Raw genomic sequence first — 41,129 nt, 5'->3', positions numbered from 1 at the left:
TTGGAAGGAGGAGGTGTGGTGCCTCCATAAAACCAAAGGCTATTTCGATGATGCGTATTAGAATCTTCTGCCGGCAAATTTAGCCAGGCTAGTGCTAAGCTTGGTGTTCCCAAAATTGCTGCTATCGTTATTGAAATAATTACTTTCTTCATTTTTTCCTCCTATTAGTTTTTACGTGTTGTAAAAAAACTGGCAACCATAATGCCGGATCATCACCTACTTCAGTAATAATGTTTTCGACTAGCTCTGCATTGTCGGGCGTACCCGATAAAACCAAGAGCTCATCACTAAAGTCACGCTCCACTGTTTTCCCATTGATTGTCACATGAAATTTGCCAAGATTTAGTTCGGCAAGTACGGATTGGTCACCCTGTTTGATAAGGAACTGACGACTAAATTCGCCAATCCCTTTGACCAATTCAAATTCAGCATCTGTTAGTTTGAAGCCTTCTGTATAATCTTCATAATTTGCTTTAGGATTAGCTAGCAAAATATAAGTTGCACATTGCTGAATGAGTGTTTTGGCAATATTACTTTCCAGTGCATCGGTAGGCTCTTGCGTAGCAAAAACAAAAATACCATTTTGTTTACGAATAGTCTTTTGTTTGTTTTTTGCTAAATCTTCAAAATACGGATCTTGCAAAGGTTTCCAAAACTCGTCAAAAATGTACATAAATCTTTGCCCACTAATCATTCCTTCTGTGCGATAAAGCAAATACATCATTACTGGGGTACGAGTTTCTGGGTTATCTAAAAATTCTGTAATATCAAAGCCGTAAATTTGATGCGTTGAGAGATCAAGTGCATCATTGGGATTGTCAAATAACCATCCGTAATCACCATTTTCACACCACTTTAACAAGCGGGCGTGAACAGATGGATGTGCATTATAATCACTTAAACGCGGATTTGGTAAGAATTGCACCAGAAAAGATAAGCGACGGAGTGATCGGTCAATATTGCTACTCATAACCGACATGACAGCTTGATTAATTTCTTCTTCGTCGCGATGTGTGACTTCGCCACCAGTTTCTGCCAATTTCTTAACAAATTGTTTCAGAAAGATCAGATTTTCTTGTGTAGGTGGCAGTTGGAAGGGGTTGAAACCACTTGCTCTACCAGGTTTGAACGTTAGATAGCGACCACCCATCGCTCGAATAGCAATTTCCATGCCTCGATCTTTATCAAAAACAACGGTTGTCGGTTTGAATTTTTGCGCTTGCGCTAATAAAAATCCAAGAAGTACAGTTTTACCAGAACCAGACTGTCCGATGATTGCAGTATTACCAAGTAATCGCTTATCTGTCGCATCCTCTTCAATTTGAGAGGCGTGAAAATTGAAATAAAGCGGTGTTTTGCTGATTGTTTTAAGAATTGTAACTGCCGGTCCCCACGGATTCCCTGTAGGTTTGCCTGACATAAAATTATGAAAAGATGAGAATGACAAAAAGTTCAGTGATGTAATTGGTGCGGGGCGTGGTCGCCATTTCCAATTTGCAGGAAGTTGTGCCCAATAACCAGCTTCTATCGCTAAATCTACAGGTTTTGGCAACACTGCAACATCTAGTAGTGCTGCACTCGCTTTTGCCATATGGTCGCGAACTTGTTGAATTGTATCGCCGTAGATGGTCAATGTACAATGATGCTCACCCATGACAAAATGCCCACTTACAAGCTGATTAAGTGCTTCATCAATTTGTTCAATTTGACTTGTTGCTACATCGCGTGCGTCAATAAGATTACGCTGATGTCGCTGTAAATAATCCTTAGCGGCATGTCGCGAGAGTACAGAAAAGCTCTGTGTTAACACGAATTCGAAATCACTTTCCAACAGACCATTAAATTGGCCTGGTTTGGTTGTAACATCATATTCCTTAATTTCTATCATTCCAAATCGGCGTATTCCGGTGGTTGTGCGCAGCTCACCGAGGGCACCCCATTTCGAGAAGAAAGGCCGATTGATGGACATATAGTCAGCAAAACGATCATAGCAAATCGGCATAGGCCGATATTCGCCATTAACAAGCATTGCGAGAAATTCAAGGGCAGAAGAGTAAGCATGGCCATTTTTTTCATACGCACCAAGAAGTTCAGCACCGTAACGTTTCAAAGATTGACCTAAGGTACGATTGATATCATTGAGAGCTTTAATACATGATTCTTGCCGCATCTTTTTTTGATCGAGCGTTTCACGTTCATGCTGAGAAAAAAACGACATAACCTTATCGGCTATCGGTTGGAAAACAACGGTCAGATATAGATCATTGACCATTAGATTATAACCAGTAAAACTTTGTCGGTACTTTTCATCAAGTTGATAGCAAAACATTTTATCAAATGTTGAATCAGGATATTCATAAACACGCCGACGCACGATATGTGTCCACAGTGATAAATTAGCTGATGCAATACCACGTAATGTATTGTTCAACTCCCTGATCCATTGAAAAACATCCTCTTCCGAAGCGTTTTGGTGTGAACGTCCATCAATTTTCCAGACCGACAAATACTCCGCATTTTTGGTAGAAATAACCGTATCTGTAACATGGTGTGAATAGGGTATGAATAAACTTACTGGTGTCTCTGATATGAGTCGTTTGCTGCTTTCAACAGCCGTCATAGTTTATCTCCTTTTGCGGTAGTTAGAGGGAGCGTAACTTGATGCACCCCAAAAGCCCTTATTGCGGTTGCGAAACTTGGTATCGATCCACAACCACCAGATACGAAATGCTTTATCATCATTCTTGGTAATTTGTACCATAATGAACCACAAAGGTGGCGCGATTATCCACAAAAAGATATTTATTGTCATAGCAATAACAGCTACGCATACTGCCATAACAATAAGTGGCATCATCGGCACACCCCAAATTGTTGGAACGCGGGTTGCTCCCTTGAACAAGGGAAATGCTTCATGTTTTTGTGCTTTCACCGGTTGCTCCAATTAACTGATGTGGAACAATATATTACTAATATAAAACGCTGCGCCTGCAACAAAGACACTAAATGTCAATCGCATGAATGTAGGTCTTGTGATGAGACGAAATACATAAATAAGAAAAACAAATAAAAGAAGAACAACACCAACAATAGGAATAATCATACTTAGCCCATATTGCATACCCACAAAAATATCTATGCTATGAGTCGCTGATTGAGCATTGACAGATTGAATTGCTAAAAACGTGATCAAAGTTACAAAAGAAACTATACTTTTTCTGTTCGTTTTTGCCTGAAAAGTATTTGATTTTTTCATATTTCTATCCTCCATTATAGTTGTGTTGTTATCAACAATATTCCTTTCTTGTAGTATAATAAGATTATCACTAATCTGTTTATACCTGATGCATACGATTCTCACTTTTTACAAAAGTAACATTTTGTACCATACTGATACTAAGGTTTGAATAACATGTTAGCAATTTCAGCTGCAGATCCAGCAATGACTACACCAATTGCCCACCTCACAAACGTGTCTTTGCTAATATAGCGCCCTGCATAACCAATTGCTAAACACAGAAGTATAACTGCAGCCGCAATAGGAATAATTACTTTAAGTTGTGTTTGCAGTTCGCTCAGAGCTTTTTGAGCGTTTGCTAGTTGGGCATATGCAGGATTATGCATAAAAAACACAGTCATAGCTGCTGCAATTGCGATAATTTTTTCGTTGTTTTTTGATAAATTATTTAATTGTTTCATATTTTTCACTTTAAAGTAATATTTTGTATCATATTGATTTTATCATTAACTTCAATTAGTTGTAAATAGCATTAACTTTACTGGGTTGTAAATAACATGTTAGCAATTTGAGTTGCTGAGCCAGCGATGACTACACCAATTGCCCACCTTACAAATGTGTCTTTGCTGATATAGCGCCCTGCATAACCAATTGCTAAACATAGAAGTATAACTGCAGCAGCTACAGGAATTATTTTACCAACAAGTTCTTTTTGCAGACTGTCTAGAGCGTTTTTAGCATTTGTTAGTTGGGCATATGCAGGATTATGCATAAAAAACACAGTCATAGCTGCTGCAATTGCGATAATTTTTTCGTTATTTTTTAATAAATTACTTAATTGTTTCATATTCTTCACTTTTAAAGCAACATTTTTGTATCACATTGATTTTATCATTAACTTCAATTGGTAAATAACATCGTAGTAATTTGAGTTGCTGAACCAGCGATGACCACACCGATTGCCCACCTTATAAATGTGTCTTTACTGATATAGCGCCCTGCATAACCAATTGCTAAACATAAAAGTATAACCGCAGCTGCTACAGGAATTATTTTGCTAACAAGTTCTGTCTGCAGACTTGTTAGAGCATTTTTAGCATTATCAAGAGTTTTCTGGGCATATGCAGGATTATGCATAAAAAACACAGTCATAGCTGCTGCAATTGCGATAATTTTTTCGTTGTTTTTTGATAAATTATTTAATTGTTTCATTTTATTTATCCTAATTAAATTATCATGAATAGTTTTTCTGTTTTATAAATTATATCATAACGGATATATTTTATCACTAAAATCTATACGCTTCTTTTAAATAAAAGAAAGATTTCATACGATATGAATTTATAATTTATTCTCAGTTTGCTTTGAATAACATGTTAGCAATTTCAGCTGCTGAACCAGCGATGACCACACCGATTGCCCACCTTACAAATGTGTCTTTACTGATATAGCGCCCTGCATAACCAATTGCTAAACATAAAAGTATAACCGCAGCTGCTACAGGAATTATTGTATTCAGTTGTTCCTTAAACGTAGTTAAAACATTTTTCGCATTAGTCAAATTTTGTGCTTGAGCATGCACAGGATGCGCTATAGAAAAAAATGTTATCATTGCGGCAGTTGCAATAATTTTATTATTAATCACTGTTTGAAACGTATTTATTTTTTTCATATTGTTTATCCTAATTAAGATTGGAATTAACACAAAAAGTTCTTTTTTCTGCAGTGTTAAGTAATATTTATGAAATTTAGTTTTCTTTCCGAATAAAAGAAAGATCTCATATGATACGAATTTATGAATTTATTGTCAGCTTGCTGTGAATAACATGTTAGCAATTTGAGTTGCTGAACCAGCGATGACCACACCGATTGCCCACCTTATAAATGTATCTTTACTGATATAGCGCCCTGCATAACCAATTGCTAAACATAAAAGTATAACTGCAGCTGCTACAGGAATTATTGTATTCAGTTGTCCCTTAAAAGTAGTTAAAACATTTTTCGCATTAGTCAAATCTTGTGCTTGAGTATGCACAGGATGCGCCATAAAAAATATGGTCATAGCCGCAACAGTTGTGGCGATTTTATCATAAAATACTATTTGGAGTATATTGGGTCGTTTCATATTTTTATCCTAATGTAAAACTGAAGTTTTTATAAATGTTTTCTTTGTAACAGAATTAACTTTAATATGCGTGAGATTACTGTGATTCAGGACTTTTCAAGAATAACAGGATGTCTTATGCATTTGTAAACAACATTGTGGCAATTTGGGTTGCTGAACCGGCGATTACAACGCCTATTGCCCACCTTATAAATGTATCTTTACTGATATAGCGCCCTGCATAACCAATTGCTAAGCATAGAAGTATAACGGCAGCTGCTACAGGAATTATTTTCTGAACAAGCTCGTTTCGAAATGTTTCTAGAACAGTCTTTGCCCTATCTAAGGTTTGAGCATATACAGGGTGGGTCATAAAAAATGCAATTACAGCTGTGACAGCTACTATAATTTTACCATTAATTATTGGCTGGAAGATATTTGATTTTTTCATAGTTTTTATCCTAATTATTAAGATTGTAATCCGGTACCAAAAAACCTTTTTGGTATAATAATACCTCATTGATATTTTTAAAATTTTTAAAATTTCAGCTTATTATTCCGAATAAAGAAAGATTTCATATGATACGAATTTATAAATTTACCCTCAGTTTGTTTTGAATAACATGTTAGCAATTTCAGCTGCAGATCCAGCAATGACTACACCAATTGCCCACCTCACAAACGTGTCTTTGCTAATATAGCGCCCTGCATAACCAATTGCCAAACATAGAAGTATAACTGCAGCCGCAATAGGAATAATTACTTTAAGTTGTGTCTGCAGACTTGTTAGAGCATTTTTAGCATTATCAAGAGTTTTCTGGGCATATGCAGGATTATGCATAAAAAACACAGTCATAGCTGCTGCAATTGCGATAATTTTTTCGTTGTTTTTTGATAAATTATTTGATTGTTTCATTTTATTTATCCTAATTAAATTATCATGAATAGTTTTTCTGCTTTATAACTTATTCACAAGGGATACATATAATATCACTAAAATCTATGCACTTCTTTTAAATAAAAGAAAGATTTCATATGATACGAATTTATGAATTTATTCTCAGTTTACTTGAATAACATTGTGGCAATTTGAGTTGCTGAACCAGCGATGACCACACCTATTGCCCACCTTACAAATGTGTCTTTTTCAATATAGCGTCCTGCATAACCAATTGCTAAACATAAAAGTATAACTGCAGCTGCTATAGGAATTATTGTATCCAATTCTGATTTGAATTTGTCTAAAATACCTTTTGCGTTTTGCAAACCTTGTTGTGCTTGGGCGCACGCAGGATAAGCCATAAAGAATACACTTATCGTTGTGATAGTTGTTACAATTTTATTATTAATTTTTGCTCGAACAGTATTTGATTTTTTCATATTTTACTCTAATTTATATTACAGTTGGTAAGTTTTTGTTTTTGGGGGAGGGAAAGGGAAAGAAGGGTAAGAGAAGAAATGATCCTCTTATTAATATGCACAGATACACATAAAACTACAGCATCGTAGATCTCTCGTTGAATAAAAAGGATACCTCATACCCTAAATTCCAAATTTATTTATATTATACTACACCGCTAAATAACATGTTAGCAATTTGAGCTGCTGAGCCAGCGATGACCACACCTATTGCCCACCTTACAAATGTGTCTTTTTCAATATAGCGTCCTGCATAACCAATTGCTAAACATAAAAGTATGACTGCAGCCGCAATAGGAATAATTAACTTCAATTCATTCTGAAACTTTGTTAAAGCATTTTGTGCACCCAACAAAATCTTTGCTTGGGCATATACAGGATGTGACAGAAAAAATACAACGATAGTCGCTGTAGTTGTGATGATTTTATTATGAACTTTTGTTTGAAGCATATTAAGTCGTTTCATATTGTTCCTCCTGATTAAGAATAAAGTTTCCATAAACAACACCTCTTTCATGAAGAAATTTAAAGAGACATTTCGGATCAGCCCAAGTTCTTAGTTTCCCTCTCTGTGTAAGAAGCGTATACTTATTTTTCTTGCCGGTCACTGGATCATCTGCAACAAACGTAAAATACCACTTTTTTTCTGAATGCATCACAATCGTAATCTCACGTGCTGCTTTCTGATTAAATGCTATGTCAACACTGTTTTGTTCTATCATTTTCATTATTTTGGCCCTTAATTAGAATAAATGACGCCCAATCTTACTAATTAGAGCCTTAACATTATTTTATCTACCGTTCATAATTATATCCCACCAAAATTGTAGTTATAATCCTAATTTAAGCGATTAACCACCACTCTTATTATCTTCCAAATGGAGAGAATCTCCTGTTATAAAAGCATCACGAACACCACTTGTCTTATGCGCAAAGGCATCCGGCAAATCTTCCGAAGCGACAGAAAAAAGCTCTACTTTAATTGTTTCTTCTGCTTTTCTGGTATGAATCTTTATAGATTCTTGTGATTCTTCACCTAAAAGTGCAGGAACTTTTAACGCAACATAGGAAGCATTTTTTTGCACATAGGTGTTTGTAGAACTGCTTTTGAAGTTTCCTGTGTCGTAACAGCTTAAAGCAGCTTGCAATGCAGCTTGTTCAGAGTTGTATTTCGATACGGCACGTTCATAGCAGTGCATTAGAACAATTTGCACAGCTTTTAAATTTTTGCAGGGATCAAATAAGTCAGAAAGAGACATACCAAGCCACTCCAGATTTTTGACGTTAATTTGCCCTAAACCCATGTCAAAATTATGACCATTTTTCTTAAGCTGTTCCGCTATTGCAATTGCTTCTTTAAATGTTGAGGGTTGGTATGAGAGTTTTTGATCATTTTGGAGACCTATTGCATAGATATGACCCCGTGATTTTTGCATAACAACGGCTGAAAGCGTTGTAGAATGAATAGCAGGCGCGCACGCAGCTGCGAGCATCATGAAGTTTGGAACAGTCATTAGCAGCACACCCGATAAAAAAAAGATTTATCATAAGGAACATCAATGCTGCAGATGTTCTCTAACTGACTCCACATCCTGTTACTATAGATCTGTGGAATTAAATTGTGCAATCCAAAATATTGTTTCTTGTAACTATAGGTCTTGCTATTTCTGAAAACCTTTTTCATGTACGTCAACATGTACTTAATTGAGCAAACATGTAAGATGAAACTAAATATATAAGGCCAACCGATGCTACGATTATTGGAATTTAAAAAAAACAGATTGCATTCACACCATAGTTTTCTCTGTTGGCTCATTGCGGTTGGTTGCGAAATATAGTCTTCTGCGGTTTTCATTGTTGCAGGGTGTGATTCATCTAAAGCATAAATTCGTTGTATGTAAGAATGCTCTTTATCATTAGAATAAACTGCTCGATTATCACGCGCCGAGGGCTTGTTCTTTATAAAGCACTGCCATAATTTATAAAGTGGCGATTTATACTTACTTTCGACCGCTGATCTATGAGAGTCAGAGAGGTACAATGAAGCTTTCACACTCCGATTCCCAATTTCAGCAATCAAACTAAAAAAGGATAGGGCAGTGACAAAAGAGACACCAATAAGTGATCCTTCGTGGTTCAAAGCACAACTCCGTGAAAGTGATATATTTTTCGTAACTTTAATTTTTGTAACAATGAAGACGGAATTCGTCTATAATTGTGTTTAAAATATGGCAAAACATAATTCTTTTTTGCAAGGGGAGTGATAAAGTGAAAGATCTCAAAAACATGAATCTGGGTGAGCTACAGGAAATGCGCGTCCAAATCGATGCAGAATTGAGAAAACGGCAAGCAAAGGAGAAGCAGAATGCACGGCGAAAAATTCTTGAAATTGCTAGTGCTCATGGAATTAATATCGCTGATCTTGTGAGCAAAGAACGTCATTATAGAAATCCCAATAACCAATGGGAATTATGGAATGGGCGTGGACGTAAACCTAAGTGGATTAAAGAATGGTTGGAGAATGGTTATGCGCTTGAAGAACTAGAAGTAACATAACACATATGCAATATTCGCAAGGTATGAGGATATCGATAAGATAAGCGTGTGTTATATTCGGCAATATGATGTATTAAAATGCCGAACTGATGTGTTAAATGGGAGGTGATCAAATAAAGCATATGAAGCGCGAAGGTATTTCTTTATGTGCAAGAAGTGTGCTGTTGTATATATGCCCTTAAGGGTTTGAAATGCTGCTCAGTAGATCAGCAGCTTGATGCTTTGAGGGATTTTTGAGGTCTTTTCTTGATGAAGCTTTTAGACGAGACATTAGTGTAATTTTCTTAATATTTTTATGGTTGAGATTAGAGAATGTCTTGAAAAATGAAATTTCTTTACTGGTGTTGATTTGAGCGTTTTGGTTTTGATAGAGTATTTGTGATACGTATTGGAATATTTTTTATCAAAATTGATGATGTAGAATCAATATAAAAGCCCGTTAAAAGTCCAAAAGAAGAGACGATTTTCTGTCTATCTTTTTTCTTTGAATCAAAGTGAATGATGCCGGGTAGGTTGCATGCAGAATTCACCAAGTGTTGCGATGGAGCAAATTATGGGCAACTTTATTATCATTATAGGTTCTAGAAAAATCTTAAATTTTGAGAATGGGCAAAAGGGTTATCTTTGTAAAGACGAATTTCGTTCATAGATTGCAAAAAGTGCGATGGTATAATTTTTTGCTTATTTTTTCTTAGAGTGGGAAGCCGTGTAGTAGACGTGGGGCATTAGGGGTGAGGCCGGAGGCTTCCTGAATGAAATATTTTTTCATTTTTGGTGTTTGATTGACAATTCCAAGGCCTATATTGCGGAACATTCGCAAGAAAAGGTTATCATTGGAAAAGAGTTGATTAAGCCAGTCATTGCTCAGGGCCATACGTACAATTTCAAAACGTCTCCAGCTTTGATAGCGCTCTAAAGCTGTGAGGGATCCAATATCAAGCCCTAAGCGCGCTGTTTCAATAATGACTTCGGCGAGTGCGGCGCTATCGCGTAATCCTAAATTGAGTCCTTGTCCTGCAATAGGGTGGATTGTGTGCGCAGCATCGCCAATGAGTACAAAACGCGGTTTAATACATTGACGTGTTAAAGAAAGGTTCAAGGGAAAAGCTTGGCGTTCTCCATTCCAAGAGAGTTTCCCCAATCGGTGACCAATGCGTTTTTCGATTTCTGTTTCAAAAATAAGAGCATCAGCTTTAAGATAATACTGCGCAGTTTTATGGTGTTCGTTCCATACAATAGCTGATCGATTTCCTTTGAGGGGGAGAAGAGCAAAAGGGCCAGCAGGTAAGAAATGTTGGATTGCTTGGCCATGATGGGGTTTTTCGTGTTCAATCGTGCAGATGATTGCTGTTTGTTTGTAAGGAGAGGAAAAGTTTTTAAGGCCTGCTTTTTCGCGTAATTTCGAATGTGATCCGTCGGCTGCAATCAACAATTTTGTTTGCCAGATTTCTCCATTGTTTAAAGTAACGGTTGTGTATTGGTCTTCTTGGTGAAAATCAACAACACGCATGTTTGCAATGAAAGGAATATCCAGATCTTTTGCCCGCTTTTTTAGAGCACTGATGAGCTCTCTATGTTCCACCATAGCGGCAAAGGGTTCATTGGGGGTAATATCTCCTTTAAAGGTTAAAAGAGTTGGTTTGACCGGATCATTTGTGTATGCGTCTGTGATAATCATTGAATGAATAGGTTGGGCACAGGGTTTTATCTGTTCCCAACATTGTAATTGTTTCAACATACGAATAGAAGCAGCAGAAAGAGCGAGGGCTCGTATATTGGAAGAAGGAAGTTCTTCTTGAGGAGCAGCATCAACAATATTAATTTTCAGATCAGATGCAGCTTGTTTGAGTGCTACTGCCAATGTCAGACCAACAATCCCACCACCTGCAATGAGGAGATCGCATTGTTTGATATTTTTATTGGGTTTTATACCTTTATTGAAGTCGGAACACACAATGCTTCTTTCCATTGTTCGCAGTTTGTTGGCTTTTAAACGAAAAGGCTATTTTCCTTGAATATCACTTTTTACACAAAATTATAAGAGAATTGTTATAATTGTGATGGTTAAAACTGTATTAATATTTTGCGGTCATAATTTTATAACTTTTAAACATGAAGGTTTTGTATTTGGAATTGATGGATGCACCAAACTTCTTCTCCTTATAATCCATTAAAAGCGCGAAATTCTCAAGGTTCGCGACTCATTGAAATGTTTTTGCGTCAGATTGGTGTTTTCATTGGGCTTGGGCTTTTTCTTTTCATTGTTTTTGGTGTTTTCTCTTTGGCAACTTGGAATGTTGCAGATCCCTCGTTAACGCATGCCAGTAAAAGTGAGATTACAAATTTTATGGGGTGGCCAGGTGCAATTTTCTCAGATTTTTTTATGCAATTTTTTGGTTTAGCAAGTCTTGGTGTTTTGTTGCCGCCATTATTTTGGTCGTTTCTTTTGTTGGCACAAAAAGATATCCAAAATTTGATTTTTCGCTTTTTTTTGTGGCTGATCTCAACGATTTGTTTTTTGGTTTCTTTTGCTCTTATGACACCTTTTGCCCTTTTTACGCACTGGCCATTGCCGATGGGTTTAGGAGGCGTTTTAGGTGATAAAGTTTTAAGTGTCGCTTCTTTAATTTTCCCTGTTCCGCTTTCTTCTTTTCAAAATGTGCTGTTGGGTATTGTTCTTGTCGTTTTGGGGTTTCTGATAGCTGCTTTTGCTGGCAATGTGGTGTGGCGGCGCCAAACAAATAAAAGAAAAGTGAAAAATGCTCGGAAGGACGAAATCGTGGATCCTGTCTTCGATATGTCAGAAGATACAGAATATGCTACAGATGAAGTACAGCACGGCTTTTTTGCTACATCTTTTGGAGCTGTTTTACATCTTTTTTATTTTTTACACGCACGTCTTTTTCGTCTTTTCTCTTTCAAAAAGCAATCTAAAAAACAAGAAAAGTTATTTGATCGGATTGAGCCAATTTTCTTTGACGAAAAAACAAAATGTGAGAGTTCTCAAGATCAAGATAAGGTGCCGGCTTCCTCCGTTAAAAGTCGTGTTTTTAAGCCTTTAAAAGCCTCTTCAAACGATGGTTTTCTTCTTCCACTTTTGGATTATCTTTCGGTTTCTCCACCAACCGCGAGAGATGCAAAACTTTCTCCTGCTGTCTTAAGAGTGAATTCTCAGGAACTTGAAGGTATTTTGTTAGATTTTGGAGTCAAAGGGCAAATTATTGATGCACGTCCTGGTCCGGTAGTGACTTTGTACGAATTTGAACCGGCAGCCGGCATTAAGTCTTCCCGGATCATTGGGCTGGCAGATGATATTGCACGCTCGATGCGTGCGATTTCAGCGCGTGTTGCTGTAGTTCCAGGACGCAATGTGATTGGAATAGAATTGCCTAATGCGACGCGTGAGATGGTTTATTTACGGGAAATTTTGCAAGCACAAGAATTCTTAGAAAGCAAAGCAAAATTGGGTCTTGCTTTAGGCAAGACAATAGGTGGTGAAACAGTTATCGCTGATTTAGCAAAAATGCCGCACCTTTTGGTGGCAGGTACAACAGGGTCGGGAAAATCTGTTGCCATTAATACAATGATTTTATCGCTTCTGTATCGAATGACACCTGAACAATGCCGCCTCATTATGGTGGATCCCAAAATGCTTGAACTTTCAGTTTATGATGGCATTCCACATTTGTTAACACCTGTGGTAACAGATCCTAAAAAAGCGGTCGTTGCGCTTAAATGGGCTGTTCGTGAAATGGAAGAGCGTTACAGCAAAATGTCAAAACTTGGTGTGCGCAATATTGATGGGTTTAATGCGCGTCTTAAGGAGGCAAAAAGTCAGGGAGAGACAATGACGCGGACAATTCAGGTTGGATTTGATCGCGAAACCGGCGAACCTCTTTTTGAGACGGAAACTCTCGATTTCAGTCCTATGTCTTATATTGTTGTCATTATTGATGAAATGGCCGATTTGATGATGGTCGCCGGTAAAGACATTGAAGGAGCAGTTCAACGTTTAGCACAAATGGCGCGTGCTGCCGGTATTCACGTGATTATGGCTACTCAGCGTCCTTCTGTGGATGTGATCACCGGGACGATTAAAGCCAATTTCCCCACACGTATTTCTTTTTCTGTGAGTTCAAAAATTGATAGCCGGACAATTCTTGGCGAACAGGGAGCCGAGCAATTGTTGGGACAAGGAGATATGCTGTTCATGATGGGAGGAGGGCGTATCCAGCGTGTTCATGGGCCCTTTGTGGCTGATGATGAAGTGGAGCAAGTTGTGGCGCATCTTAAAGCGCAAGCAAGGCCTGATTATTTGGAAACCATTACTCAAGAGATTGAAGAGAATACTGAGGATGTTTCCTTTACCTCACCTTCAGAAGATGATCCCTATAGTCAAGCTGTTGCGGTTGTTCTTCGTGATCGTAAGGCTTCGACCTCTTACATTCAACGTCGTTTAGGCATTGGTTATAATCGTGCTGCTTCACTGATTGAGCGTATGGAAGAAGAGGGTATCATTAGTCCAGCAAACCATGCGGGCAAACGGGAAATTTTGGTACCTGCTGAAGAAGAGCGCTTTTGAAATAAAAATCTCTTGATAGTTTTTTCAAACAATATCTTTCTCTTTTAAAGGAGGGTATTTATTCAGTATTTGCCGCTTCATTGTAGGTAAAATTGTACTGTTTGGGAGCATTTTTATGAGAACGTTTTTTTTACCACAAAGAAGAATCTTTAGGGAAATAATCTTTGGATTTTTGGGAATTATTGTCTTTTGTTGTTTAACTTTTTCTGCTTTTTCACAATCATCCAATAAAGTGGTACGGGCGCAGAATATTGCTAATCGCTTTGCGGCAATTAAAACAATGACCGGTGATTTTATTCAGTTTAGTCCAAAGGGAAAAATGTCCCAAGGAACATTTTATTTAGAGCGTCCAGGGAAAATTCGTTTTATTTACAAGAAAATACCTTTACAGATCATTGCAGATGGCCAATTTGTAGGCATTAACAACCGTGCTCTGAATACTTGGAATTTTTCACAGCTTTTTCAAACGCCGATGAAATTTCTGTTAGATGATAAAATTGACGTATCATCAGGGCGTTTATTAGCATTTCGTGAAGATCCTGGAGCGGTGACAATTGTTCTACGGGATAAAAGCATTGGGGCAGGGAAAATAAGGATGGTTTTTGATTCTAAAAGCGCTGCTTTACGGCAATGGACAATTGTTGATCAACAGAATTTGGAAACAACTGTTCAAATTATGAATGTGCGGACAGGGGTTCGTTTTGCTGATGGGATGTTCACTCTTCCCACTAAGAAGTAGTGCGATGTTGCTGAGTGGAGATTGAAAAGAATGTTCTTTCGTATTGCTACTTGGAATATTAACTCTATTCGTTTGCGTCTTGCGCAGGTTTTTCAATATTTAGAACTCTTTGCTGCAGATGTTTTGTGTCTACAGGAAACAAAATGCTCAGATGCTCTCTTTCCATATGAAGCTTTTAAAGCAGCAGGATATAAGCATATCGCATTGAGTGGACAAAAATCTTACAATGGTGTGGCAATTGTTTCACGTTTGCCTTTTAAGAGTGTTGAAAAGCGTTTTTTTTGTCAAAAGGAAGACTGTCGTTACATTTCGGTTATTGTTGAAGCCCATGGCAGGAATATGCGGATTCATAATTTTTATGTTCCCGCTGGGGGTGATGTTCCTGATCCTAATGTGAATGAAAAATTTCGTCATAAACTTGATTTTCTAGAAGAAATGTCTTCTATTCGCGCTGATCAAGGGGATGGTCTCTCTTCTCTTTTGGTGGGTGATTTGAATATTGCTCCTTTGGCAGAAGATGTTTGGTCTCATCAACAATTGTTGAAGGTTGTAAGCCATACGCCAATTGAAACTGAGCGTTTACAAACTTTATGCTGTCAGGGTGGGTGGGTTGATCTGATGCGCAAGCATTTTCCTGTTCCTACTAAGCTTTACACATGGTGGAGTTATCGTGCACGCGATTGGATGCTTTCTGATCGTGGCCGGCGGCTTGATCATATTTGGTCTTCCCCAGATTTAGCACCTTTTGTTGTTGATCTTTCGATTTTTCGTAGTTCGCGGGGGTGGGAACAGCCTTCAGATCATGTTCCGGTGCAAACTATATTTGATTTTTCAAAGTAATTTTGAAATAAGAACATAGTAAATAAAATATTAATCAGTTGATTCTGACAACATGTGGGAGAATGGATGCAGATCAAAAATCTAGAGTGGGTTATTTCTAACAGATTGCTTTATAGTGTTTTGTTGTGTTTTTTTATGTTATCGGGATGTATGGTTGGTCCTAATTATCTTAAGACATCTTTTCAGGTTCCAGCAATTTGGGGGCAGCAGTCTGCACAGACGCCTGGGCATCCTGTTGCGCTTGCCGGATGGTGGCGGCGTTTGAATGATCCTGTTTTGAATGTGTTAATAGATTATGCGATTTCTGGAAACAATAGTGTTGCTGTTGCTAAAGCACGGGTTCGCGAGGCGCGTGCGAGTTTAGGGCAAGTTGTGGGATCTCTTTTGCCCAGTGTAGCAAATTCAATTTCAGGAACCCGTAGTGATTCTGGACAGTCTGATGCGTTTTTAAGCCAATATCGTAGTAGTTTTGATGCGAGTTGGGAGCTTGATTTTTTTGGTGGGCATAAAAGAGGGGTCGAAGCAGCGCGTTATGGTCTTGAAGCGGCCGTGGAAGATATGCGCGCTACCATGGTGACTTTGTTAGGAGATGTCGCAACAAATTATGTTCAAATGCGTGGTTGGCAACAAAAACTGTTAATTGTGCGGCAAATTGCTGTATCACAGCGTAAAACATATGAATTGATGCGTGCCAAATTAAAAGCGGGTGATGTTTCAGAGCTTGATGTTTCAAATGCGCAAGCGCAGATGGCAAATACAGAAGCAGATATCTCACAGATGGAAGCTAATTTGGAAATGAGCATTCATCGTCTTTCTGTTTTAACTGGGCGTGTTCCTACAGCATTGAAGGATCTTTTGCAAAAGAGCGCTAGGCAGGCGAAGATTCCACAACCATGCTGGCCAATACCAGCAGGAATTCCAGCTGATATTTTGTTAACACGTCCGGATTTACGACGTGCAGAGCGCCAGTATGCGCAGGCTACGGCGCGAATTGGTCAGCGTGAGGCAGATCGCTATCCATCACTTACTTTAACTGGTAATATTTCAACAGTGGCTGCGACAATTGGACAATTGTGGAAAGATTCAACAATTGGCTGGTCTTTTGGACCTGGTCTTCGCTTTCCCTTTTTTAATGGGGGGCAAGTTGTGGCTTCTGTTGCAGTAGCGCGTGCGCAGCGCGATCAAGCTTTTATTGCTTATCGTGCTGCTGTGTTGGAGGCTTTAGAGGATGTAGAAAATGCGCTTGTGAGGTTGACTAAAGAACGCCAGCGTCTAGAAAAACTTGTCGTTGCAAATACAGCCTCTTTGCATTCCTTAAAACTTTCACGGCGCCTTTTTGAAAATGGAAATACCAGTTTCCTTGAATTATTAAATGCTGACCGCTCTTATTATTCGTCGCAAATGGCACTTAAAGATAGCCGTATTTCTTTGGCTACACAGTATATTGCGCTTATGAAAGCGTTAGGTGGTGGCTGGGATGGCGTAGTTGATGTGTCACATCCAGAAATAGTTGATGGTGTACCCCGTTCGCGTACAAAGGTAAGTCAATGAAAAAAGGTTTTATAAAAAATTTCATTACAACACACAAAAAACTTTCCTTATTTTTAACTGCTATATTCATTATTGTCTTTTTATGGTTGCGTTCTGTTTTTTTTGGGACTTCAGCTCCTACTTATATGACAGCGGTGGTAAAGCGTGGTGATATCGAAGAAAGTGTTTTGGCTTCTGGCCTTGTGCGCCCCTATCGGTTGGTTGCTGTTGGTGCGCGTGCGACAGGACGTGTGATATCAATGCATGTTTCTCCAGGTAGTATTGTGAAAGAAGGGGATCTCTTGGCAGAAATTGATCCTACAGATCAGGAAAATGATCTAAAAAGAAAAAAAGCAGCATTGTCGCACTATTATGCGAGTTTGCTAGAACAAGAAGCCTATCTTTCTCTTGCACAGAAAAATTTAGAACGTCAGAAAAAAATGATAGAAGCACGTGCAATTTCACGTGCTAACCTTGATGATGCTACGACACAAGTGAAAATACGTGAGGCGCAAATTGATCAGCTTCGTCAGCAAATTGTACAAGCACAAATTGATGTAGACAGTGCAGAGGTCAATTTAGGTTATACACGCATAACTGCGCCCTCAGCGGGAACGGTTTTGGCAACAGTTGTAGAAGAAGGGCAGAATGTCAATGCTGTGCAGTCGGCGCCAACAATTGTTATTTTAGGTGATTTGTCAAAGATGACCGTTAAAGCGCAAATCTCAGAAGCTGATGTTCTTAAAGTTCGTGCGGGACAACCTCTTTATTTTACGGTTTTAGGCAATTCACAGCGTCGTTATGAAGGAATTTTAGAAAAGGTAGAGCCAGCTCCTGAATCAATCCGTGCTGATGTGAGTATTAATCCAGGGGTGATGGGAGGTTCGAGTTCTTTGATATCTTCTGCAATCTATTATAATGGAATTGTCCATGTTGATAATAAAGACAATTTTTTGCGGACTTATATGACTGCGCAAGTTCATATTATTTTAGGGCGTGCTCAAAATGTCTTGTTGGTTCCAAGTGATGCTTTGCGGGATGAAACAAAAGAGGGTAGAGCGTGGGTTTCTGTTTTGGAGGGACGAAACAAGGTGGTTGCAAAACAGGTGACCATTGGGCTTAATAATAAGGTTGTAGCAGAGGTTGTTTCGGGACTTAATGAAGGTGATGTGGTTATCACAGCTTCGCGTGATGGGGTGGTGCCAGAGTCTTCTGATATGCATAACGAAGAAGAGATTTAAGCCATGAAAACAGAGAAAGCAGATGCTGTCCTTGTTTTGGAAAATATTGTGCGCACGTTTCCCGCGGGTGAAACATTTGTCACTGTTTTGAAAAATATTAATCTCACCATTAAGTATGGTGAAATGGTAGCCATTGTTGGAGCTTCTGGTTCAGGAAAATCCACGTTGATGAATATTTTAGGTTGCCTTGATCGAGCAAACTCTGGTCGTTATTGGATATCAGGGAGAGAAACAGCTTCTCTTTCTGCTGATGAATTATCGGCTTTGCGGCGTAATCATTTTGGATTTATTTTTCAGCGCTATCATTTGTTGAATGAATTAACAGCCCTTGGAAATGTTGAAATTCCAGCTATTTATGCAGGGTGCGCTCCGGGAATGAGAAAAAAACGTGCACAAGATCTTTTAATACGCTTAGGCATGGGAGACCGAATAAATCATCGTCCAAACCAGCTTTCAGGTGGGCAGCAACAACGTGTATCTATTGCTCGTGCTCTCATGAATAATGCAGAGGTCATTCTTGCTGATGAGCCAACTGGTGCATTAGATAAACAGAGTGGACAAGAAGTGTTGCGTATTTTAGATGAGCTTCATAAAGAAGGGCGTACCATTATTATTGTAACCCATGATATGCAAGTGGCTAAAAGGGCAGAGCGTATTATCGAAATCAGTGATGGAGAAATTGTTGCTGATAATGTTTCAAAGGTTGCAAAAAAAAGGGTTAAAAGTCAATCTCTTGATCAAGAACAGAATCTGGAAAACAAAAAATTGCTTGGTTTTTTTCGTTCTTTTACTGAACGTTTTCGTGAAGCATTTGTCATGGCGTTGTTAGCAATGAACGCACACCGGATGCGAACTTTTTTAACAATGCTTGGAGTGATTATCGGTATTGGTGCAATTATTGCCATGGTCGCTTTGGGAAATGGTACGCGGGAAAAAATACTAGAAAATTTTAAGAGTTTGGGTTCCAATACATTAACAATTTTTCCAGGGAAAAGCTTTTCTGATCCACAATCAGAAAAAATAACAAGTCTTGTTGAAGCTGACGTAGAAGCCCTCTCTGGTTTGCCCTATGTTTCTGGTGTAACACCTCAGATTTCTGCAAATTCAACAGTACGTTTTGGCGCAGTTGAAGCTAATGCTGTGATTATGGGAGTGGGAGAACAATTTTTTCAAACACAGGGGCTTAAAGCTTTCAAAGGACAGTTGTTTGATCAAAAAAGTGTGCATGATCGGGCGGTTGATCTCATCATCGAAAAAGAAGCGATTTCTGTTCTTTTTCCCCACAGCCATGAGAGCCCACTGGGAAAAGTGGTGCATGTGGGTAAGGTTCCAGCACGTATTGTGGGCGTTGTTGATCCGCAAAATAATGGAGGTGGGTCAAATACACTGCAGATTTATTTGCCCTATACAACTGTGCAAACACGTTTTCTTGGAACAACAGAGGTTCGTGCAATTATGGTTAAGCTTGCCGATGATATTGATGCACATTTGGCAGAGACCATGGTAGAACGTTTTCTTACTATGCGGCATGGTGAAAAAGATTTTTTCATTAGAAATTCAGAATTTTTCCGTGAGCGTATTATGGAAAGTACACATATCTTAACGCTTTTAGTATCTTCAATTGCAGCTATTTCACTGATTGTGGGCGGTATTGGTGTGATGAATATTATGCTGGTTACTGTTTCTGAGCGGATCAATGAAATCGGAGTGCGTATGGCAGTTGGTGCGCGCCAGAGTGATATTTTGCAGCAATTTTTAATTGAAGCGATTTTAGTTTGTGTCATAGGTGGGGGGTTGGGGATTCTTTTTGGGCTTTCTATTGGTGGTTTGTTTATGCTCTTTAAAGCACCTATCCACCTGATTTATACTCTTGATTCGGTCATCATATCCCTTGTCTTTTCGACCCTCATAGGAGTGTGTTTTGGTTTTTCACCAGCACGGCAAGCTTCACGGCTTGATCCTGTTGTTGCCCTCTCACGCGATTAGGATTTAATCATTGCAGTGGGCATGTTTGTTGTTATGTTTTCTACTTTGATCAAGCCTTTATAAAGCGAAATATGGATGGAAAAAGTTTAGTTTTATTTGCTCCTCTATTCTAGAAAACGTTTTATCGTTAAGTGGAGCATGCTTTATATTTTCACATTAAAGGATGAAGTTTTACGGCACAACGGTGACGCATCATGAATAAATTTCCCTTATATTTTTATAGCTGTACAAAATACAGTGTGTGATAACCTAGGATTTGAGCCTAAAAATAGAGGGGAGGAGTGGTGAGTATATCTGTTAATCAACAAACATGCTTAAATGAAAAACAGCTTATATCCAAAAAACGAATTGGTATACGAGGTGTGTTGATTTCTATAGTTTTTTCTTTCCCTTTTGTTTATTCGTAGATTGGTTCTTTTCTCACAAATTGTATGGTAAAAGGAGTGGCGTTAGTCTTCGTAACGTTTGGTTCGGGATTCTTTATAGCTTTATGCGATGGGGATACGGGCTCGTACAAAGCTTAAGCTTTGTATGCATGGCTAGACGAACATACTTATGATTATGAGATTATATTCCCGGTGATTATGAAATTATATTGCTGGGAATATCAATTCCTGCATTCATTATTTATGTGTATTGGTATAGCGGGTAATTGGTTTTAAGATATATTTTTATTGTGTCTAGTACCTCCCTGAGTACGCGCTTAAACTATTTTCAATAGATGGATATCAAAAAAGAAGCTTATCAAAATGGTGAAACAAGTCTCCATATTTTAGTGGGTTATTATGTGATATTTGTCAACGATGGGGGAAGAGTAGCTTCTACTATTTTACTGATAAGTAAAATGTTACCACTTTATTCAGTAAAGCGATTCATCTAAAGTCTTTTGGGTAGAATAATAGGCATTGACCAATTTGTCTAGACTCGATAGTTAGAGGTGTTTTTAATGAGTGGGAAAGCATGAGGCTGCAATCGCTTTTACAGACATATCGTGATGAAGCGCGTACTGAACGAGATAAAGGGTCGTATTTTGAGCGTTTTGCTCTTGCTTATCTAACACATGATCCTCTTCAGTTTGGGTGTTATGAAAAGGTTCAAACCTTTAAAGATTGGGCTCTTGAAAATGGCTGGGATGTTCGTGATACCGGTATCGATCTTGTGGCAAAGATTCGTAATGAAGAGGGTTTTGCGGCAATCCAATGTAAATTTTATGATGCAGCATATCGAATTAGAAAAGCAGATATTGATAGTTTTATTTCGGCATCAGGGAAAGCTCCATTCAAGCGGCGTGTTATTATAGATAGTACTGAAGGTGCTTGGAGTGACAACGCTGAAACAATGATACAGGGGCAGGATATTCCTGTTATACGGATTAATCTCTCCGATATACAAAAAAGTCCGATTCGTTGGGAAACTTTTGCAGCCACCGGCAAAGTTGTGCTGGAAGATAAAAAGAAAATACGTTCCCATCAATTGGAAGCATTACATTTTGTGCGTGCTGGACTTACTGAAGCAGATCGTGGCAAGCTTATTATGGCTTGTGGTACTGGTAAGACATTTACCAGTCTTAAAATTGCTGAGGATTTGGCCGGTAAAGGCAAGTTTGTTTTGTTTCTTGTTCCTTCCCTGGCGTTGATGTCACAGACGGTCCGTGAATGGACGACGGATGCAGAAATTGGATTGAGATCCTTTGCTGTCTGTTCAGATACGCAAGTGGGAAAGCGTCGTAAAAATAGTGATGATATTGCTGAAATTGATGTGTTTGATCTTGCTTTTCCGGCGACAACCAATGCCGCTAAACTTGCAGAATGTGTGAGCGATGGTGTTGTAGATAAGATGACCGTTGTGTTTGCAACCTATCAATCCATTCAGGTGATTGCAGATGCTCAGAAAAAGTATGGTTTGCCAACATTTGATCTTATCATTTGTGATGAAGCGCATCGTACAACAGGAGCAACGCTGGTTGGAGAGGATGAATCCAATTTTGTTAAGGTGCATTCTAATGATGTTATTCGTGCTAAGAAGCGCCTTTATATGACAGCGACACCACGTATTTTTGGTGATAACGTAAAAAGTCGTGCACATGAAGTTAATGCCGTTCTTGCTTCGATGGATGATGAAAAGCTTTTTGGTAAAACACTGTTTTATCGGGGGTTTTCCTGGGCAGTAAAAAATGATCTTTTAACGGATTATAAGGTTATTGTCTTAGCCGTGGACGAAAAATTGGTCAGTTCAGCTGTTCAGAAGCGTCTTAGTGATGGCCAGTCTGAGCTTATTCTTGATGATGCAACGAAGATTATAGGGTGTTATAAGGCACTGACAAAACAAGATATGAAGGCTGATGTTGGTACTGATCCATATCCCATGCATCGTGCTTTGGCGTTTTGTAAGACTATTGAAAATTCTAAACTAGTACGTAATGAATTTTCGGCGGTTGTTAAAGAATATCTTGATTATATCAACAAAGAAAATACCGAAAATGAACCATTTCTGAAGTGTGAGATTAAACATGTTGATGGCACTTTCAGGGCGAAGGATCGCGGTGCATTACTTGATTGGCTGAAAGCTGATAGCGGTGAGGATGTTTGTCGTATTTTGACCAATGCGCGGTGTTTGTCTGAGGGAGTGGATGTTCCAGCTCTTGATGCGATCATGTTTTTAAATGCACGCAAGAGCCAGATTGATGTTGTTCAGTCTGTTGGGCGGGTGATGCGTCGTTCCGAGGGCAAAAAGATGGGGTATGTCATTCTGCCGATTGGTATTCCCTCTGGGATTCCAGTGGAACAGGCTTTGAACAACAATGATAAATATCGGGTTGTTTGGCAAATTTTGAATGCTTTGCGTGCGCATGATGATCGTTTTGATGCTACGGTTAATAAAGCATCACTAGGGCAAGATATCAGCAATGTGATTGAGATTATTGGTGTCACACAGAGCACTGAGTTACAGGCTGTTACGGCTGTTGTAGAGAATCTTCCACTACGCGCACAACCTGCACGAGCGGAAATTGGAACACCGGAATATGATTTCACTCTTACAGATGAAGTACAAGGGGAGCTTTCTTTCTCTGTGGATGAACTTTCTTGTGCGATTCTGGCAAAGATCGTCAAGAAATGTGGGACGCGTGATTATTGGGAAGATTGGGCAAGCAACATTGCTGAGATTGCTAAGAATCATATCACGCGTTTAACAGGTATTCTCGTAGAGCCAGATACGGAGGCGCGTCACGCCTTTGACAGGTTTGTGGCAGAATTGCGTGATGATTTAAACGACGCGATTACAGAGGCTGATGCAATTGAAATGTTGGCGCAGCATATTATCACGCGTCCTGTCTTTCAGGTGTTGTTTGAAGGGTATCAGTTTACACGTGAGAATCCTGTATCGCGTGCTATGCAGCGTATGCTTGATGTGCTTGATGAGGCGAATCTTGATAAGGAATCCAAAGATTTGGAGAGCTTCTATGCAAGTGTAAAATTACGAGCTAGTGGAATTACGGATCCAAAAGCAAAGCAGAGGTTGATTGTAGAGCTTTACGATAAGTTTTTTCGTTACGCTTTTCCACGTACTGTAGAAAAACTTGGCATTGTTTATACCCCCGTTGAGATTGTGGATTTTATTTTGTACTCCGTCAATGATGTCTTAGAGCAAGAGTTTGGGCAAACTCTTGGCTCATCTGGTATTCACATCATGGATCCATTTACAGGAACGGGGACTTTTATTACGCGGCTTTTACAATCGGGGTTGATTACACCAGAAGAAATGAAACACAAATTTTGTCATGAAATTCATGCCAATGAAATCGTGCTTTTAGCCTATTATATTGCAGCCATTAATATTGAGACGACCTATCATGGTCTGATGGGGGGAGATTATGTTCCGTTTGAGGGAATTTGTCTGACCGATACATTCCAGCTTTATGAGCAAGAAAAAGACCTGATCAGTGATTTGCTGGTGGATAACAGCACACGTCGATCACGTCAGAAAGAACTGGATATTCGTGTTATTGTTGGCAATCCTCCTTATTCTTCTGGGCAAAAAAGTGAAAACGACAATGCAAAAAATATTGATTATCCTAAATTGGATCGTCGCATTCGTGAAACTTATGCTGCTCAATCCAAAGCAACCTATGTACAAACGCTTTATGACAGTTATATTCGTGCTATTCGCTGGGCAAGTGATCGCATAAAAGATTGTGGTGTTATTGGTTTTGTGACAAATGCAGGTTTTATCAGTAGTTACTCTACGGATGGTTTACGAAAATGTTTAGTTGAAGAGTTTAGTAGCCTTTATATTTTCCATTTGCGGGGGAATGCTCGAACTTCTGGAGAACAGCGAAAAAAAGAAGGTGATGGAATTTTTGGTTCTGGGTCTCGCGCACCTATTGCTATCTCTATTCTCGTAAAAAATCCAGAATCTCAACAGCGGGGGAAAATATATTTCCACGATATTGGAGATTATCTCACGACAAAAGAGAAACTATCTGAAATTCAGAGGTTGGGCAGTATTGACGGTATCAAGCATGAACATGGCTGGCAGATGATTACACCAGATGAGCATGGTGATTGGCTGGATCAGCGCAACAATGATTTTGAAAAATTTCTAGCCTTAGGCGATAAGAAAGGCAGTGATAAAAAGCTCTTTGAAAATTTTTCTTGTGGTATTGTAACCAGTCGGGATGCGTGGGCATATAATTCAAGCCGTGAGGCTTTAGCGAAGAATATGAGCAATATGATTGCCTTCTATAATAGTGAAGTGGAACGTTTTAATAATGCTTATACTTATACACATGCTGATCGTAAAATACGTGCAAATGCTGTGAATGATTTTGTAAATTCAGATACCAGAAAGATTAGCTGGAGTCGTGCACTTAAACAAGAATTGGTCAGAGAAAAGATTTTTAAATTTAAAGATACCTATCTTGCTCAGAGTCTTTATCGTCCTTTTACACGACAGTGGCTCTATTATAACCGCACCTTTAATGAAATGGTTTATCAAATGCCGCGTATCTTTCCTCTAGAAACAGCGGTTCAAAACAGGGTAATACAAGTCACAGGAACTGGGGTAAGAAGTGGTTTTTCTGTTCTGATGAGTAGGGTTTTGCCTAGCTATGATGCAATGGAAAAAGGTCAATGTTTTCCAAGATATGTTTATGAAAATTTTGAATCCTTAGCAGATAAAGAAGAAAGCCAAGTTCATTTGTTTGCAAATTTTACAGAGGAAAGCAAAGAAACTGGTTTGCAGCGGCGTGATGCACTCACGGATGAAGGGTTGGCTTATTTTAGGGCGGTTTATCCTAGTGAAATGATAACAAAGGATGATTTGTTTTATTATGTTTATGGGATTTTGCATTCTGAGGATTATTGTGCGCGTTATGCGCATAATCTATCTAAACAATTGCCACGAATTCCAACAGTTAAAAAAGTAGAGGATTTTTGGGCTTTTGTGACAGCGGGTCGAAAGCTTGGTGATTTGCATATGAATTATGAAGAGGTAGAACCATATCCTGTTACCTATAAACAGGGTGATCCAAGAACCTGGATGATTGCTGATGAGGTGCGTTTCTACCGTGTTGAAGCAATGAAATTTGCTGGTAAACGCGGTGCTCTTGACAAAACTACAGTGATTTATAATGCGCATATCACGATGCAGAATATTCCTCTTGAAGCTTATGATTATGTTGTCAATGGCAGGCCTGCTCTCGAATGGGTTATGGAACGGCAGGTTGTCAAAACTGATAAAGCGAGTGGTCTGATCAATGATGCCAACCGCTACGCTGTTGAAACGGTTGGTAATCCTGCTTATCCTTTAGAATTGTTTCAACGGGTTATTACTGTGAGTTTGGAAACTATGAAAATTGTTCGCAGTCTGCCAAAATTGCAAATAAGAGAACCTGAAAATGTTAAGTTATCCGTTGTGTCGTAAATATAGCGTCTTTTGGGGTGTGATGATAAAACAGCATGTTTTAGAGTGGTATATAAGGCTTGTGTAAAACTTGCTAGATGAGGTGTTTGGAAAGTGCGTGGTGAGTATTTAGGGCAGGTACTGCTTGTTGTGCTGAAGCCGGATTATTTACAAATCGGAGGAGGTTGAGAATCTTTATCTTTTAGGGTGGAGAGGAAGTCAATTTCTCTTATTAATCAAAATTCTTCCTTTGCATATCATAAGCGGGATTGCATATGAATACTAAAGAAAGGCATAAAAATGCCTTTTATGAATGTTTTCGCGTTTCTGTTGTAACATTGGGGTTGGCAAAGAACCATTGTGCGGTTTTCGACAAATTTTCAGGAAATCGGTGCATAAAGATCAGAATAGGGTTCTGATGTATGCCCCGATCATTTTAATATATTCGAATACAAGAATGCGTATTTGATTGATCTGTTGTATTGTGTTTTCAATGTCGTTCTTTTTAACGGGATAGGCAATGAAATTTACTTTAGGCATTAAGTATTTAATCTCACGCAGAGAGCGCCACATGTGGTAATCATGGGTGACGATATAAACCGTTTGATAGTGGTGTTTTTTAATCCAAGCAGCGCTTTCTTCAGCATTTCCTTTTGTGTTCGTTGCTTTATGATCGATGTCAACACAACAGGTAAAGAGCTGTGGCGTAATATGCGTGCTATGTCTTAGTCTTTTGAGATTGGTTGTTGTGTTCACTCCACTAATTAACAGCCGCGAACCAAGCCCTTGCTGTAAAAGATCTAGTCCTGTTTCTATTCGGTTTTCTCCTCCTGTAAGAACGATGATTGCATCTGCTTTCGACAATAAATTTGGTGGTTGAAGCTGTTCGGTTTTTTCAGAAAAAATGACAAAACCAGCCCAAAAGAAAAGAACAATCATTAAAAGAGAAAGTGCTGTTGGGGGCAAATAGCGCAATAAGCAGCGGGGATGCCATAGATTGGTGGGTTTGGCGAGAGCACATTCTAGATTGTTTTGTGTCAATGATTTGAAATTATATGAATTTTTGGTCATAAAATTAAAATAAGCCGTTTTCGCATTGATCAATTTTTTTAAGCTGTACCAAAATAGTCATTCGGTTTGTAAACATGGTAAGAAAAGAAACAAACAGAATAAGGCTAATGATTTTTCCATAGGGAATGGAACTTATGGAAAAATGTCCAAATAAAGCGGTTATTTGGTTGGCCTCCACTGTTCCTAGATTATAGCTTGTCCAGATAGAGAAAGCAGCAAACAGGAATGCGCTTGTGGCACCACCATATACCGCACCGCGTAACGCAGTTTTAAAAAAATGCCAGTCGAATTGTTGCGCAATGAAAAGGGTTTCAGTGCCGAGGAAGTATAATACATTGATAATATGTGCATTCTCTGCCAGTGCATTGCGTGTGGCAAAAATAATCGTGAGTATTAGGGAACTTAGAACCAGTATTAAAATTGAAAAACCAATGAAAACAGTTGTCTGTGCCATTTTTGCAAAACGCTTTACCCAAACACGATGGTCATCAAACTGGCCTCCTGGAATTTGTGTTTTGATTGCGTGATTGATTGCGCGAAAGTTGATCTCTTCATTCTCTTTCAATGTTACAATAATAAGGCGGGGAATGGGCAATTCATTTAAGCTTAAACCTGCTCCAAGCCATGGCTCGAGCAATTTTTCAGTGGATTTTTTGTCAACAATTTTGGCATCTTGTACACCATGAAATGTTTTAACCAAATTAACCGCATCATGAAGGGTCTTTTCGATATCGACATTTTCAATCGGGCGTATTTGAATTGTTGCTTCATAGCTAATTTGATTGCTCCAACTTTTAGCTGAACGCTGCATGAAATCAACACCGATCAATGTGAGACTTGAGAGAAATGTCATAATAGCAATCACTGCAACGAGTGCTTGTCCAGAAATGTTGCCGCTGGGAATGATAGCAGTCGTGTTTTTTTTATCGCTTATGAAAATTGGGAAAGATTTATTCATGAATTGTCATCCGTCCATTATGGAGTAGCATACGCCGTGCTTCCACTTGTTCCATCAATGCGATATCATGGGTGGCGATGATAACCGCTGTTCCAAAACGGTTTAATTCAATAAATAAGCGGAGCAGGCGTTTTGCCAAAGGTGGATCAACATTTCCTGTGGGTTCATCAGCCAGAAGGATTTCAGGTTGATCAATGAGCGCGCGTGCAATTGCTACTCTTTGTTTTTCACCGCCGGAAAGAACCGGTGGTAAAACATGAATATGATTTCCAAGGCCGACCCAACAGAGAAGATCTTCCACTTCACTGCGATAAGTTGCTTCTTCTTGTCCCTTAATGCGTAAAGGTAAAGAGACATTTTCATAGGTGGTCATGTGATCGAGTAAACGAAAGTCTTGAAAGACAACCCCAATGCGTTGTCTTAATGCGGGGAGCTCTTGTCGTTTGAGCAATGCTGTATCTGTTCCAAAGAGATCAATATGACCACGGGTGGGTTTTAGTGCTAAAAACATAAGACGCATCAACGACGTCTTACCCGCTCCAGAAGCACCGGTTAGAAACTGAAATGAGCCGGCAGGAATATGAAAGCTAATATCACGGAGAACTTCAGGGCCCATTCCGTAGCGCAAACCGACGTTTTCAAAATGAATCACTTTTCGTTACCACTTCTGCTTTTATGCTGCGTTATTGTGAAGACCTTTGTTCTCATTACTTTGGGTTCTTGGTTGGATTCATACTGTATAGTTCTAAATGTTTTTCTTTAACTTTTCCTGTTTATTATTGAGGATTATTCTCTGTAAGAATATCATCAACACTTCTCTTTTTCTTTTGACTTTCATTTGTGATTTTAGCAGGAATTTCAAGGTGATTCTAGCAGAAACATAACGGGAACCGTTCTTGTTTTTTGTTCAGTCGTCGTTTCTCTCTTTTGGCGGTTAACCAAGGGAATTTTGCTCTTATTGCTTCAAGTGCTTGTTAGAATTTATACACCACAATTGTGAATGTTTTTCTTTAATCGTGGCTGATGTCTTATTACAAAAGAGCCTCTGTTTAATTGTTATTGTTTCTTTTTGCCTTCTTGGTGACTTTAGCATGCTAACGAAATTTCAGCAGAAACGCTAAAGTCACCGTTGTTGTTTTACCAATTAACCAGTGGTTTCTCTATTTTTTCTGTTGGCAATAAGATCATCAACAACTTGTGGTTCGGCAAGGGTTGAAATATCTCCTAGGTTGTCAAAATTATTTTCAGCAATTTTTCGCAAAATGCGTCTCATAATTTTTCCCGACCGTGTTTTTGGTAGTTGAGGGGCAAACTGAACTTTATCCAATATTGCAATGAATCCGATTTCTCTCCTGACATGCTGAATAAGGTCTTTATGCAACTCTTCACTTGGAGCTGTCCCTTCCATTAAGGTGATAAAACTGTAGATTCCCTGTCCTTTAATGGGGTGAGGATATCCGACAATCGCTGCTTCTGAAACAGCGGGATGAGAAACAAGTGCTGATTCAATTTCAGCCGTTCCTAACCTGTGTCCAGAAACATTGAGAATGTCATCAACCCGTCCTGTAATCCAATAATAGCCATCATTGTCTCGTTTACATCCATCACCTGTAAAATATTTTCCTTTATATGTAGAAAAATAGGTTTGAATGAAGCGCTCATGGTCATTGTAGAGAGTGCGCATTTGACCAGGCCATGAGTCAATGATACAGAGATTGCCTTCTGCTTCACCTTCCAGAATATTTCCTTGTGCGTCTACGATTTGAGGTTGAACACCAAAGAATGGACGAGTGGCTGATCCTGCTTTTAAGTTTGTAGCACCAGGCAAGGGGGTGATCATATGTCCTCCCGTTTCTGTTTGCCACCATGTATCAAGAATAGGACATCTGTCGTCTCCCACCGTATGGTAAAACCATTCCCATGCTTCTGGATTAATTGGTTCTCCTACGGTGCCTAAAAGACGCAACGATGTTCTGTCAGAATGTTCAACAAAGGAATTTCCTGCACCCATTAAGGCGCGAATAGCTGTTGGTGCGGTGTAGAGCGTGTTCACTTTGTGTTGATCGACAATTTCCCAAAATCTGCTGTTGTTGGGAAAAGTTGGTGTTCCTTCAAACATTAAAGTGGTCGCACCGTTGCACAGAGGACCATAAATCAAGTAAGAATGCCCAGTGATCCAGCCAATATCAGCTGTGCTCCAGTAAATTTCACCAGGATGATAATCAAAAACATATTGGTGTGTCATCGATACATAAACGAGATAACCTGCTGTTGTATGCAAAACACCTTTTGGTTTTCCTGTTGAGCCGGAGGTGTAAAGAATAAAAAGTGGATCTTCAGCGTTCATTTGTTCTGCTGGGCAATCGGTTTTGGCATGGGAGACTTCTTCATGATACCAAAAATCACGTCCCTCTACCCAATTAATTGGTTTACTGGTGCGCCGTATGACTATGACTTGATCCACATGGACATTCTGGCGTGCTGCAATCTCAATGGCATGATCAACATTGTCTTTTAAGTTAATTCGTTTTCCTCCACGTAAACCTTGGTCAGCGGTAATGATGAAGGTTGATTCACAATCAACAATACGTCTTGCTATTGCTTCAGCAGAAAAGCCAGCAAAAATAACAGAATGAATAGCACCAATGCGCGCACAGGCCAGCATGGCATAGGCAGCTTCGAGGATCATGGGGAGGTAGATGGTGACTCTATCACCTTTTTTGACACCATGTTTTTTTAAGATATTAGCAAAACGACAGACATGTTGATAAAGCTCGTTATAGGTTATTTTTTTATCATGATAAGGGTTATCCCCTTCCCAAATCAGTGCTATGTTGTCACCATGGTTTTCTAAGTGGCGATCAATGCAGTTGTAGGCGACATTTGTTATGCCATCCTCATACCATTGAATTGATACATCACCGTTAAATGAAGTGTTTTTTACTTTTGTATAAGGTTTAAACCACTCAATACGATGACCATGTTTTGCCCAGAAGCTTTCTGGATCGTTAATGCTTTCCTGATACCATTGTTGATAGGTCTCTTCATTGATCAATGCATTTTTTTTGATATCAGCTGGTATTGGATAAATTTTTTCAGACATAAGTTCCCTCTCTTAATTTATTTGGAAAAATCAGCCGCTATGCTTTTGCGTTTTTCTGGCAGAACTTTCCAATAAGCTTTTCATTTAAGAAAAAGCTTCTTGAGATTAGACTAAATTACAAAGATTGGTATAGTCAATTTTTAAAATCAGCCGCGTTTGTCTTTTAAGAGAGCTTTTTTATGCTTTTTTAGTGGGCTAAAGTGCTACAAAGTATGTTATAATAAAGAGATGCAAATTTGTATCAAAATACAAAAAGAGCTTATGTTGTAGAGAGCTTTTTATAAGCCGAGAAAGAAATTAAAGTTTAAAAAATTTCGTATAAAAAGTTAAAGATAGACAGGACGAGGGCATTCATAGGTTATGGGTGTTATTTGTAAAGCTATCCCAAAAGCGCGAATATTTTATTGTGATGACACAGGTTTATCATGTTTTTCGTTATGCCATTCACGGACAGTGTTGGGAGATGGGACTGAGAGCAAGGAAAGATGTTAAAAAATAACAAAATAGTGATATATATAATGAAATGGATAATAATTTTACAGATGCGATTGTTTGAAATAATATTTCTAATAATTTATGATAAATATCCATTATAAAATATTTCTTATAAAGTTATATAAACCAATATAGTTCAATGAAAGGCTAACAATAAAAAATATAAAGCTTATTAATAATGAGTTTTTTAGAGAATCTTTCCAACTGTAAGAAATAAATTTATAATAAAAAAGATATATTAAACCAAAAAAAACTGTTACCACGAGCGATTCAATAATTTTATGAGTAAAATCTGACATTACGAAATCCAAATTATAATATATGTGATGATAAATTATAAATATCTCTGAAGTTCATCTAAACCATAATTATAGAAAATATAACTTAAATATTTTTTTGAAAACAATTACAAAATTACTAACTTTAGAGATATTTTTGTAGTTATTCTCTATAAATTAGAACCAACATTCATGCGCTTTCTGAGCGAAACCCAAACCAAAACCTCCTAAGAAACCAGTCGTGGCGCCTGTGATGCCACCCATAAGTGCACCTGGACCAGTTATAGCACCCATTGCTGCTCCGGTTAGCCCTCCTGCAACTGCATAATCAAAACCCTGTGCATTCATGTGAGACATAAAATCATTAAAGCCACACGCATTTCCATAAACAGGTGTTGAATCATTTAAATTATAAACTAAACCTGAACCAAAATTACGCATATAAATCCTCCCTTTAATTTTGGAATAAACGTATCATTACGATACATTTCAAATGGTTATCACGTATTTTAGAGAATTGTCAAAGCTAAATTTTGAAAAAGGCAATAAAAATACTGTATAAATAATAAATACACTATGTATATATGAAATTTTATTATTAATAATATAAAATATTACTTATAATTATTTAAAAATATAAGAAATTATGCCATATTTTTCTTAATTAAAGTTTAAAATTAGAAAAATTGCGCATATGAAAAGTTGAAGTTTTTCTTTTTGTTTATGAGAACGATAAAGGAATATCGTTATTGAAATTAGTCTCATTGCCATTGTTTTGCCTGCATGTATTATGTGCATATGCACGGGATTCATTTTTTATTTTCTAGGCGAATATTGACCGTATGTTACGCTTTGTAGAGCACAGAAAGCCTTTATGCTATCGTTGACCTTATAGAGTGATATCCATGTTGTTTCGCACAGTTTGTAACATTCTCATGGGCATTTGAGAGGTTTATTTGGTTCATTGGTTTACATGAGAATGAGGGTGTCGCATTTACACTCATGTTTTTAGCCTTTCCTTGCCGACTTTGTGCATTTTGTTAAGTGTGTGGGGAACTGTTCATATCTATTGGAGGGGTTGATACAATCCGTGGTTTTTAATGGGAACTATTGCGACAACTGTTGTGAATGTTCTTTTGGTAATCATTTATTTCGTCGCACTTTTTCCATGCGTGTGTAACTGACCTTTATCGTTCTTATCATTTTGCTTTTAATAGTGAGTTCTTTATATTTCAGTGAAAATAAGTTCAGACAGGGCGGTTTCCAAATAGAGCGGAGCCAATGCGAAGGATGTTAGAGCCAAATTGAAGAGCCGTTTTAAAGTCATTGGACATGCCCATCGAAAGTTTTGGCAGACCGGCTTTTTTTGCTAGTTTTGCTAACAGGGCGAAATAGGGGCCGGGGTTTTCTTGTACGGGGGGGATTGCCATAAGGCCGATGATATTAAGTCCGTAGTGATTTTTGCACTGGGCAACAAAAGGGAGCACTTCTTGTGGTGCGATACCACTTTTTTGCGGCTCTAAGCCAATATTGACTTGAACATAGCAGGGGAGAGTTTTTTTTTGTTTTTGCATTTCTTCTGACAAGCTTTTGGCTATTTTTTCACGGTCAACTGTTTGGATGATATCAAAAAGTTTCACCGCTTCTGCTGTTTTATTGGATTGTAGGGGACCGATGAGGTGAAGTTCAATCTTTTTAAATTGTTGACGCAGACAAGGCCATTTTTCAGCCGCTTCTTGTACACGGTTTTCTGCGAAAAGACGCTGTCCTGCTTGCAAAAGGGGGAGGATGTGATCTACAGGGACCGTTTTTGAAACAGCGATAAGTTGTACCTCTTCTACCGGGCGATTATAGCTTTGACATGTTTCGGCAATATCTTTTTGAAGATTTTTCCACGCTTCAATGGAGGGATTATTTTCTGTGTTCATAAATATATTCTTTCTTTTTTTATTGAAGGATTGAATAGTTCTTTATAGCAATTGCTTATAAAAACTTTGTAAGATACTTAGTAAAATATTTGTTGAAAATATTGACGATGGCATTAATCCATGGTGAAGCATAAAAACAAGTTTTTAGTTCAATTTTATAAAGAGTATAATAGAAATGACGATTGAACGTTATAATTTAGGTGAACGCTATAATCCACGTGCACAGGAACAAAAATGGCAAGCGATTTGGGATGAAAAGAAAATTTTTCAGACTGGTCAAGAGGATAAACGTAAAAAATACTACGTTTTAGAGATGTTTCCTTATCCTTCTGGACGCATTCATATGGGGCATGTGCGCAATTATGCCATGGGGGATGTTGTGGCACGCTATAAACGTGCAAAGGGGTTTAATGTGCTTCATCCTATGGGGTGGGATGCTTTTGGGATGCCAGCAGAAAATGCTGCACTGCAAAATAAAATTCATCCCAAAACGTGGACTTATGAGAATATTGCAGTGATGCGTGGGCAATTAAAGCAATTAGGGCTCTCATTAGATTGGTCGCGCGAATTTGCGACTTGTGATGTGGATTATTATCATCGTCAACAAATGCTGTTCCTTGATCTGTATCAAAAGGGTTTGGTTGCACGCAAAGTGGCTAAGGTGAATTGGGATCCGGTTGATCAAACCGTTTTGGCAAATGAACAGGTTGTTGAGGGGCGGGGATGGCGTTCTGGTGCGTTGGTTGAACAACGTGAATTGACGCAGTGGTTTTTCAAAATTAGTGATTTGAGTGAAGACCTCTTGGCAGGGCTTGAAGAGCTTGAGCAGTGGCCAGAAAAAGTCCGCACTATGCAAAAGAATTGGATTGGTAAATCACAAGGTGTGTTCATTCGTTGGGCGTTGAAGTCAACAGGTGTTGTTGATGAGGTTTGTGAGGCTTTGAACGAAGTTGTCTGTTATTCAACGCGGCCTGATACACTCTTTGGTGCTTCTTTTTTGGCGCTGTCTGTTGATCATCCCATTGCAAACGCTTTAGCGCAAAAGGATAAAGCGCTGGAGGCTTTTATCGAAAATTGTCGGTGTGGTGGAACGACAACAGTGGCACTTGAAAAAGCCGAAAAACAAGGATTTCTTACACCCCTTCTGGCTGTTCATCCCTTTGATCCAACGGTGCATATTCCTGTTTATATCGCTAATTTTGTGCTCATGGATTACGGAACGGGAGCTATTTTTGGTTGTCCTGCGCATGATCAGAGAGATTTGGATTTTGCACGTAAATATAATCTTCCTGTGCAGCCGGTGGTTTTGCCAAAAGGAGTTGATGCAGAAGATTTCGTGATTGGGGAAACCGCTTATACTGGCGATGGTGTGATGATTAATTCAGGCTTTTTGGATGGTTTAACACCACAACAAGCTTTTGAAGCTGCAGCTAAAAGGCTTGAGGGGCAAATGCTTGGAGGGCAGCCTCAGGGGCAAAAAACAGTGCAATTTCGATTGCGTGATTGGGGTATTTCACGTCAGCGTTATTGGGGATGCCCGATTCCTATGATCCATTGTGAAGTTTGCGGAGTGGTTCCGGTGCCGCGCACTGACTTGCCGGTTGTGTTGCCTGATGATGTGTCTTTTGATCAACCTGGCAATCCACTTGAGCGTCATGAAATATGGCAAAAGGTTGCTTGTCCTGTTTGTGGTCAGTGTGCCAAACGTGAGACTGATACCATGGATACATTTGTTGACTCTTCTTGGTATTATGCCCGCTTTACTGCACCTTTTGCGCAAGAACCTGTCGACAAAAAAGCGACAACTGAGTGGTTGCCTGTGCAACAATATATTGGTGGAATTGAGCATGCGATTCTTCATCTTCTTTACGCACGTTTTTTTATGCGTGCCATGAAGTTGATTGGGCATGTGACTGTTGATGAACCTTTTAAGGGGCTTTTTACGCAAGGTATGGTCGTTCATGAAACTTATCGCGATGAACAGGGGTGGGTTTCGCCAGCAGATATTTCAATTGTTGAAAAGGATGGAAAACGACAGGCTTACAAATTGACTGATCAAAGCGAAGTAACGATTGGTTCGATTGAAAAAATGTCAAAATCAAAAAAGAATGTTGTTGATCCTGACGATATTATTGCATCCTATGGGGCGGATACTGTGCGCTGGTTTGTGTTGTCGGATTCTCCTCCTGATCGAGATGTCATCTGGACGGAGTCTGGTGTTGAAGGTGCACATCGCTTTGTGCAACGCGTTTGGCGTTGTGTGGCTTTGAGTGCTCCCATTTTGAAAGAAGTGGCGCCGTGTGCAGGGCGTCAGGGTTCAGCTTTGGAGCTTTCAAAAGCAGCGCATCGCACATTGTGCGCTGTCGAAGATGATTTGGAAAAATTTGCTTTTAATCGAGCGATTGCACGCCTTTATGAATTCTTGAATATTATGGCGCCGTTGTTAAACAGGGTGACAAGTGTTGAGGATGAAATGAAGTCTGCTTTGCGCCAAGCAATGGATTTTTTCCTCGCATTGATTGCGCCTATGATGCCCCATTTAGCAGAAGAATGCCATGCGGCTTTAGGAGGAAAAAACTTGATTTCTGAGCTTTCTTGGCCTGTTTATGATCCTGCATTAACTGTTGAAGAATGCCGCACTTTACCAGTACAAGTTAATGGTAAAAAACGTGGTGAGGTAACTGTTCCAGCAACAGCGAATGAGGCAATGATTGAAGAAGCTGTTTTGGCTCTTGATTTTGTGCAGGCGCAGCTGGCTGAAAAACCAGTAAAAAAAATGATTATTGTTCCACAAAGGATTGTGAATGTCGTTCTTTAAAAATTTTGTTCTTGTGAGTTTAGCGAGTATGTTCATGCTTGTGTCTGGATGTACGGTTGAACCACTGTATCGTCAGGTGTCGCAGATTTCGACAACGATGGATTCAGTCTCTTATGGTCAGCATGGAGGCAAGGCTTCTTTGGGGCTTTCTGCAAAGCTTGCAAGTATTGTCGTCGAAGAACCTTCAGATCGTTTTGGTCAAATGGTGCGTAATCACCTGCTATTTCTTCTGTATGGAAATGGCAGTAAACCTTCTACTCCGGCGTATCAATTGGTATTGCAGACATCCACGTTTACAAGGGAATCTGTACAGATAGAGGTGGATCGCGATAGGAAAAGAGAGGGGCGACCTTCTGTCGGAACCGTGGTAGGGAAAGCTTCTTATATCTTGCAGGACATGAAAAATGCTCCACTTTTCAAAGGAACGGGAACAGTGCGTGCATCTTTTGAACGACTCCGTCAGGAATATGCAACAATGCAAGCAGAAAAAGACGCACAAAAACGTGTAGCGGAAGAATTGGCTGAACAGATTTTACTATTGCTTGCAAAAGATCTTGCAAAGAAAACTTCTGGGCATTAAGCAATATTTTGTCCGGTTTTTTTCCAATCATCTAGAAAAATTTGCAAACCTTTATCTGTTAAAGGATGTTTGACCAGCGCTTTTAAGATTGATGGTGGAACAGTTGCAACGTCTGCACCACTTAATGCTGCTTCTTTGACATGATTAACAGTGCGGATTGAGGCTGCTAAAATTTGTGTTTCAAAGCCATAGTGGTTATAAATTGTGCGAATTTCGTGAAGCAATTCCACGCCATCACTTGCGCAATCATCGAGCCTGCCGATAAAAGGTGAAACAAATGTTGCTCCTGCTTTCGCTGCCAAGAGAGCTTGGTTAGCAGAAAAACAAAGTGTAAGATTTGTTTTTAATCCTTGTGCTGTAAGGGCTTTACAGGCTTTCAATCCATCAACTGTTAAGGGAAGCTTGATGCAAATGTTATCGGCAATTTTTGCTAAAATAGCCGCTTCTTTCATCATATTTTCAAATTCTGTTGCTGTAACTTCAGCAGAAACAGGTCCATTGACAAGGGCACAAATTTCTTTTGTCACCTCAAGAATATTGCGTCCTGATTTTAGGATAAGAGAGGGATTGGTGGTGACCCCATCGACAAGGCTTAAGTTTTGTAATTCTCTGATCTCTTCAATATGGGCACTATCCACAAAAAATTTCATACCAAATCTCCTTGGTTTTAAAAAAAGCTCTTTATTCAAGGCTTATAATATTTCTCCCTATTTCTATTATGCACTATTGTTTAATCACAAAAGCAAAAGGGAGAATGTGTGTCTCATATAGTAAGTTAAGATATAAGTTGGGAAAAGAAAAAAATAAGCGTTGGGAAGAGAGGATAACTGCGGAATTATGGTTTGTTTATGGCGTGAGCATTTTAGAAGTCAATATCGAATGCCTGTAAATGCTTATCGTTGACAAGGTTGTTAAAAAAATGAAATCAAAAGTGAAAGGAGGAGTAACAAGGAACGTTGGCACCTCTTCCTGCGGCTCGTAATTATAGTGATAGGGTTCATTCTGCTATGGAGAGAGAGGCGTTTATGCTTTGTTTGCGTTTTTGTGATGAGGAGTGGATTGAAAAAACATTGTGCGCAAGGTGTTTATGGGGTGGGCAAAGAGAGATCATGTAAGGCAAGAATTTTTCATAACGGATGGTGGGGTGTCAAAAAATATAAAATGCAAGGACAATGTTTGATAAAAAAGGTTTGTATATTTGTATAAAAGGGCTCGTATAAAAAGTTGGAACAAAAGATGAAGCCATGTGTGACAAAGGACATAAGAGAGCGGGACATAAGAGAGGAGAACATGGTAGTGGGGGATATAAGAGAGAGCAAGATTGTTTCAGTTTTGGTGCCTCTTCCTGTTGCTCAGGCTTATAGTTATGAAATGCCATCTTCTATGAAGGGTGAAGTTGGTTCGTTTGTTCGCGTTCCGGTGATGGGGCGCGAAGTTTGTGGTGTTGTGGTCGATGTTGAAGAGAAGACGACAAAAGATGGGCAAAAAGCTGCTCCTATGGCGCGTAAAAAACTCCGCTCTCTCCTTTATGTTTTTGATTGCCCACCATTAAAGGCGGAGATGATAACGTTTTTGCGTTTTGTCAGCCGGTATACAATGACTCCTTTTGGTCTTGTTGCACGCTTGGTTTTGTGTGTGCCGGCTGCTTTAGAACCGGAAATGCAGATGTCGGGTTTGCGCTATTGTGGAGGAAAAATTGGACGTTTAACACCAGCACGATTGCGGGTTTTGGAATTGGTGCGTGATGGTGCGGTTTGGACACGTTCTGGTCTTGCGCATGCGGCAGGGACTTCTGTGTCTGTTGTTGAGGGGTTGAAAGCACTGGGAGTTTTCGAAGATGTTATGATACCAGCACCTGCTCTTGCAGCAATGCCTGATCCTGATTTTTGTCCCCCTCAATTAGAGGGAGCACAGAGTGATGCAGCACGACTTTTGCGGGAGGGTGTTTTATCTTCTCAGTTTCAAGTTTTTTTGCTTGATGGAGTGACCGGATCAGGAAAGACGGAAGTTTATTTTGAAGCGGTTGCTCAAGCGCTGGTCTGTGGCAAGCAGGTTTTGATTTTGTTGCCGGAAATTGCTTTAACACAACAATTCTTAGGTCGTTTTCATGATCGTTTTGGAGCTGCTGCTGCAGAGTGGCATTCAGACTTATCTTCGCGTCGTCGAGAACGCGTGTGGCGGCAAGTTGCAGAAGGACGGGTGCGTGTTGTTGCTGGAGCACGTTCGGCGCTTTTTCTTCCCTTTCAAGATCTTGGCTTAATCGTTGTCGATGAAGAACATGATGGTGCTTACAAACAGGAAGAGCGTATTTTTTATCATGCACGTGATATGGCGGTTGCGCGGGGCTCTTTTGAGCATTTCCCTGTTATTTTATCTTCAGCTACACCATCGATTGAAAGTCAAGCAAATGTTTTGTCGGGGCGTTATCAGCGTATAAATTTGCCAGCGCGTTTTAAAGCAGCTGCACTTCCGCAGTTGCAGGTGGTTGATATGCGTCAAGGAGGTGTGCAACGGGGACGTTTTATTTCTTTTGCTCTTGAACATGCTTTAGCAAAAACTCTCGAGAAGGGTGAACAGGCACTTCTTTTTCTTAATCGGCGTGGTTATGCACCTTTAACGTTGTGCCGCGTTTGTGGACATCGTTTTCATTGTACGGACTGTTCGAGTTGGCTGGTAGAGCATCGTTTGCAGGGGCAGCTTAAATGTCATCATTGTGGCTATCATCAGCCGCTTCCAGAAGCGTGCCCTGAATGTGGCACTTTAGATCATCTTGTAGCTTGTGGACCGGGTGTGGAAAGAATTGCTGAGGAAACACGGGTGCTTTTTCCACAGGCACGGTTGTTGATTCTATCAACCGATCTCAAAGGCGGGATTAGTCAGTTACGACGCGAATTAGAAGCCGTTGCGAATGGCGATGTTGACATTATTATTGGGACGCAGCTTGTTGCTAAGGGACATCATTTCCCTGGGTTGTCGTTGGTTGGGGTCATTGATGCTGATCTCGGTCTTGCAAATGGCGATTTGCGCGCTTCTGAGCGCACTTTTCAGCTCTTGTCTCAGGTTACAGGGAGGGCAGGCCGTATGGGATTAGAAAGTTTAGGATTATTGCAAACCTATCAACCTGATCATCCAGTGATACAGGCCTTACTTTCACAACGACGTGAGGATTTTTATACGCACGAAATTGCAATGCGGCAGCATTATCATCTTCCACCTTATGGGCGACTTGCTGCTTTGATTGTATCTTCAGAAAAGCGCCAAGCGGCAGAACAGTATGCACGTGCATTACGCCAAATGGCACCACGGGAAAAAAATGTCTCGGTAATGGGGCCTGCAGAGGCACCGCTGGCTCTTGTGCGCGGGCGTTATCGTTTTCGGCTTTTGCTTCAAGGGCAACGCTCTTTTGATATGCAAGGGTTTATTCGTGCGATGCTTGCAAGTGCACCAAAAATGCCTTCTGCGGTTCGGGTCCAAATTGATATTGATCCACAAAGTTTCCTCTGAACGTAAAGGTGTATAATGTGGCGGTTCTTTTGCTCAAAAGGTGTTTTTTTTAAAGCGTCTGTTCTCTTAAAGGAGGAGCAGTTTTTAAGTAAAAAGATGAGTTGCTTACTTTTTTAGGTGTACATCGATTATTATTGCTTGCTTACAAGTTTGAAGCGATGCAAGGTCTTAGGTCTTAGGTCTTAGGTCTTAGGTCTTAGGTCTTAGGTCTTAGGTCTTAGGTCTTAGGTCTTAGGTCTTAGGTCTTAGGTCTTAGGT

General features: G+C 39.4%; 33 protein-coding genes. 11 read left to right on the top strand and 22 right to left on the bottom strand.

The annotated features are described in order from the left end of the window. Positions 1 to 148: 148 nt before the first annotated feature. The 14 genes from MCQ_RS03380 to MCQ_RS03315 form a co-directional block, all read right to left on the bottom strand. Positions 149 to 2,620, bottom strand: a complete 2,472-nt coding sequence (locus MCQ_RS03380; protein ID WP_006923547.1) for a VirB4 family type IV secretion/conjugal transfer ATPase — start codon at positions 2,618 to 2,620, stop codon at positions 149 to 151. A 3-nt stretch (positions 2,621 to 2,623) separates the two neighbouring features. Then, entirely contained in the window at positions 2,624 to 2,932 is a 309-nt protein-coding gene (locus tag MCQ_RS03375) for a VirB3 family type IV secretion system protein (RefSeq protein WP_006923546.1), read from the bottom strand. Positions 2,933 to 2,944: 12 nt separating this feature from the next. Then, complete coding sequence (locus MCQ_RS03370; protein WP_006923545.1) at positions 2,945 to 3,256, bottom strand: hypothetical protein; 312 nt, start codon at positions 3,254 to 3,256, stop codon at positions 2,945 to 2,947. A gap of 140 nt (positions 3,257 to 3,396) precedes the next feature. Then, positions 3,397 to 3,699 carry a VirB2 family type IV secretion system major pilin TrwL gene (trwL, locus tag MCQ_RS03365; protein ID WP_006923544.1) on the bottom strand — a complete coding sequence of 101 codons (303 nt, stop codon included), beginning with the start codon at positions 3,697 to 3,699 and terminating at the stop codon, positions 3,397 to 3,399. A 77-nt stretch (positions 3,700 to 3,776) separates the two neighbouring features. Next, complete coding sequence (gene trwL / locus MCQ_RS03360; protein ID WP_006923543.1) at positions 3,777 to 4,085, bottom strand: VirB2 family type IV secretion system major pilin TrwL; 309 nt, start codon at positions 4,083 to 4,085, stop codon at positions 3,777 to 3,779. Positions 4,086 to 4,138: 53 nt separating this feature from the next. Beyond that, positions 4,139 to 4,450, bottom strand: coding sequence for a VirB2 family type IV secretion system major pilin TrwL (gene trwL / locus MCQ_RS03355; RefSeq protein ID WP_006923542.1), 312 nt, complete (start codon positions 4,448 to 4,450; stop codon positions 4,139 to 4,141). Between the two features lie 142 nt (positions 4,451 to 4,592). Then, a complete protein-coding gene (gene trwL / locus MCQ_RS03350) occupies positions 4,593 to 4,910 on the bottom strand; it encodes a VirB2 family type IV secretion system major pilin TrwL (protein ID WP_006923541.1) in 318 nt (105 codons plus the stop codon). Between the two features lie 135 nt (positions 4,911 to 5,045). Then, complete coding sequence (gene trwL, locus MCQ_RS03345) at positions 5,046 to 5,363, bottom strand: VirB2 family type IV secretion system major pilin TrwL (protein WP_006923540.1); 318 nt, start codon at positions 5,361 to 5,363, stop codon at positions 5,046 to 5,048. Positions 5,364 to 5,478: 115 nt separating this feature from the next. Then, a complete protein-coding gene (trwL, locus tag MCQ_RS03340; RefSeq protein ID WP_006923539.1) occupies positions 5,479 to 5,793 on the bottom strand; it encodes a VirB2 family type IV secretion system major pilin TrwL in 315 nt (104 codons plus the stop codon). A gap of 153 nt (positions 5,794 to 5,946) precedes the next feature. Next, entirely contained in the window at positions 5,947 to 6,258 is a 312-nt protein-coding gene (trwL, locus tag MCQ_RS03335) for a VirB2 family type IV secretion system major pilin TrwL (protein ID WP_006923538.1), read from the bottom strand. A 149-nt stretch (positions 6,259 to 6,407) separates the two neighbouring features. After that, positions 6,408 to 6,722 carry a VirB2 family type IV secretion system major pilin TrwL gene (gene trwL / locus MCQ_RS03330; RefSeq protein WP_006923537.1) on the bottom strand — a complete coding sequence of 105 codons (315 nt, stop codon included), beginning with the start codon at positions 6,720 to 6,722 and terminating at the stop codon, positions 6,408 to 6,410. A 184-nt stretch (positions 6,723 to 6,906) separates the two neighbouring features. Continuing rightward, on the bottom strand, positions 6,907 to 7,227 hold the full coding sequence (trwL, locus tag MCQ_RS03325) for a VirB2 family type IV secretion system major pilin TrwL (RefSeq protein ID WP_006923536.1): 321 nt from the start codon (positions 7,225 to 7,227) through the stop codon (positions 6,907 to 6,909). Next, on the bottom strand, positions 7,214 to 7,489 hold the full coding sequence (korA, locus tag MCQ_RS03320; RefSeq protein WP_006923535.1) for a KorA family transcriptional regulator: 276 nt from the start codon (positions 7,487 to 7,489) through the stop codon (positions 7,214 to 7,216). Before korA ends, trwL (MCQ_RS03325) begins: the two co-directional genes overlap by 14 nt. Positions 7,490 to 7,612: 123 nt before the next feature. After that, positions 7,613 to 8,275: a lytic transglycosylase domain-containing protein gene (locus MCQ_RS03315; RefSeq protein ID WP_006923534.1), complete on the bottom strand. Its 663-nt coding sequence runs from the start codon at positions 8,273 to 8,275 to the stop codon at positions 7,613 to 7,615. Between the two features lie 754 nt (positions 8,276 to 9,029). Between MCQ_RS03315 and MCQ_RS03305 the strand changes: the two genes are divergently transcribed. Continuing rightward, positions 9,030 to 9,317: an H-NS histone family protein gene (locus MCQ_RS03305; protein WP_006923531.1), complete on the top strand. Its 288-nt coding sequence runs from the start codon at positions 9,030 to 9,032 to the stop codon at positions 9,315 to 9,317. Positions 9,318 to 10,008: 691 nt separating this feature from the next. Here MCQ_RS03305 and MCQ_RS03300 read toward each other — a convergent pair. Next, positions 10,009 to 11,271 (bottom strand): ubiquinone biosynthesis hydroxylase, encoded by a 1,263-nt coding sequence (locus MCQ_RS03300; protein ID WP_006923530.1) that lies wholly within the window; start codon positions 11,269 to 11,271, stop codon positions 10,009 to 10,011. 186 nt (positions 11,272 to 11,457) lie between these two features. Here MCQ_RS03300 and MCQ_RS03295 point away from each other — a divergent pair, with 186 nt between their 5' ends. The 7 genes from MCQ_RS03295 to MCQ_RS03265 all read left to right on the top strand — a co-directional run bounded on the left by MCQ_RS03295 (position 11,458) and on the right by MCQ_RS03265 (position 26,157). Further along, complete coding sequence (locus tag MCQ_RS03295) at positions 11,458 to 13,899, top strand: DNA translocase FtsK (protein ID WP_006923529.1); 2,442 nt, start codon at positions 11,458 to 11,460, stop codon at positions 13,897 to 13,899. A 115-nt stretch (positions 13,900 to 14,014) separates the two neighbouring features. After that, a complete protein-coding gene (locus MCQ_RS03290) occupies positions 14,015 to 14,638 on the top strand; it encodes a LolA family protein (protein ID WP_006923528.1) in 624 nt (207 codons plus the stop codon). Between the two features lie 30 nt (positions 14,639 to 14,668). Continuing rightward, positions 14,669 to 15,478 carry an exodeoxyribonuclease III gene (locus tag MCQ_RS03285; protein ID WP_006923527.1) on the top strand — a complete coding sequence of 270 codons (810 nt, stop codon included), beginning with the start codon at positions 14,669 to 14,671 and terminating at the stop codon, positions 15,476 to 15,478. Between the two features lie 66 nt (positions 15,479 to 15,544). Continuing rightward, positions 15,545 to 17,029, top strand: a complete 1,485-nt coding sequence (locus MCQ_RS03280) for an efflux transporter outer membrane subunit (protein ID WP_006923526.1) — start codon at positions 15,545 to 15,547, stop codon at positions 17,027 to 17,029. Continuing rightward, complete coding sequence (locus tag MCQ_RS03275; protein ID WP_006923525.1) at positions 17,026 to 18,249, top strand: efflux RND transporter periplasmic adaptor subunit; 1,224 nt, start codon at positions 17,026 to 17,028, stop codon at positions 18,247 to 18,249. Before MCQ_RS03280 ends, MCQ_RS03275 begins: the two co-directional genes overlap by 4 nt. A 3-nt stretch (positions 18,250 to 18,252) precedes the next feature. Continuing rightward, positions 18,253 to 20,235, top strand: coding sequence for a MacB family efflux pump subunit (locus MCQ_RS03270; protein WP_006923524.1), 1,983 nt, complete (start codon positions 18,253 to 18,255; stop codon positions 20,233 to 20,235). Positions 20,236 to 21,195: 960 nt separating this feature from the next. Next, positions 21,196 to 26,157 carry a DEAD/DEAH box helicase gene (locus tag MCQ_RS03265; RefSeq protein ID WP_006923523.1) on the top strand — a complete coding sequence of 1,654 codons (4,962 nt, stop codon included), beginning with the start codon at positions 21,196 to 21,198 and terminating at the stop codon, positions 26,155 to 26,157. Positions 26,158 to 26,538: 381 nt separating this feature from the next. On the opposite strand, the gene MCQ_RS03260 is transcribed toward MCQ_RS03265, so the two are convergent. The 6 genes from MCQ_RS03260 to MCQ_RS03235 all read right to left on the bottom strand — a co-directional run bounded on the left by MCQ_RS03260 (position 26,539) and on the right by MCQ_RS03235 (position 33,969). Further along, a complete protein-coding gene (locus tag MCQ_RS03260) occupies positions 26,539 to 27,207 on the bottom strand; it encodes a YdcF family protein (RefSeq protein ID WP_006923522.1) in 669 nt (222 codons plus the stop codon). Positions 27,208 to 27,211: 4 nt separating this feature from the next. Continuing rightward, positions 27,212 to 28,165, bottom strand: coding sequence for a cell division protein FtsX (locus MCQ_RS03255; RefSeq protein WP_006923521.1), 954 nt, complete (start codon positions 28,163 to 28,165; stop codon positions 27,212 to 27,214). Then, positions 28,158 to 28,817 (bottom strand): cell division ATP-binding protein FtsE, encoded by a 660-nt coding sequence (gene ftsE / locus MCQ_RS03250; protein ID WP_006923520.1) that lies wholly within the window; start codon positions 28,815 to 28,817, stop codon positions 28,158 to 28,160. Before ftsE ends, MCQ_RS03255 begins: the two co-directional genes overlap by 8 nt. Positions 28,818 to 29,309: 492 nt before the next feature. Next, positions 29,310 to 31,268, bottom strand: a complete 1,959-nt coding sequence (acs, locus tag MCQ_RS03245; RefSeq protein WP_006923519.1) for an acetate--CoA ligase — start codon at positions 31,266 to 31,268, stop codon at positions 29,310 to 29,312. Between the two features lie 950 nt (positions 31,269 to 32,218). Continuing rightward, positions 32,219 to 32,482: a hypothetical protein gene (locus MCQ_RS03240; protein ID WP_006923517.1), complete on the bottom strand. Its 264-nt coding sequence runs from the start codon at positions 32,480 to 32,482 to the stop codon at positions 32,219 to 32,221. 806 nt (positions 32,483 to 33,288) lie between these two features. Beyond that, complete coding sequence (locus MCQ_RS03235) at positions 33,289 to 33,969, bottom strand: YggS family pyridoxal phosphate-dependent enzyme (RefSeq protein WP_006923516.1); 681 nt, start codon at positions 33,967 to 33,969, stop codon at positions 33,289 to 33,291. A 175-nt stretch (positions 33,970 to 34,144) separates the two neighbouring features. Here MCQ_RS03235 and leuS point away from each other — a divergent pair, with 175 nt between their 5' ends. Both leuS and lptE read left to right on the top strand, forming a co-directional pair. Next, complete coding sequence (leuS, locus tag MCQ_RS03230; RefSeq protein WP_006923515.1) at positions 34,145 to 36,787, top strand: leucine--tRNA ligase; 2,643 nt, start codon at positions 34,145 to 34,147, stop codon at positions 36,785 to 36,787. Next, a complete protein-coding gene (gene lptE / locus MCQ_RS03225; protein ID WP_006923514.1) occupies positions 36,774 to 37,367 on the top strand; it encodes an LPS assembly lipoprotein LptE in 594 nt (197 codons plus the stop codon). Before leuS ends, lptE begins: the two co-directional genes overlap by 14 nt. On the opposite strand, the gene fsa is transcribed toward lptE, so the two are convergent. Then, on the bottom strand, positions 37,364 to 38,017 hold the full coding sequence (gene fsa, locus MCQ_RS03220; RefSeq protein ID WP_006923513.1) for a fructose-6-phosphate aldolase: 654 nt from the start codon (positions 38,015 to 38,017) through the stop codon (positions 37,364 to 37,366). The two genes, lptE and fsa, sit on opposite strands and share 4 nt — an antisense overlap. 640 nt (positions 38,018 to 38,657) lie before the next feature. On the opposite strand from fsa, the gene MCQ_RS03215 reads away from it, so the two are divergent. Beyond that, positions 38,658 to 40,871, top strand: coding sequence for a primosomal protein N' (locus MCQ_RS03215; RefSeq protein ID WP_006923512.1), 2,214 nt, complete (start codon positions 38,658 to 38,660; stop codon positions 40,869 to 40,871). The last annotated feature ends 258 nt before the right edge of the window (positions 40,872 to 41,129 follow it).

It is taken from the genome of Candidatus Bartonella washoeensis Sb944nv (assembly GCF_000278135.1).
Lineage (GTDB): Bacteria > Pseudomonadota > Alphaproteobacteria > Rhizobiales > Rhizobiaceae > Bartonella > Bartonella washoeensis.
Note: the sequence above shows the minus strand (reverse complement) of the source record. Positions and strands in the feature narration are given on the sequence as shown.

Bases quoted from the DNA above. Each gene is read 5' to 3' on its own strand.
- MCQ_RS03280 (WP_006923526.1), top strand. From the start codon at position 15,545: ATGCAGATCAAAAATCTAGAGTGGGTTATTTCTAACAGATTGCTTTAT.
- trwL (WP_006923543.1), bottom strand. From the start codon at position 4,085: ATGAAACAATTAAGTAATTTATTAAAAAATAACGAAAAAATTATCGCA.
- MCQ_RS03315 (WP_006923534.1), bottom strand. From the start codon at position 8,275: ATGACTGTTCCAAACTTCATGATGCTCGCAGCTGCGTGCGCGCCTGCT.
- MCQ_RS03240 (WP_006923517.1), bottom strand. From the start codon at position 32,482: ATGCGTAATTTTGGTTCAGGTTTAGTTTATAATTTAAATGATTCAACA.
- MCQ_RS03215 (WP_006923512.1), top strand. From the start codon at position 38,658: ATGGTAGTGGGGGATATAAGAGAGAGCAAGATTGTTTCAGTTTTGGTG.
- MCQ_RS03270 (WP_006923524.1), top strand. From the start codon at position 18,253: ATGAAAACAGAGAAAGCAGATGCTGTCCTTGTTTTGGAAAATATTGTG.
- trwL (WP_006923538.1), bottom strand. From the start codon at position 6,258: ATGAAACAATCAAATAATTTATCAAAAAACAACGAAAAAATTATCGCA.
- korA (WP_006923535.1), bottom strand. From the start codon at position 7,489: ATGAAAATGATAGAACAAAACAGTGTTGACATAGCATTTAATCAGAAA.
- MCQ_RS03370 (WP_006923545.1), bottom strand. From the start codon at position 3,256: ATGAAAAAATCAAATACTTTTCAGGCAAAAACGAACAGAAAAAGTATA.
- trwL (WP_006923539.1), bottom strand. From the start codon at position 5,793: ATGAAAAAATCAAATATCTTCCAGCCAATAATTAATGGTAAAATTATA.
- MCQ_RS03275 (WP_006923525.1), top strand. From the start codon at position 17,026: ATGAAAAAAGGTTTTATAAAAAATTTCATTACAACACACAAAAAACTT.
- leuS (WP_006923515.1), top strand. From the start codon at position 34,145: ATGACGATTGAACGTTATAATTTAGGTGAACGCTATAATCCACGTGCA.
- trwL (WP_006923541.1), bottom strand. From the start codon at position 4,910: ATGAAAAAAATAAATACGTTTCAAACAGTGATTAATAATAAAATTATT.
- trwL (WP_006923537.1), bottom strand. From the start codon at position 6,722: ATGAAAAAATCAAATACTGTTCGAGCAAAAATTAATAATAAAATTGTA.
- MCQ_RS03285 (WP_006923527.1), top strand. From the start codon at position 14,669: ATGTTCTTTCGTATTGCTACTTGGAATATTAACTCTATTCGTTTGCGT.
- MCQ_RS03380 (WP_006923547.1), bottom strand. From the start codon at position 2,620: ATGACGGCTGTTGAAAGCAGCAAACGACTCATATCAGAGACACCAGTA.
- trwL (WP_006923544.1), bottom strand. From the start codon at position 3,699: ATGAAACAATTAAATAATTTATCAAAAAACAACGAAAAAATTATCGCA.
- MCQ_RS03290 (WP_006923528.1), top strand. From the start codon at position 14,015: ATGAGAACGTTTTTTTTACCACAAAGAAGAATCTTTAGGGAAATAATC.
- trwL (WP_006923536.1), bottom strand. From the start codon at position 7,227: ATGAAACGACTTAATATGCTTCAAACAAAAGTTCATAATAAAATCATC.
- MCQ_RS03260 (WP_006923522.1), bottom strand. From the start codon at position 27,207: ATGACCAAAAATTCATATAATTTCAAATCATTGACACAAAACAATCTA.
- acs (WP_006923519.1), bottom strand. From the start codon at position 31,268: ATGTCTGAAAAAATTTATCCAATACCAGCTGATATCAAAAAAAATGCA.
- MCQ_RS03235 (WP_006923516.1), bottom strand. From the start codon at position 33,969: ATGAACACAGAAAATAATCCCTCCATTGAAGCGTGGAAAAATCTTCAA.
- lptE (WP_006923514.1), top strand. From the start codon at position 36,774: ATGTCGTTCTTTAAAAATTTTGTTCTTGTGAGTTTAGCGAGTATGTTC.
- MCQ_RS03255 (WP_006923521.1), bottom strand. From the start codon at position 28,165: ATGAATAAATCTTTCCCAATTTTCATAAGCGATAAAAAAAACACGACT.
- MCQ_RS03265 (WP_006923523.1), top strand. From the start codon at position 21,196: ATGAGGCTGCAATCGCTTTTACAGACATATCGTGATGAAGCGCGTACT.
- MCQ_RS03295 (WP_006923529.1), top strand. From the start codon at position 11,458: ATGCACCAAACTTCTTCTCCTTATAATCCATTAAAAGCGCGAAATTCT.
- fsa (WP_006923513.1), bottom strand. From the start codon at position 38,017: ATGAAATTTTTTGTGGATAGTGCCCATATTGAAGAGATCAGAGAATTA.
- trwL (WP_006923540.1), bottom strand. From the start codon at position 5,363: ATGAAACGACCCAATATACTCCAAATAGTATTTTATGATAAAATCGCC.
- trwL (WP_006923542.1), bottom strand. From the start codon at position 4,450: ATGAAACAATTAAATAATTTATCAAAAAACAACGAAAAAATTATCGCA.